53 protein-coding genes, 1 tRNA gene and 1 pseudogene (1 of these 55 only partly in view) are annotated in these 56,664 nt (G+C 56.5%); 27 read left to right on the top strand and 28 right to left on the bottom strand.

Features of this window, described 5'->3' with window-relative positions; translation table 11 throughout:
* Positions 1–1,410, top strand: partial view of a long-chain-fatty-acid--CoA ligase gene (locus GRI38_RS10725; RefSeq protein WP_160683587.1) — the 3' portion only. 153 nt of this gene lie to the left of the window's left edge; only the last 1,410 of its 1,563 coding nucleotides appear in the window; the start codon falls outside the window, past its left edge; the stop codon is at positions 1,408–1,410.
* Positions 1,407–2,141, top strand: coding sequence for a TetR/AcrR family transcriptional regulator (locus GRI38_RS10720; protein ID WP_160683584.1), 735 nt, complete (start codon positions 1,407–1,409; stop codon positions 2,139–2,141). Before GRI38_RS10725 ends, GRI38_RS10720 begins: the two co-directional genes overlap by 4 nt.
* A gap of 360 nt (positions 2,142–2,501) precedes the next feature.
* On the opposite strand, the gene GRI38_RS10715 is transcribed toward GRI38_RS10720, so the two are convergent.
* Positions 2,502–3,593, bottom strand: coding sequence for an acyltransferase family protein (locus tag GRI38_RS10715; protein WP_160683581.1), 1,092 nt, complete (start codon positions 3,591–3,593; stop codon positions 2,502–2,504).
* Between the two features lie 99 nt (positions 3,594–3,692).
* Here GRI38_RS10715 and GRI38_RS14245 point away from each other — a divergent pair, with 99 nt between their 5' ends.
* A complete protein-coding gene (locus tag GRI38_RS14245; RefSeq protein ID WP_160683578.1) occupies positions 3,693–4,511 on the top strand; it encodes an SGNH/GDSL hydrolase family protein in 819 nt (272 codons plus the stop codon).
* A 119-nt stretch (positions 4,512–4,630) separates the two neighbouring features.
* Here GRI38_RS14245 and GRI38_RS10705 read toward each other — a convergent pair whose 3' ends face one another.
* The 4 genes from GRI38_RS10705 to GRI38_RS10690 all read right to left on the bottom strand — a co-directional run bounded on the left by GRI38_RS10705 (position 4,631) and on the right by GRI38_RS10690 (position 8,599).
* A complete protein-coding gene (locus GRI38_RS10705; protein ID WP_160683575.1) occupies positions 4,631–5,458 on the bottom strand; it encodes an SGNH/GDSL hydrolase family protein in 828 nt (275 codons plus the stop codon).
* Positions 5,459–6,168: 710 nt separating this feature from the next.
* Positions 6,169–7,017 (bottom strand): PEP-CTERM sorting domain-containing protein, encoded by an 849-nt coding sequence (locus tag GRI38_RS10700; protein WP_160683572.1) that lies wholly within the window; start codon positions 7,015–7,017, stop codon positions 6,169–6,171.
* A gap of 416 nt (positions 7,018–7,433) precedes the next feature.
* Positions 7,434–7,886, bottom strand: a complete 453-nt coding sequence (locus GRI38_RS10695; protein WP_160683569.1) for a thermonuclease family protein — start codon at positions 7,884–7,886, stop codon at positions 7,434–7,436.
* 44 nt (positions 7,887–7,930) lie between these two features.
* Positions 7,931–8,599, bottom strand: coding sequence for an outer membrane protein (locus GRI38_RS10690; protein WP_160683566.1), 669 nt, complete (start codon positions 8,597–8,599; stop codon positions 7,931–7,933).
* A 257-nt stretch (positions 8,600–8,856) separates the two neighbouring features.
* Between GRI38_RS10690 and GRI38_RS10685 the strand changes: the two genes are divergently transcribed.
* Positions 8,857–9,381 (top strand): hypothetical protein, encoded by a 525-nt coding sequence (locus GRI38_RS10685; RefSeq protein WP_160683563.1) that lies wholly within the window; start codon positions 8,857–8,859, stop codon positions 9,379–9,381.
* 18 nt (positions 9,382–9,399) lie between these two features.
* Here the strand turns inward: GRI38_RS10685 and GRI38_RS10680 are convergent, their stop codons facing one another.
* On the bottom strand, positions 9,400–9,753 hold the full coding sequence (locus tag GRI38_RS10680; RefSeq protein WP_160683560.1) for a hypothetical protein: 354 nt from the start codon (positions 9,751–9,753) through the stop codon (positions 9,400–9,402).
* A 471-nt stretch (positions 9,754–10,224) separates the two neighbouring features.
* On the opposite strand from GRI38_RS10680, the gene GRI38_RS10675 reads away from it, so the two are divergent.
* On the top strand, positions 10,225–10,770 hold the full coding sequence (locus GRI38_RS10675; protein WP_160683557.1) for a PEPxxWA-CTERM sorting domain-containing protein: 546 nt from the start codon (positions 10,225–10,227) through the stop codon (positions 10,768–10,770).
* 285 nt (positions 10,771–11,055) lie between these two features.
* Here GRI38_RS10675 and GRI38_RS10670 read toward each other — a convergent pair whose 3' ends face one another.
* The gene (locus tag GRI38_RS10670) at positions 11,056–11,241 is read right to left on the bottom strand and encodes a hypothetical protein (protein WP_160683554.1); all 186 of its coding nucleotides are present in this window, start codon (positions 11,239–11,241) and stop codon (positions 11,056–11,058) included.
* A gap of 11 nt (positions 11,242–11,252) precedes the next feature.
* Positions 11,253–11,759, bottom strand: coding sequence for a hypothetical protein (locus GRI38_RS10665; RefSeq protein ID WP_237487505.1), 507 nt, complete (start codon positions 11,757–11,759; stop codon positions 11,253–11,255).
* A gap of 300 nt (positions 11,760–12,059) precedes the next feature.
* Between GRI38_RS10665 and GRI38_RS10660 the strand changes: the two genes are divergently transcribed.
* From GRI38_RS10660 to GRI38_RS10640, 5 genes are all read left to right on the top strand, one after another.
* The gene (locus GRI38_RS10660) at positions 12,060–13,784 is read left to right on the top strand and encodes a hypothetical protein (protein WP_160683548.1); all 1,725 of its coding nucleotides are present in this window, start codon (positions 12,060–12,062) and stop codon (positions 13,782–13,784) included.
* 579 nt (positions 13,785–14,363) lie between these two features.
* A complete protein-coding gene (locus GRI38_RS10655) occupies positions 14,364–15,020 on the top strand; it encodes a hypothetical protein (protein ID WP_160683545.1) in 657 nt (218 codons plus the stop codon).
* A gap of 114 nt (positions 15,021–15,134) precedes the next feature.
* A complete protein-coding gene (locus GRI38_RS10650; RefSeq protein ID WP_160683542.1) occupies positions 15,135–15,419 on the top strand; it encodes a hypothetical protein in 285 nt (94 codons plus the stop codon).
* 264 nt (positions 15,420–15,683) lie between these two features.
* Positions 15,684–16,949: a GGDEF domain-containing protein gene (locus GRI38_RS10645; RefSeq protein WP_160683539.1), complete on the top strand. Its 1,266-nt coding sequence runs from the start codon at positions 15,684–15,686 to the stop codon at positions 16,947–16,949.
* A gap of 533 nt (positions 16,950–17,482) precedes the next feature.
* A complete protein-coding gene (locus tag GRI38_RS10640; protein WP_160683536.1) occupies positions 17,483–19,069 on the top strand; it encodes an nSTAND3 domain-containing NTPase in 1,587 nt (528 codons plus the stop codon).
* Positions 19,070–22,282: 3,213 nt separating this feature from the next.
* On the opposite strand, the gene GRI38_RS10635 is transcribed toward GRI38_RS10640, so the two are convergent.
* From GRI38_RS10635 to GRI38_RS10625, 3 genes are all read right to left on the bottom strand, one after another.
* A complete protein-coding gene (locus tag GRI38_RS10635) occupies positions 22,283–22,606 on the bottom strand; it encodes a hypothetical protein (RefSeq protein WP_160683533.1) in 324 nt (107 codons plus the stop codon).
* A gap of 102 nt (positions 22,607–22,708) precedes the next feature.
* On the bottom strand, positions 22,709–23,008 hold the full coding sequence (locus GRI38_RS10630; RefSeq protein WP_160683529.1) for a hypothetical protein: 300 nt from the start codon (positions 23,006–23,008) through the stop codon (positions 22,709–22,711).
* Between the two features lie 14 nt (positions 23,009–23,022).
* The gene (locus tag GRI38_RS10625) at positions 23,023–24,828 is read right to left on the bottom strand and encodes a DUF262 domain-containing protein (protein ID WP_160683526.1); all 1,806 of its coding nucleotides are present in this window, start codon (positions 24,826–24,828) and stop codon (positions 23,023–23,025) included.
* 413 nt (positions 24,829–25,241) lie between these two features.
* Here GRI38_RS10625 and GRI38_RS10620 point away from each other — a divergent pair, with 413 nt between their 5' ends.
* From GRI38_RS10620 to GRI38_RS14130, 3 genes and pseudogenes are all read left to right on the top strand, one after another.
* A complete protein-coding gene (locus tag GRI38_RS10620; protein WP_160683523.1) occupies positions 25,242–26,435 on the top strand; it encodes an adenine-specific methyltransferase EcoRI family protein in 1,194 nt (397 codons plus the stop codon).
* A gap of 21 nt (positions 26,436–26,456) precedes the next feature.
* Entirely contained in the window at positions 26,457–27,623 is a 1,167-nt protein-coding gene (locus tag GRI38_RS10615; protein WP_160683520.1) for a GmrSD restriction endonuclease domain-containing protein, read from the top strand.
* A 242-nt stretch (positions 27,624–27,865) separates the two neighbouring features.
* Positions 27,866–28,126 (top strand): annotated as a pseudogene (locus tag GRI38_RS14130) (hypothetical protein).
* A 67-nt stretch (positions 28,127–28,193) separates the two neighbouring features.
* On the opposite strand, the gene GRI38_RS10610 reads toward GRI38_RS14130, so the two are convergent.
* The 7 genes from GRI38_RS10610 to GRI38_RS10580 all read right to left on the bottom strand — a co-directional run bounded on the left by GRI38_RS10610 (position 28,194) and on the right by GRI38_RS10580 (position 36,020).
* Positions 28,194–29,189: a nuclease-related domain-containing protein gene (locus GRI38_RS10610; protein ID WP_160683517.1), complete on the bottom strand. Its 996-nt coding sequence runs from the start codon at positions 29,187–29,189 to the stop codon at positions 28,194–28,196.
* A gap of 388 nt (positions 29,190–29,577) precedes the next feature.
* A complete protein-coding gene (locus GRI38_RS10605) occupies positions 29,578–30,663 on the bottom strand; it encodes a serine hydrolase domain-containing protein (protein WP_160683514.1) in 1,086 nt (361 codons plus the stop codon).
* Positions 30,664–30,723: 60 nt separating this feature from the next.
* Entirely contained in the window at positions 30,724–31,605 is an 882-nt protein-coding gene (locus GRI38_RS10600; RefSeq protein ID WP_160683511.1) for a hypothetical protein, read from the bottom strand.
* A complete protein-coding gene (locus GRI38_RS10595) occupies positions 31,602–32,501 on the bottom strand; it encodes an ABC transporter ATP-binding protein (RefSeq protein WP_160683508.1) in 900 nt (299 codons plus the stop codon). Before GRI38_RS10595 ends, GRI38_RS10600 begins: the two co-directional genes overlap by 4 nt.
* A 1-nt stretch (position 32,502) precedes the next feature.
* Positions 32,503–32,853: a GntR family transcriptional regulator gene (locus tag GRI38_RS10590; RefSeq protein ID WP_160683505.1), complete on the bottom strand. Its 351-nt coding sequence runs from the start codon at positions 32,851–32,853 to the stop codon at positions 32,503–32,505.
* 430 nt (positions 32,854–33,283) lie between these two features.
* Entirely contained in the window at positions 33,284–34,909 is a 1,626-nt protein-coding gene (locus GRI38_RS10585) for a DUF927 domain-containing protein (RefSeq protein ID WP_160683502.1), read from the bottom strand.
* Between the two features lie 328 nt (positions 34,910–35,237).
* Positions 35,238–36,020, bottom strand: coding sequence for a hypothetical protein (locus tag GRI38_RS10580; RefSeq protein WP_160683499.1), 783 nt, complete (start codon positions 36,018–36,020; stop codon positions 35,238–35,240).
* Positions 36,021–36,697: 677 nt separating this feature from the next.
* Here GRI38_RS10580 and GRI38_RS10575 point away from each other — a divergent pair.
* Positions 36,698–37,159, top strand: a complete 462-nt coding sequence (locus GRI38_RS10575; RefSeq protein WP_160683496.1) for a hypothetical protein — start codon at positions 36,698–36,700, stop codon at positions 37,157–37,159.
* A 102-nt stretch (positions 37,160–37,261) separates the two neighbouring features.
* Here the strand turns inward: GRI38_RS10575 and GRI38_RS10570 are convergent.
* The 5 genes from GRI38_RS10570 to GRI38_RS10550 all read right to left on the bottom strand — a co-directional run bounded on the left by GRI38_RS10570 (position 37,262) and on the right by GRI38_RS10550 (position 40,207).
* Positions 37,262–37,337, bottom strand: a tRNA-Lys gene (locus GRI38_RS10570).
* A 42-nt stretch (positions 37,338–37,379) separates the two neighbouring features.
* Positions 37,380–37,895, bottom strand: coding sequence for a 2-amino-4-hydroxy-6-hydroxymethyldihydropteridine diphosphokinase (gene folK / locus GRI38_RS10565; RefSeq protein WP_160683493.1), 516 nt, complete (start codon positions 37,893–37,895; stop codon positions 37,380–37,382).
* The gene (locus GRI38_RS10560) at positions 37,892–38,326 is read right to left on the bottom strand and encodes a hypothetical protein (RefSeq protein ID WP_160683490.1); all 435 of its coding nucleotides are present in this window, start codon (positions 38,324–38,326) and stop codon (positions 37,892–37,894) included. Before GRI38_RS10560 ends, folK begins: the two co-directional genes overlap by 4 nt.
* Before the next feature lie 10 nt (positions 38,327–38,336).
* On the bottom strand, positions 38,337–39,188 hold the full coding sequence (gene aguB, locus GRI38_RS10555) for an N-carbamoylputrescine amidase (protein WP_160683487.1): 852 nt from the start codon (positions 39,186–39,188) through the stop codon (positions 38,337–38,339).
* 134 nt (positions 39,189–39,322) lie between these two features.
* Positions 39,323–40,207, bottom strand: coding sequence for a class I SAM-dependent methyltransferase (locus GRI38_RS10550; RefSeq protein WP_160683484.1), 885 nt, complete (start codon positions 40,205–40,207; stop codon positions 39,323–39,325).
* Between the two features lie 113 nt (positions 40,208–40,320).
* Between GRI38_RS10550 and msrA the strand changes: the two genes are divergently transcribed.
* On the top strand, positions 40,321–40,860 hold the full coding sequence (msrA, locus tag GRI38_RS10545; RefSeq protein WP_160683481.1) for a peptide-methionine (S)-S-oxide reductase MsrA: 540 nt from the start codon (positions 40,321–40,323) through the stop codon (positions 40,858–40,860).
* A gap of 76 nt (positions 40,861–40,936) precedes the next feature.
* Here msrA and GRI38_RS10540 read toward each other — a convergent pair whose 3' ends face one another.
* Together GRI38_RS10540 and GRI38_RS10535 are read right to left on the bottom strand one after the other, a co-directional pair.
* Positions 40,937–41,860: a glycosyltransferase family 2 protein gene (locus GRI38_RS10540; protein ID WP_160683478.1), complete on the bottom strand. Its 924-nt coding sequence runs from the start codon at positions 41,858–41,860 to the stop codon at positions 40,937–40,939.
* 43 nt (positions 41,861–41,903) lie between these two features.
* Entirely contained in the window at positions 41,904–43,094 is a 1,191-nt protein-coding gene (locus GRI38_RS10535; RefSeq protein WP_160683475.1) for a glycosyltransferase family 61 protein, read from the bottom strand.
* 295 nt (positions 43,095–43,389) lie between these two features.
* Between GRI38_RS10535 and GRI38_RS10530 the strand changes: the two genes are divergently transcribed.
* Positions 43,390–44,895 (top strand): lipopolysaccharide biosynthesis protein, encoded by a 1,506-nt coding sequence (locus tag GRI38_RS10530; RefSeq protein ID WP_160683472.1) that lies wholly within the window; start codon positions 43,390–43,392, stop codon positions 44,893–44,895.
* Positions 44,896–44,959: 64 nt separating this feature from the next.
* Positions 44,960–45,862 carry a glycosyltransferase family 2 protein gene (locus tag GRI38_RS10525; protein ID WP_160683469.1) on the top strand — a complete coding sequence of 301 codons (903 nt, stop codon included), beginning with the start codon at positions 44,960–44,962 and terminating at the stop codon, positions 45,860–45,862.
* Positions 45,863–45,899: 37 nt separating this feature from the next.
* Here the strand turns inward: GRI38_RS10525 and GRI38_RS10520 are convergent, their stop codons facing one another.
* Positions 45,900–46,472 (bottom strand): glycosyltransferase family 25 protein, encoded by a 573-nt coding sequence (locus GRI38_RS10520; protein WP_160683465.1) that lies wholly within the window; start codon positions 46,470–46,472, stop codon positions 45,900–45,902.
* Positions 46,473–46,739: 267 nt separating this feature from the next.
* On the opposite strand from GRI38_RS10520, the gene GRI38_RS10515 reads away from it, so the two are divergent.
* Positions 46,740–47,537, top strand: a complete 798-nt coding sequence (locus GRI38_RS10515) for a glycosyltransferase family 32 protein (protein WP_160683460.1) — start codon at positions 46,740–46,742, stop codon at positions 47,535–47,537.
* 69 nt (positions 47,538–47,606) lie between these two features.
* The gene (locus GRI38_RS10510) at positions 47,607–48,830 is read left to right on the top strand and encodes an MFS transporter (RefSeq protein ID WP_237487504.1); all 1,224 of its coding nucleotides are present in this window, start codon (positions 47,607–47,609) and stop codon (positions 48,828–48,830) included.
* 314 nt (positions 48,831–49,144) lie between these two features.
* Here GRI38_RS10510 and GRI38_RS10505 read toward each other — a convergent pair whose 3' ends face one another.
* A complete protein-coding gene (locus GRI38_RS10505) occupies positions 49,145–49,657 on the bottom strand; it encodes a hypothetical protein (protein ID WP_160683455.1) in 513 nt (170 codons plus the stop codon).
* Positions 49,654–50,328 carry a hypothetical protein gene (locus tag GRI38_RS14390; protein WP_474100214.1) on the bottom strand — a complete coding sequence of 225 codons (675 nt, stop codon included), beginning with the start codon at positions 50,326–50,328 and terminating at the stop codon, positions 49,654–49,656. The genes GRI38_RS10505 and GRI38_RS14390 overlap by 4 nt, the downstream gene beginning before the upstream one ends.
* 147 nt (positions 50,329–50,475) lie before the next feature.
* On the opposite strand from GRI38_RS14390, the gene GRI38_RS10495 reads away from it, so the two are divergent.
* The 8 genes from GRI38_RS10495 to GRI38_RS10460 all read left to right on the top strand — a co-directional run.
* On the top strand, positions 50,476–51,369 hold the full coding sequence (locus tag GRI38_RS10495) for a ParB/Srx family N-terminal domain-containing protein (protein WP_160684296.1): 894 nt from the start codon (positions 50,476–50,478) through the stop codon (positions 51,367–51,369).
* Between the two features lie 61 nt (positions 51,370–51,430).
* On the top strand, positions 51,431–51,685 hold the full coding sequence (locus GRI38_RS10490) for a hypothetical protein (RefSeq protein ID WP_160683450.1): 255 nt from the start codon (positions 51,431–51,433) through the stop codon (positions 51,683–51,685).
* 68 nt (positions 51,686–51,753) lie between these two features.
* Entirely contained in the window at positions 51,754–51,897 is a 144-nt protein-coding gene (locus tag GRI38_RS10485) for a hypothetical protein (protein WP_160683445.1), read from the top strand.
* A gap of 472 nt (positions 51,898–52,369) precedes the next feature.
* A complete protein-coding gene (locus tag GRI38_RS14290; RefSeq protein ID WP_160683440.1) occupies positions 52,370–53,836 on the top strand; it encodes an ATP-binding protein in 1,467 nt (488 codons plus the stop codon).
* Positions 53,833–54,531, top strand: coding sequence for a response regulator (locus tag GRI38_RS14285; RefSeq protein WP_160683435.1), 699 nt, complete (start codon positions 53,833–53,835; stop codon positions 54,529–54,531). The genes GRI38_RS14290 and GRI38_RS14285 overlap by 4 nt, the downstream gene beginning before the upstream one ends.
* A gap of 320 nt (positions 54,532–54,851) precedes the next feature.
* Complete coding sequence (gene pal / locus GRI38_RS10470; RefSeq protein ID WP_160683430.1) at positions 54,852–55,364, top strand: peptidoglycan-associated lipoprotein Pal; 513 nt, start codon at positions 54,852–54,854, stop codon at positions 55,362–55,364.
* Positions 55,365–55,690: 326 nt separating this feature from the next.
* Positions 55,691–56,242: a hypothetical protein gene (locus tag GRI38_RS10465; protein WP_160683426.1), complete on the top strand. Its 552-nt coding sequence runs from the start codon at positions 55,691–55,693 to the stop codon at positions 56,240–56,242.
* Positions 56,243–56,428: 186 nt separating this feature from the next.
* Positions 56,429–56,664 (top strand): catalase (locus GRI38_RS10460; RefSeq protein WP_160683423.1); only part of this gene is annotated, 236 nt, incomplete at its 3' end.

The raw sequence follows: 56,664 nt of genomic DNA, 5'->3' as shown, positions 1-56,664 counted from the left end.
CAGGTAACGAGCGCATTGCGAAGCCTAGGCGTTAAACAGGGCGATCGGGTTGCTACGCTCGCGTGGAACACTCAAGAGCATATGGAAGCCTGGTTCGGGATCATGGGAATGGGCGCGGTGTGCCACACGCTCAATCCGCGCCTGACCCCCGAACAGCTCGCTTGGATGATCGATCAGTCGAGCGCGACATTGCTGCTGGTGAGCGAAGACCTAGTGGACTTGGCCCAGCGGATCGTCGCCGCGGCCGAACGGACTTCCTGCCGCGTTCTTGTGTTGGGGCCGGATGCCGGGAGCGGGTATAGCCTCTCCGCCATCATGAAAACCGCGCCAACCGATGCGGCCTGGGGCGATTTCGACGAAAAGAGCCCGAGCGGCTTATGCTTCACTTCCGGCACGACCGGCGCACCAAAAGGGGTGACCTACACCCATCGGGCGAACTATCTTCACACGCTCAAGCTCCTCCAGGCGGATGTGACGGCGATCACCGCAAGTGATACCGTCATGCCGGTCGTACCAATGTTCCACGCCAATGCCTGGGGCCTGCCTTTCGCCTGCCCGGCGGTAGGGGCCAGGCTGGTGCTGCCGGGGCGACAGGCCGATGGCGAGAACCTGGCGCGACTGATCGCCGACGAAGGCGTAACCATCGCGGTGGGCGTTCCGACGGTCTGGCTCGGTCTGCTTGATTACCTTGATGCAAATGGCGATGATTTGCCCAACTTGAAGCGCATTATGGTCGGCGGTGCGCCAATGGCACAGGCGCTGATGGACCGTATCGAAGCGCGCGGCATCGAAGTGCAGACGACCTGGGGAATGACCGAACTTTCGCCGCTCGGCACGGCGACGCCCCCGAGCGCTCATAATCGCGATCCGCGCAGTTCTGGGCGCCCGGCGATGGGGGTCGATTTGCGGTTAAGCGATCCCGAAGGTACCCCCCTATCGCAGCAGCGAGAGGTCGAGGGTCATCTCTGGGTGCGCGGCGCTGCAGTGGTCGAACGTTATTTTGGACAGGACGAACCCGCGACAGTGGATGGATGGTTCGATACCGGCGATCTCGCCTGCATCGAGAGCGATGGGACTGTCAGGATCACCGGGCGTTCGAAGGATCTGATCAAATCGGGTGGCGAATGGATCAATCCCGGCGAGATCGAGACGATCATCTCGGCATTGCCTTGCGTATCGCAATCCGCGGTCATCGGACGCTCGGACCCGAAATGGGGAGAACGCCCCTTGCTCCTGGTCGAATTTCGCGAGGGTTTCGCGCCCAGCGACGAGGACCTGCTTGCCGCATTGGAAGGCAAGGTCGCCGCCTGGTGCATTCCGCAGGAGGTTGTGCGCCTGCGCGCAATGCCACTCGCCCCGACGGGGAAGATCGACAAGTTGCGCTTGCGAGACGAATATTGCAGAGCATGAGCGTTCCATCGACCATTGAAGCCGTTCATGCGGCGACCTTGCGGAAGAGTAAGCGCGTGCCGGCAGCTAGAAAAACCACTAAGACTTCGCTCAGTAAGGCGGAACGGCGTGCGGAAACGACCGAGCAGATCCTCGACGAAGCCGAATACCTGTTTTCCAAGCACGGGCTTTATGGCGTCACGCTCAAAGATGTCGCCAAGCGCGCCGGCGTCCATCACACGCTCGTGAACTATTATTTTAACGACAAAGACACACTGTTCGAGGCGGTGTTCGAGCGCCGCGCCGAAGTGACCCGCGATTTGCGGATGAAGGCCCTTGAAGAATACGAAACGGCTAACGCGGACAATCTGACCGTCGAAGGTGCGCTTCACACTTTCCTCGACACTGATCTCAATCTCTACGGGTCCGGAGGGGAGGGCTGGCGCAATTACGGCGCGCTCGCCTCGCAAGTCGCGAACACGCCCGAATGGGGCGCCAAGCTAATGGACAAGAATTTCGATCCGGTAGTACTCAAGTTGGTCGACATCATAAACCGCGCGCTGCCTGAAGCGAACAAGGTCGATATCTTTTGGGGGTACCACTTTGTATCCGGTGCCCTGCTCCTTACACTGGCCCGCACTGGCCGCATCGACAAGCTGTCCGATGGTCTGTGCAAGTCCGACGATTTCGAAGCCGTCAAACAGCGCATGGCCGATTTCATGGCGGCCGGTTTTAAAGCCATCTGTACCTGAAATGTGCGGATCGGAATGGATGTCGAAGGTCCGCTTTGAGCAACTTGCGGATCAGAACCGGCCAGTCTGCAATCGGCCCAGTAACCGCCATTCAATATGTTTGCGGGTATCAACCTAGTTCTAGAGTTCGATGCCGTTCTGCTCTGTGTCGCGCGCGCTGCACGTGCGCCGACGGGCTGAGGAATCCTGCTCATCTCAGCTATTTCGCAGACCAGCCTGGAAGCAAAGAAGGGCGGGGAAAGGTCCGCATCCGTCACAGCGACAGAGAGTTAAGGCCATGTCGTTACTCGCCTTTCGACAGTCAAAAACCGGAAGAAATTAGACAGCTGCTGGGTCGCACCGGACGACGTCGAACACGCACTATTTCTGGCTGTCGAAGGTCACGGTACGAACGTTGTCGCTTGACCCTGCCTCAAGCAACCGGTCGACCTTAGTATCTTTCAGATAGATCGAGCGTTTGGCTTCAAAATTCTTCCGTAGCCGCAGCATTGGCTTTTCTATCGTAACCCGGACTAGCTGACTGATCGCCAAGGAAACAACCAAGGCAACAATAATCGAAAGGACTGGGTGCTCCACCAACATTTGCGTTGCCCCTAAAACGGGGAGATGCACTAAATAAAGCGTATAAGAAATGAACGCGAGCCATCGCAGCGGCACGCTTCCCAGAATGCCTGAAATCCATCCCCGATCTTGTATGCAATACGTAAAAGCAAAGAAGAGACCTAAACCTTGCATCGAATGCCGAACGGTTTCGCGGAAAAACTCGTCGCGATAGAGCAGCGTCGGCAATATCAAAACCGCGGCTAAAAGCAGGTTTGCGAAGTGACGCCCCCGGGACGGTGGTTCGGCGTCAATCGGGTTGCGCCACAGGGCCAGGATGCAGCCGAAGAGGATGCTATCGATCCGCGTGTGCGTTCCATAGTAGGTAGGTACCCCCTCGAGGGCGAGCGCTATGCGAAGAAGGAGCACGACAACACAAATCGAGGCGAGAATCAAAACAGGCTGCCGCCTGAAAGTCGCGAGAAGCAGCAGGGGAAAGAACAGGTAGAAGTGCTCTTCCACATCAAGCGACCATAGCGGAATCATCGTGCCGCTAAACATACCGAACGACCCAGCGTAGTTCGTTAGGAAGAGCAAGTCGGTCCAAAGGTACTCGGGTTCTAGCGGTCGTGACTGCAACCCCAGGCTCGTAAGCGCTAGTCCAAATAAAATGGCGAACCACATTGGCGGTATAATTCGCACGACGCGTCGCAAGTAGAATTGCCGAAAATCAACAGAACCTGTCTTGACCAGTTCATCCCGCAAGATGGTCGTGATTAGATAGCCGCTCAAGACAAAGAATACGGTGACACCGAAGCCGCCCGGAACCACGTGCCCTAAGCCAAAATGCGAGACGAGAACAATCGCAATAGCGACTGCTCTTAATCCATCGAGCGCGGGAATATGCTTCACTAGTCGCCCCTTTCGCCACCCCTTTGCTCGTTTGCTCCTCGTTTTACCGAATATCAACCATCTCGTGGAAAGGTGGTTAGAAATGAGACGGATTTTCTTATGCGCAAAATGACAATCATGCTGCTGCCGCTAGTATTTAGCGGGTGTACACTCGACGGGCAGCCCAAGGTGGTTGAAGATCCTGCGCCAATACTTGTTGTCCAGGAGCCGGTTGGTACGCCTTCACCCTCCCCGGCACCAACTCCTTCGCCCGAGCCGCAACCTGCCCCTGCCCCTGCGCCTGAACCAGCGCCCACGCCGGGTATTCTTGACGACGGAAAAACGGTGATTGTCGCGGAAGGCGATAGCATCACCTCGCCGAACTCGAGCGGAGTTTACTCGGGTGGCTTTGCTGCAAAGTATCCGAATATCGAGTACCACATCACCGCTGTGGGCGGCTCCGGCTTGGGCGGGGTCATCAGCCGGTCGGAAACCGATATGGAACTCAAACCCGATATTCTGACGGTTTTTATCGGTGCAAACGACTTCGGCGATAATGCAAAAGGTTATGCCGATAAGGTCTTCGCTTATGTGAAGCCTTTTCGCGAAATGGGCACAAAGGTCTACATTGGCACGATCCTGCCGAAGCTGAAAGCGACGACCAAGATGCCCGACCCCGTTCGCAATGAAGCGCGCCGGGAATACGCTCAGATCATGCAAGACGCGGTCGGTACGAAGATTGACGGCGTTTTTGATTTCGGCGGCCATCCGATCATCGGGCAGGACGGAGCGCCCTTGAATTTGCAGCTCTTCAAGGACGGACTTCATCCAACCTGGAGAAACCATGGGGGCGGCTACGGTGGCCACGACTATCTGTTCGAGGTTTACGAAAAGACGATGCTCGAAGCTCTGGAACAGCTAGAGCGGGAACAGCAGTAGCATCGCCGCAGTGACGGCTAGCGAGTAGAGAATGACAATACTCAAGGTTCGCAGTGTTTCGCGCATCGACTGAGCAATTCCGATTACTTCGAAAGTGCGAAGGCTCAAAACACCATTGATTACGGGACGTGAACCGCCCCGTCGATAAAGCGCGCAAACAGCTTATTTCCTTCGGCCGTCAAATGAATTGAATCGAGCATCGCCCCTTCGAGGTTCCGCCCAATCGGGTCATAGCAGAATGTTGGTACGTCGAGCCACACCGGCAGCCACGAGCACGAACTACCGCTCGACGCGCCACTTTCATAACCGATGACATACACCGGAACGTCAACCGATGCCGCGAATTCCTCCCACTCGCTCTTGAGGTCAGCTGGGCGCACCGGCAGCTCTTTCTCCGGAGGTCGCAAAAAGGGGTAAAGGCGCTGCAGCGAATAGAGGAGATACGATGGGGGCCGGGAACGGGGCAGAACGTACTCGCTGTTCCAGTGCGAGGGCTGGCCAACATCGGCAGAGTTTAAGACGAAGATAATTGCGTCGGTTCCCTCCAGCGGCACGCGTTTAAGGTAGCGCAGTTCATTGGCAAGGCTCCAGCTCCCGGTTGCGAGCGGCCACACCTTCCAGCCCGTCACCCTCTGGAGCTGCGGCCCAAGCCGTTCTTCCTGTTGATGCGCAGATGTCCCCCATACGACACTATCGCCAACGAGGAGCACGTCAGTTCCGTTAGTCGTTCTGAACTCGTCCGCGACCCCGAAGCCGTCCGAGTTGAAGGCGTACGACCCTGTCAGGAGAGAGCCGCCGCTCTGCCCCGGCTTGAACCAGTAACCGACCTCGGTATCGCGCTCGAAAAGTTTAATGTCGACCATCGCTCGCACAGCCAGTTCCGAAAGCAGAACCAGAATGATTGAGGAAGGAAGAACGAACCTTATAAATGCCTTACTGTTTTGCATCGCTTCCCCTGCCAAACCCGGTGTTTAGTACGCTGATAGGATGCCGCCTACGTCAAGTTTTCGGCTAGTGAATAGCACGCAGGGGAAACACGAACGGCAGACGCGACGTTCAATGCCGTGAACGAAATGGACTGACTTGGGGGGTTCGACCGATGCTGATGGTTTTAATACCGAGCTGATTGTCGTTACGTTGAAGGGGCTTGCACATTCGCTCTGCTCACTGGGAACGGTACCCTTTTAAATGACCGGTTCGAGCGATCAGTGACGACGGCTCCGTCGAATACCGTTTTCCATATCGTCGCTCTCCAACGTTCGATCTACAATCGGTTGCGAGTTCTGTTCTCGCACATGTCTGTTCGTTCGGCGAATTTTAGCGGAGGAAGGTTTCAGGTCGTCAGAAGTCAGCGGCGATCCAAAACTGAGGGCGCCGTTCTTCGTTGAATTCAAATGATGCGTTGGAGGAAGCATTCCAAGCATAGACGTCGAACAAGTCGGTGGTCTGTGCGCGGAAGGTGCGACCCGACTTTCTGAGGGTGAAAAGGTGGGCTGTTGTCCTTCCCTAATGGCGACAGCCCTTTTTTCGCGATGAGCTGACTTGTTCGCGCATGAAGCTTGCCGTACCGTCAAAGGGTTATTCGGGTCGCCAGGATGGTCTCCATCCTGCCTGATGGCAGAGCCGTCGTGCGCCAATCGGTCGCGGCGGCTTTCTTTTATGTAGACGCCAGATTGATGACTGCAACGATGTTAGTTGGTCGTTGCCTCGCTCGAACGTCATATCTAGCGGGACGAGCATAATTCTTCGCTCTGAGCGTCGCAGCGATCAGGAAGAAACCAATCAATAGCATCATCCATGTTGCAGGCTCCGGCACGGCGGCGATTGCTTCGAAATTGTAGCTGTCAATCTTAGCGCCCCGATGAAGCTGAATATTGTCTGCAAAGGCGTTGTAGCCATTGCCGGCTTTTGCACCTGCCCCGACGCTGATCGCTGTGACGAACGCATTCGAAGACAGGCCTTCGATCCAGTTTCCGAGCGGGAGGAGTTTGAGCTGGCCAGCGTCGAGCGTGTCGCCTTCTTTGTAGGTCCATTGCCAGAACAGATCATTCGTCGTGCTCGAATACCAGTTATCGAGCGGGTTACTCGCAACGCCATTATACTTGCCGTTCCAACCGTAGACCGAGAGTTGTTCGCCATCGTGAACGAGTAAGCGAAGCGTCGGCGTGTAGTCGAGGTTGCTACTCTCCGACGCCACTCTCCAGTCAAATGTCAGTCCGGTTACTTTATGGACCGAACCGAAATTAGTGCGCTGCGATCCCAACTGATAGCCCAATTGCACCCGTGTCATGTCCCCGGACAGTTTCAAGGATCCGTTGCCGGTATTAGGTGCGTCGGTCGTGATGATCGCGTTGCCCGTATTGTATGCGTCGAGCTTGCCCCAATGCTCGTGATCGGGTTGCGCTGCATCAATATCAGTTACGATGAAGGTCGCTGCAGTCGCCGTGTAAGCGCTAATGCCAAGCGACGCGGCGAAGATCAGTCTGGCAAAACGGAAGGCGAACATGCTTTGCTATTCCTTCAAAACCGTCTGGTTGCGAGATCGGAGGAAGGCGCATACTCTGATGATTATTAAGAAGTTCTCTCGGCGTCGATCTTTATCTGCTCTCTTAAATTGAAACGCCAAACGACAGACCTCAGTCTCCAAGAGAGAACAATATGCCAAAGAACATTTGCAGCAGCATATAACAGAGGGGCACGATGATTAGAAGCGCTAGCATCGTGAATTCGATTTGTTCTTTGGAAGGTCGCATAAGGCGATCTATGCCGACAAGATGCAAGTAGGAAAATCGTGGGCCGGCGGGGTGCGCATCGCCGACCCACGAAGCCATTAACAGGGAGGTCGCTGGCCTGCGCCTCCCGTTAAACGTTCATGGTAAAAAATTCGTAAAAAGCCGCTTTGAAAAGCTCAGGATCGTTTCTTCATGGCTGGCATACCGGATGCTGGGCGGCGAATTTTGGCCAAACAAGCGCGGTGCCGGACTTTATCATCGCGCAGTTGATCTCGACCCCGCCCTCGTTCTGGCAGATTGCCGCCTTTCGTCCGTAGGTTTCTCCGGTCTGAACACAATCGAGCGCTTGACCACTTGCCAATCCAATAAGAGCGGCTGTTGCTGCCGCAGCTGATGCTTCGGGGCATGGATGCCCAGCGGGGCAGGTTCCATCCGTTTCGCGCGCTGCTACAGCATGCAGTCGAACCCTTGTGCCATCTTTACAGCGCAGTGTGTCGCCATCGGTAATCGATGATACGACACAGGTGAATGTCGGTAAGTCCGTCCGAGCTACCCGCGTTTCGCCTGAATGATAGACGTAGATGCCGCCGATCCCCAGAGCCGACAGGATGCTAACGCTAAGAAGAGCCTGTGTGAGTTGCATGATCCTGCCTTAAAAAGGGCCGCCCGTACGGACGGCCCCGAAAATTAAAAGCGGAATCCAACACCGGCCACAATCTGGTGACGTTCCAGATCGATTCCATCGAGTTCATCTCCAATATCAACCGACGTTCCGTCATAGTCCACGTGTCCGTCTGAGTAGCTCGTATATCGATATTCGAGCTTGCCATACGCACGGCCGAAAGATTGTTCGACGCCCGCGCCCAGTCGGATGCCGCCGAAATTGATGTCGATGTCTGCCGAGCCTGGCTCGCCGTCGACCGTTCCCTCCAGATCGAGGTCAAGTGTCGTGCTGGCGTAACCAGCCTTTGCGTAGAAGAGAGTGCGGTCGAAGGCGACGGTGCCGATGCGACCACCTACATACCAGTTCAAGCCATCCGAGAGGCTGATCGTGCCATTCACTTCCTGACCGTCGATCACGTCGAAATAAGGTTCTTCGGCATCATGGCCGGACGTGCCAATTTCGCCCTCGACGCCCAACAAAAATCCGTTTGTGACAATGTCGTAGCCAATTGCGCCGCCATAGTAGATGTCATCCGTATTGCCGTCAGCGTCAGCTTCCTCGTCAATGCTCAGGTCGATCCGGTCGTAGCCGACCAGCGCTTCGGCGCGAAATCCTTCCATCGCCTCATGCTCTTGTGCGAGCGCAGGCGTAGATGCAAGGCACAAGCCTGCACCGATAAGTATGCGTTTCATCAGTAATTCCCTCCGCCCGTTATTGGGCGAAATTGGCCTTACTCGCGTGTGTTAGGGCGAGGCAAATACTGTGTGCATAAGCTGTACAGTATTATCGACGAACAACTTTCGCGACCTGTGTAAAAGCTCGGAGAAATTTGCTCTTCGTCTGATTACCGAAACCAGAGCCTCGCTTTACCAGGCTGTCTTGAGAAGGCCGCCGGCAGCGCGAACCGTTTACTCGCTCTTAAGCACGTATCTTTACGACAAGATTTGCCATGAGTACCGAACTTCTCTGCAAACGAACGGCAATGCGGTCGAGCCTATTTCTCATGGCTACGATTGCGTCGGAAACGTTGTCCGGGCCGGTTCGCGTTCGTAATCTGTCGAACGATGGCGCGATGATTGAAGGGGCCGAACTTCCCCCTGTAGGAAAGGAATGCAGGTTGCGCAGAGCCGACTTGTCGGCGAGCGGCTCAATTGTCTGGAACAGCGGACGCAGCGCAGGCATCCGGTTCGATCGACCGATTAACGTTATGCAATGGATGCCCGCCAAATCCGGAGGGCAGCAGCAGGTTGACGCTGTCGTACATCAGCAGCGAACTTCACCTGCGGGCTCCGCGGCAGCGGACGCTTCTTCAGGATTCTTAAAAAAGTCCGAAGAACTCAGTGGCCTGGCAGATATGATCGATGCTTTGGCAGACGCGCTTTCCAAAGATGAAGCGATCGTGGCGCGTCATCTCGAGAGATTGCAGGTCCTCGACATCGCCGCGCAAAAGTTGCGGAAGCTTGCCGCAGAATAACTCTCTACGGCGAGCACCTCATTCGATCCTTGGAAGCGCAGCAAGCTGCTTCATTCGTGGCGCAGTCCACCGATGCCGCCTATAGGTGCTTACGCCGTAACAGAGCGAAGGCCAGAATATGGTCAGAGCGATATCGCTACTGGTATCGGGCCAGTTCCAGGTTCCCTTCGCCAGACGATTCATGACCTCGTTAAAAAGCTCCAGCTGCAGAACGGCAATCAACGCAAACAACGATCCTCGCCTATCCCTCAAAGCGAACTGCGTAGTGAGATAAATGGCCATACCTGCATGAATATGCAGCATCGGACGGGACATGCCGGTAAGATCGACAATTCCTTGAGTAAGCTGTGCATAAGCGTCGACAATGTTCATGAAGAGCTTTTCACAGACACATCTTTCGGAAGCCGGAAAAGGCACGGTAAATGGAGAGTAAATGCCTGAATAATTTGAACTTTATGCGAATATTTGGTCTTGCCTTTTGCCGTTTTTGTGAAGAACGATCTGTGGGCAATGAGGCTTATTAAATAAGATCGCGCATGGGCCAGATTCGGAACACCCTCTGACGCCATGGCTTGGACTTCTTTTAATGCATTCAATGACTCGAAGCCGGGAATCGCTCTACGAATCATCGTTTGGTTGCGGTTCAATTTACCAATTTTGGCCTGCGGGCGGTCATAATCGTTAAAATCGTTAAGGACTGATTTTGCGTTCGCAAGGTTTGCGCGGTTCGCGATGGTTAATTCGCTGTTACACCAAGCTACGAAGTCTTAAGCGTCTCGGAAATAAAAGCTCGTCGCTGAAAGAGCGGGAACAATCGCTCCTTCCAACAGACGGGATCAATGAATGAAAAAGCTTATTGTTCTTTTGATCGGCTTTGCCGGACTCTTCGCATTTCCGGTCAGTGCTTCAGCTGCCGAACTCTTGTTCGAATTCGTGGGCAAAAACGAGCAGGACAGTTTTTCCTTCGTTCTCGACCCGGATCTCGGTCCCGACAAGATCAAGGGCAATACCTTTACCTTCAAGAAAGTCGATGTTGTGACGAACACCGGGACGAAGGCGCAGACGGTTAACTTCTATGCAACTGCAACTGGAACTGTTTTAGACTTCAACCAGGCTCACAAGTTTGCGCTCGAAACAACAAATCTCTTTACCGGCACGATCGCAGATCCGGTCTTTTTCACCGGCACGTACACCATGCGTAAAACCTTCAACGGCGTGGCGCTGGGAACCATGAACGTATCCAAGGTAGCTTCGTCCGTTCCGGAACCGGCGACCTGGGCGATGATTCTGGTTGGCTTCGCCGGCCTCGGCGGAATGATGCGCCGCAGGCCAGCGAAGGAAGATCGCCGCTTTCGGCCCTATCGCCATTGCCAGGATTTTAAGGCGTAAGAGTCAAAGCGACTGCACTTCAATTCCAGTATCCTCTCTTCCGACCGGTAACCAGCTGTTGGACCGCAGTGATTGGCATGAGAACACATGCCAATCCTGCGTACACTATCAGCAGACCACCTCCGACGATGCCGAGCATCGGGTTATGCGAGCGGATGGTGGGTCGGTTCGAAGACGGTTTCATATCGGTAAATAATGATCTTTCATGATTAGTTGGCCGCGATAGCCGCTCGTGCCGAAGTAGCCAATCGATAGCTGTGATTTGTGAAGCAGGATTTCCGGACTTCAGAAGCCGAGCATCGCATCGATCTTCAGCAGCATGGACTTCGACTCACGGTACTGCGCCTGATCGCTCGCGCGGTTTGGCTCGTAGCTTTGCAAATCGCGAAGGCAAGCGGTACGGATCGCGCTCAAATGAGCCGGAGGCATGCCGAGTAGATCCGTCTGCGAAAGTGTGGAACCGATGAACATTTTGAATTCTCCTAACCAGCGAGAAGAGCCGACATCTGATCGATGCGAAGGGGGTTGGGGGTAGTGAAGCCGAACTGGTTGCGATTGGACCATTTCAGAGTAGCCGCCTCAATCGCGTTCCTACCTGACTTCAGGGTTGCGAGCGTTCCGGGTTCAGGTCGTTCCTGAAGGAGCACGCAGAACCCGCGTTGCGACACGTTTATAAGTTCCGCGCTCTCACGGATGCCGCGGATGAATATATCGACCGGTCGCGACGTAGGGATGCGAACCGATCTGTAATTGAATGGTTTGCGCTCCGCGAATTCGTATTTGCCGCGTAAATCCTCGACGCCGAACCGGTGTCCTTTGATCCAGGTAACTTTGGCATTGTAGAAGTCCTCGTTTCCCCAGCGATAACGCAGGGGCTGACCGAGCATAAGATCAAGATCGCCCTCGAACCCTGCACCCATTTCCGAGCAGTCTCGGATGAGCACGGCATGAGATTCATCCTCAATTTCGATGCAGGCCGGCTGGAACATCGTTCGCTTGCGACCTGAGAGTCTGCGTTCTTCCAATCTTTGTCTCCCCGTTTTTTTGAGACCGGACGCTCTCTTGCTTCGAATCAGCGAGTGCGATCCGGCAACTCGATGGAATGATCCTGCTGAAAGCGCATTCAAACGGGGAGTTCGGAACAGCAATTGCAACGTTTGGAACGATGCAACGTGTTGCAACGACTACGTTTTTTCTAGTTTCAAGTGAAACGTTATCCGATTGGTTTACGGGTCATTTACTACTTCGAAGCTAGAGCGGTTGCAACTCAACGTAGGATGGGTCGCACCATGCAGTACGAAGAAGGGTTGGCGGCAGAAGTTACTGAAATTCTTGCAAGCGCAGCATTTCAGCGCGCACCCCGCCAGGCCAAACTACTCGATTATCTGGCTCAACGCGCAGCTAGCGGCGATACCCGCATTTCGCAGTATGACATCGCGATAAATGCACTTGGAAAGCCCGCAGACTTCGATGAAAGTTCCGACAGCTCTGTCCGTTCATCGATGGTCAGATTACGCCGCTCGCTAAAGACCTACTATAGCGAGTTTGCTCCCATGAAGGGCCTGTGTGCCTACAATCGACCGGGCGAGTACTTCCTTAGGATGGCCTCACTCGAGATCGCGTACCCAGAACTGGTGAAGCTCCACAATGAAGGTCGGAAGCCGTCTGCGTTTGCGTCCAATGACTGGAAGCATGAAGATAGCAATTCGTTTGCCGCGGCTCCCGTTCAACAGGTCAGTCTTCACAGTCTGCTTACAAAGGAGCGCCTCAATCTCGCAAGCAGGGTAGCGAATTTGCCCGAACCTCCAAAAAAAGGATTTGCTGCCCTAAAACGCAAGGCGTGGTTACTCCTCTTGCCGCTAGCCGTCTGCGCAGGAATATTTTTGGCTCAGAGCCAGAATGCTATCACGGCTTCTGAACAGGTCGGAATCGCCCGGCCATCCGTAAAGCTGGAAGCATCTTCCTTGGGTGACGCAGCGTTCCAAAGCAGCCATAGCGGATTGCTTGGAGCGGCCCGAAGCGACACATCAGCCCTCATCGCCAGTTCGTTTGTAGCAAGGGGATTGAATCCCGGAACTGTCGATAGCGACTTTACTATCACCATTCTGCTTCAGCGAAATTTGGACGATAAGCCGGCAGCTTCGCTTTTCCTGCGAGACCGTTCCGGTGAAAGTCTTTTTGAACAGGAACTCGAGCTGTCGAACGACTTCAGTCGCGATCGTCAATTAATCTATGACAATATCGTGGAGTTATTAGCTCCTGCTGGGCGCATCAGCCAGAACCTGGCCAAGCGTATTCCGTTGACAGCGCGCAACGATTTCGAATGCTTTGTTCTCAGCGAGAATGCCCAAGGGAAAGGGCTGCTGACCAGCGACGTCGTCGAGACGTGCATGTCGAGCTATTCTGATTCAGAGTACGAGCCGTTCTTCCGCGCTAGAAAAATTTGGATGGACATCCAGACGCGTGCGATGAGCGGTACGGCGATCGACGTAGATCGACGGACTTGGGGCGAGATCGGCCAAGCAATTAATGAGCATCCTGACAACCCGTATCTAAACCTCATAGCTGCCAAAATCATGACGGCGCGTGGAGATTGCGCGAGAGCTGAACCCTTCGCAAACCGAGCTTACCAAAACGGAAAGACCTTTCCCGCCATTGAACTCGCTTTGCTCGTTGAGACTTACGGTTGCGAGGAGGGGGCCAAACTGGATCCCGAACGGCGTAAGCGAATAAAAGAAATTGCCGATGCGAATCCGATCCCGGACGATTTGCTCAAGCTCTATATTTTGTTGGCGTTACTCATATCGAATCAGGAGCCATCGGATGAACTGATGGCTCTGAATGATTTCGATCACTTGTCAAAATCCCGCTTCGATCATTCGAACGCGCTTTTGGCCGAAGCGCTGACGGGGAAACTAAGTCGCACAAAGCACGAGCAATTGCGTCAATTTTTACCGTCGGTCGTATTTAGCAGTAGGGTTCGCGAGAATCTGCTTAAAGCGACCGAAACATAGGACGACCAAGGTCGTGCATGCCGCTTACTGGTAAGGAATGATTGTCGGAAGATCCCAATCGGAAGGTCGTTTGCAATGCTCTCGCGCTTCACGGCGTTCCGGTGCGAAAGATTGCATAGACTTCTTTCGCACGAGAAATTTCCTTCGCAGCCATGCGCCAAAGAGCAGGACTGGCGAAAGCCCGAAAATGAGAAGGAAAGTCCCAAGATCCAAAATGTGTTGCCATACAAGGCGACGATAAAATACCGCTGGAGAAAACGCGCATTCTCCAGCTGCGACTTTATCCCGAAATGATTGAACGCGCGACCGCTCCATGTGGTGGCCCTAACGGCTTCGACCCGTAATCGCAATCGGCGAACGGCAAGAGTGACCGCATAGCTTGCCAGTGCTCCAATTTCATCGTTGCAGCATCGTACTGTTCGCATAGCGATCGACATAAAGCGCAATTCGAGCGAGGGCGCTTTTGCTTCACTTCGCCAAGCGTAAGCTAAAGGAAACCTTCTTTCTTCTCTTTTTTCAAAGTCGTTCGAACGTAGAGCCACCTCATGCCGCGATGATGCGGTGATTTGAGGGGGCTACATGTTCAAAGAAATTACCATGACGACTTCGGCGATCCTGTTTGCAGCGACGCCGGTTCTTGCTCAATCGGCTCAGACTGGCCAGATGATCGAAGTTCCGGCGCAAGCTGTCCAACAGGCTGCGCATACCGGTCCGGTTCTTCCCGCCAGCACCGAACTGACGCTGCGCATGGATCAGGAAGTCACGACCAAGGGTCGCACCTGGAAGGAAGGCGACACCTTCCACCTGACCAATGTCGCGGATGTCATCGTTGATGGCTATGTTGCCATTCCGCAAGGCGCACGCGCAACCGGTCGCATCACATGGCTTACCAGCCGGGGTGCATTCGGCAAGTCCGGGAAGATGGACATTGCCATCGAACACATCGAAGTGAACGGCAAGCGTATCCCGCTTGAAGGCACGTTCCGGCAGGAAGGCGAAGGCGCCACCCTCGCAACGATCGGCGGCGTCATCGTCGCGGGCGTATTCGCCGGTTTCATCACGGGCCGCAGCGGTCGCATTCCGCATGGCCGCGAACTGAAGGCCTTCACCAAGGAACCGCTGAAGCTCGCGGTTGCTCCGGTCGTTCAGCCGCAACGCGTCGCGGAAGCCGAGCCTGTGCAACCTGCTCCGAAGCAGCGTGAACTGCCGGGCAATCTGCGCGTCGTCAGCGAGTAACAGTCCCCCGAGGAAGCGTTCAGGCGCATCCTCAACCAACGTGAAAGGCCGCCGGCAGGAGCTAACCACTCTTGTCGGCGTTCTTGTATTGTTCCACTTATGGCCAGCATGGCCGTGGACGATTCGACGCTGACGAAACTCGCGATCCTGACGATCGAGGACGCAGCGCGTTCGGCCATATCGGGTCCGGTCAATCGAACATTTGGCGTTCGCCTGGCACTTGCCTACCTGGCTTCGCGCTACAACTGCGAACGCTGGCCATTCGACTGGTTCTGGCGGTTTTTGCCTGAAGGCGAGCGAAAGGGGCGGACAGCCAACCTGACCGGTGCGTTGAATGCAATCTATCGACAAATCGGCATCGATAAACGGGCTGAGACGATCGCGGCCGAGGTAGAATAAGAATAGCGACGACAGAGTCATCCGCTTCCGCGGCGTGGTTTACTTCTACTGCTCACGATTAAACTTTCTCGGACACTGCCTTCCTTATCATTAGGCTTTTGCATCAGTTAAATGCACGGGCGCGCGACGCAACTGAAGAGCCAGACGTGTGAGAGTTCCATTGCGACACTTTCTGATAGTCACCTCTCATAAGAAGGTGCGCTATCGGTTCTTTTCCCCCTTTCGCTTTTCGCAAACTTAATGATTCCCGAGCTAGCTTAACGCATGTCGATCGTCGATCTTTCCGGAAGCGAAGCTCTCAGACCAAACGCTGTTCCGGGAGATCCGACGCTTCGATATTTGCAGTGGCCAGACGACCTTCGTCATCTCTGGCAGGTTTCGCATCGAGACCGCGTTAAGCGGGAAATTCGGTTCCTGAGTTTGCTGGGGCTTGCGACATGTCTGCTTTGTCTGTTCCTGGACGCGATGGCAGGAATGCTGCAGCTTGGATTATTATTGCGAGTAGGTCTCGTTACCCCCGCCTATCTGTGCAGCCTTTGGCTTTTGAAACGAGATGAGCGCCTTGTCCTGTTCGTAGCCGCAATTATACCGCCGGTGCTGTTTGCCGGAGCTGCGGCGTATCTTGGTATGCGCGCCGAAGCAGAGCATCAGGACAATTACATTATGGCGGGAGCGATGCTCGTTTCCGTTTGCATCATTCTTGGTCCTCTGCGCTTTACCCAGACAATTTTCTTCGCGGTCTCTGGCTTTATCGCGGTGGCGGCTCCAATCTTGGCTTTGTCCGAAAATCTGGCTGGTGACGTTAGCCTCATAGTGTTCGCGTTGTTTTGTTCGACGCTCCCGCTTCTGATAAGTCGCAGAAGCGAACGTCTGAACGACACCAACTTCCTTCTCACCATTCAAAGCCGACAAGCACAGAACTCTTTGCTCGCTGCCAACCGCGAACTGGAGAAACTTTCCGATCAGGATGCTCTTACAGGTGTTCTCAATCGACGTGGGTTCGAAAGGAAATTTCAGGCAGCGTTCCAAGCGGCGCAAGCTTCAGGCGAACCATTAGCTGTCCTGCTTATGGATCTCGATCATTTCAAGCAATTCAACGATACGTACGGTCATCAGCTGGGCGATGAATGCTTAATTCGTGTTGGTAGCTTGTTGGACGAAGAGGTCTCGCGCCATCATGGTATTTCCGGGCGGTATGGCGGGGAAGAGTTTATCGCGGCGCTCAGCGGCAGCGGTAGTGCCAATGCTATCGGTATAGCCGAAAGGCTTCGGAGAAAGATCGTCGATCTCCGCATTCATGATCATGCAGGCGACGAAGTTTCGGTGACTGCAAGCGTCGGCGTTAGGATAGGACGAGTGGCAAATCTCGATCGCGTTCAGTTTGTCCAAGACGCGGACAAAGCGCTTTATAGAGCCAAGAGCGAGGGTAGGAACACCGTAGTCCTATTTAGTGGAAACGACGCCATACAAAACGGCGCCAACTTCATTAGGGAAAATGAACGACCGCGGTATCTAGCACGATCAGCGTAGCGATGTTCTACCATGTCGGCGCGGTGCTCGACCAAAACAACCCTCCCCGCATCAGTTTGAGCGTTCGCGAGAACAGCCGCAATTGTCGATAGTTGTCTTGCCATAAAGAAATCGACGCATGTTGGCGTAAACATGCTGACGGCCATTCAGTACAAAAGTGCGGAAAGGTCATGATAGCTATTGGGCCGGTTGCGGACTGTCCGGTTATCGTCGAAAGCCGAAAGAGCGGCCATCTCGTAATTAGCCTATATCTAAGGTCTGAACAGAAAAATCCCTTGCATTAACCTCAGGATGAGTAGCGTTCATTCTGCGGGTCACATTGCCAACCGTCGAAAAACTTTCGCCATCGAGAAATTCCATTGAAACGATGGTTCTATTTGCGCAATCATCGCTATCGGCTTGGAACTCGCTAGCGACTATCAACCGATGGTTTGAGATATGAAATCTCAAACCGCAGGTTAATACCTTTTGACGACCGGGAAAACGCTCCCCACCGTTCAGCCCATTCCAGTTCAATTCCAGACCGATACAAGATGGCCGACTACGACTTCCAGCAACTTTCGCCGCATGATTTCGAATTGCTCTCGCGCGACGTCGTTCAGGCTCGCGACGGGATCCAGCTAGAATCATTCAAGGCAGGTAGAGACCAAGGCATCGACTTTCGCTACGCTAAAGGGGCCGCAAACCTCATCGTCCAAGCCAAGCACTATGCAGGCACAGGTTTAGCCGGTCTCTTACGCGAATTGCACAAAGAAGCCGTGAAGGCGAAGAAGCTCAATCCAAGCCGCTATATCCTGACGACATCAGTGGGTCTTACCCCCCCCAACAAAACTGAGATCATGGAGATCTTCGGCGGTCTCATCGCCGAACCCGGAGATATTGTAGGACGCGACGATATCAACGGCCTGCTCGAACAGCACGCGGACATTCACCAGCGCCATCACAAGTTATGGCTAACCAGTCGCGCTGTTCTTGATCGCGTTATGCATAATGCGGCGAAGACGCAAAGCGACTTCGATGTCGAACGTGTGCGGCGTGATATTGCACGCTACGTGCAGAACTCGGGGTACCCTCGTGCTGTCGAGATGCTCAACGACGGCCATGTGGCGATCATCTCGGGCGCTCCCGGGGTGGGCAAGACGACGCTGGCGCGCATGCTGCTCTACGCATTCCTCGAGCAGGGCTATGAGGCAATCTCGATCCTCACAGATTTCCAGACAGGGCGCGAACTGTACCAGCCAGGCAAGAAGCAGATCTTCTACTTCGACGACTTCATCGGCGCGACCTTTTTGGGAGAGCGAGCATCCACGTTCACGCGGAATGAGGACCGCGCTATCCTCGACTTCATCGAGATGGTCCGCGGTTCCAAGACCGCCCGTCTCGTGATGACGACTCGCGAGCATATCCTGCAACAGGCGGTCGCCGCCTCGGAGAAACTCAAGCATTCGCATTTGGTCGATCACAAATGTGTGCTCGCGATCCGCGACTACGGCAGGATGCAGCGCGCCGAAATCCTCTACAATCACATTTACTTCAGCGACCTACCCCCTTCCTATCGTGACCAGCTCCTCGCCGACCGCTTCTACCTGGAAATCATCAAGCACTCGAAGTTCAACCCGCGGCTGATCGAGTGGCTGTCAAACTACCGCAGGGTGAAGAATATGAAGCCGGAAAACTACCGCGGTTTCGTGCGCAATCTCCTCGATGATCCTGCGGAGATCTGGCGCCACGCATATCATGAGCAGATCAGCGATTCGGGCAGGAGCATTATGCTCGCACTCTACACCCATCGTGGCGAATGTCATCCGGCAACGCTGGAAAAGACATTCTGGTCAATCCACGAACTGCGCGCGCAAAGATATGGCTTTTCCACTTCGCCTTCCGACTGGCGCATGGGACTAGGCGAACTGGCCGGTTCGTTCGTCCATCCCGGAACCAAGATCGCGGTACTCGACCCTTCTCTCCTCGACATGCTGAACGCGACCGTGCTGGAAGAGCCCCGCAATGCAATTGACATGATCGAAGGGGCGACGCGGTTCGAAGAAGCACACCGTGTCTGGACCTTTGCGAAGCTGCCAGCGAATGCGCCAATCATGCGCTACCTTAGCAAGCCGGATTAGGCGACCTCTGGCATCGAAGCCCATCTGAAGGACGTCGACGCCGTCCGTTGACATCGCTCCCGCGAAGGCCGCCGGCTCACCCTGCTGTGGCACCGCCGGAGGCGCGGCCACCTCGTCCCAGTTGGGCAGCGCCGTTCCGCGGTCGGCGAGAAGTTCGAGCGCGAAGCTCACATCCTCGGGCACGGCCAGAATGTCGTCGCTGGCGAGGGCCCGCTGGGCAAGGAAAGCGATGTTTCCCATGTCGAAGCCAACATCTTCGGCGAAACGTGCTGGCGGTATCGCGGCGGCAAGGTCTGCCAGCTGAGCGGGTGTCGGCAAAGGTGCGGAGGTTGCGGCGATCATCGCCGCGAGCGTGCCGCCAGCCCATTTGTTGAGTTCGGCGAAGACCTCTTTAGTCTCGCCCGAAACTTCCATGTCGCGTTCACGCGCGTCGCGGATAAGCTGCCCCAGGATGATGCCCGTTGGCGCGGTCTGGTCCTGTTGATCGAGGACAGTCCTCCCGATCGCTGTTGCCTCGGCAAGCAGCGCTGCAAGCTGCTCGGGGTCGTCACGGTCGCGCTGGGCCAAGCGCACCTGCAAGGCGAGAAGGTCGAGACGGTGGCCATAGGCCTCTGAAAGCTTCATGCGCCCAAGCAGTTCACGCCCCTTATCGACCATGGTGAGCGCGGCGTCGAACAGGCCGATGTCGCGCAGGAGACGGGTCAGTCCGTATACCTCCTGCCAGAGTTCTTCCTCATCCGCACGATTGTCCGCGGCAAAAGCACACGCGAGCGCCACCAGACCAGTCAGATGGTCGCGGGTCCGGTGATATGTGTCGGCCACGGCGAACCAGGCAAGACGACGGCGCCGCGGCGTTGCGGTCCCGGCCTGGACTGCCGCTTCGACGAGGTCGCGGCCTATCTGGGCGAAGCCGCTGCTCGCAATCTTGCCGGCTGCCAGCCGGTAAAGCCTGAGGTCGATGTCGGGGTCAGCCGAATGCGGCGCGATCGCGGCGGCGAGCGCAAGGTAAAGCTGCACCGAGTGGATGTCGCTGTCATCCGAGATGGGAGCTCGCTCGATATAGGATGACAGCGCCGAGATGGCTTCGTCAGGGCTCTCGGTCAGGAGTTCGGCAGGCAGAGCCAGCTTGCCGATGATGATGGGCTGCTCGACCTGAAGCCAGTTGAGCGCACGATGGAGGAATGGCTTGTGCTCCATCATCCACCCAGCGTTTGCCGAGCCCTCCTTTGCACCCTTATCGACCTTAATGGGCCGACCTGCCAGGTCGAGAACAAGCTTTGCGATCAAGGCGAGCCCCGTCATACCAGCCACATCGGGCTTGAGCAGGCCGACGATGCCGCTGCGCAGGCGCGCGTTCATCGGTTCGCTAGCCAGCCGCTCGATGAGCTTGCCGAGCAGCGCTTCGGTCGCCTCGATCCCGGCAGCAGGCTCGCCGTCCGGCCCAGCCTGGAGAAAGCTGCTTTCGAGAACTTCGATCGCAAGCCCTTCCCAGCGTTCGGCCTGCGCCGGTCCTCTGGGGATGTCGCCGACGAGATCAAACGCATGCCAGATGAGACCGCGCGCAAGGGCATCCACAATGCTAGCGAGCCGATAACCATCCGAGATTTCTGGCGTGTCGCCTGACTGGATGAGGCCAACATAGTCCGGAATGTCGGCGCCAGCGAATGCCTCGGCAAGGCGGGCATGAAAGTCGGCCCGAGCAGCGTCGCTCTCGCGAAGGAAGTCAGCGAGACCAGCATGATCGCGAGCGCGGAGCAGCTGCTGGCGCCGGTGGCGGCGCACGCCCTCAGCTTTGGGAAAGCGAGCCTCGAGCCGAATCGCGATACGCGCCGCAAGTCCATCGTCTCGGTTCTCAAGCGTTCCGAGGGCAGACTCGAGGTCCTCGCGACTCTCTAGCATATCGATGCAGGGCGCGATTAGTTCGGCGGCGAGCTTCGCGGCACCGGCGTCTTCAGCGATACGTCCAAGCCGCACTCGCGTGGACGGGTCAAGGTTGTCGCGAGCCAAGAACTCGCTCCGGATGAGCGCCAGGGCTTCAAGGCGAAGCCCTGCCTTGTGCAACAGCTGAACCCTGAGGAATGCCTTCTGTGGGTCAATCACCTGGGGCAGCGCTTCGACGTCCGCGAGCGCGCGGCCCACCTGACCGACGGCAATCCAACGATCCCACGCATCAACGCGTTTCGCGAGAATGGTCTCGGTGCTCTCGTCCGCGGTCGATCCCATCACGCCGAAGCCATCGACCGACAGGATTAGATCGCCCAGCGTCGGCCGAATTGGCGAATTCTCGTTGACATCCAGTGCGACGTAGAGGTGCCGCTCTTGGGCGATTGGCGCAGCTGCGACCGCGAGCCCGTGAACCTGGGGTGCCCAGACGTCTTCGGAGATCAGTGGAGTTTTGGCGTCCTCGGATACGAAGGGCGGGATCGCGTCATCCCGATACTCCGCCGCCTCGACGACGATGATGGCAGTTCGTGCGGGCTGTTCGGCCATGAGAGCCAGAAGACTGGCATGGCGGCCATCCGTCGCCGCCTGGACGACCAGGCAGTCGCGGAACCATGCTGCCTCATCCGCTTCGAGCGGGCGGCGCGCGAGAATCTCGAAAGATTTTCTGAAGCTTTCCCGAGCGCGCCCGTCAGCCTCCGCGACATCATCTCCGGGTGGAATCACAATGATAATCCGCTGCATCGCCCGCTCCCCGCCCTCGATCGCGATACCAGCGAGGGACGCGGCGACCATGCCTGCCCGCTTGGCAGGCTTACCTCCGGTGATGGTCAGGATGTCACCCCCCCCAATCACGTGCGGGTTCCGGGAGTAAAAATCCGAGATCGCCACAAGCAGTTCCTTGGGGCTGCTTATCCTGCGCTCCGGTGGAGCTGCGATATTGCCTTCTTTATCGAGTTCCTGATTTTCTTTCTCACCGTGCATTTGGAAACGATAGATGCACAGCGGGACAACCTCCAGCGCAATAAGCGACATCAAACTGTGTTTCTAAGTCGAAATAGGAATTTCCGTTCTTGGGAAGGATGGGCGTCTGACGGAATATCCGTTTAGGGGCGCAAAGCTGCCAATTCCACCCTGCTACTCTAAGAAGCTGATCGTATATCGCAGCGCTGAGAGCCGGGGCGGCGTAACCGCCACACTCCGCTAGGATGGAACGGTCAAACGAAATCTAGCGGTCCGCGCTAAGTCAAAACTCGCTAATTTAGAAGCAATCTAGTCCGTCTCAAGTGAGGTGCATTCAAGGCCAACTTTGCATCTGAACATCTTCGAAGGCATTTCGACATCCGATAATTTCCGGAAGCTTTTCATCTGCCATTCTTCTCCCGTTTCTTCTACGAGCAAGGCTATCCCTCGACGCTCGGCCAACGCGAAGAACTGCTCTCGATATCCATCGAACTCGGTGAAGTCCTCACTGTAGTTTTCGCCGGTGAGGTACTCCATCAATAGGACGGGGTAGTGGTCGTCACCGATTACGGCGAAGCGTGGATCTTGGCCCCAGAAGCGAGCTTGTTCATGCGGTTTTTGTTGATCGCTCATATGTCAGGATCTCTTGTTATGTCGAAAGGCTAACGTAACGCTCATTTTGTGTTGTTGCAAAAGTCACAAACTGCCATGATTGACGCAACCCCAGAAGGCCACTCAAAACGAGTGTTCTTCGGCATTGATGCCGTTCGCTTGGCATAGCTCTTTCAGCTCGCTGACCGCGTGAATGCTGCACGACCAGGAATGCTTGACTAGGGCTAGTGCCAAAGCGTCAACATACTCAGACGATACTGTAACCCAGTGCTCATAGTCACGGTCACCGAAAGCCTCTTCCGCAGCGTCACCAATGTCGTGAAAAAACACTTCGAGCGAGCCGTCAGTTTTCAGCGTAGCGTCGATGACAAGCGTGCCGCTTTCGTCTGCCCTCCGGATTAACTCAACACGCTTCTCTGTCATTCACGCCTTCTCGATTAGGCATAGCGCGCCTTAGTGGATGCCACTTCATAAGATGCCTTTGCGAGGCTGTCAGTACGGGCCTTAATGTCAGATTGGTCCCAATCGCTTTGACCAAATTCGGCGACAAACGCCTGCAGATAGCTTGGGACATGTTTTATATTGTTTGGGTACTTATGCGGCTCTGACAGGACTGCCATTTTTTCGGAAAACGATTTGTTGCTCAGTATACCATTGATCTGCTTTGGTATGACAATGAGGTTGCCAATCGAATGGTAGATTTCGGTATCCTGTCCCTCGGCGATCAAGGATTGCGCAGCCAGATGCTCAATGTCGAAACTAGATCTTACGCCATGTTGGGCCGACTTCAGATCGAGTAGGTCTAGCGATTGACCGTCTTTCACTCCCTCGTTAGCGAGACGGTCGAATACGTATCGAATAACGTTCCTGTCCGGCTTATTTTCGTAGGAGAGGCTAGCAAAGCTCGCAGCGAACTCCTCTCGATTAAGCATGTTAGCTTTGAACCATTCGGCAACTTCCGAGAGACTTTCCAACTTTTCCTCTCGATAAATTCTCTCGCCGAACTGGGCATAGGCGTTTTCAGATTCGTTCCCGATCCGGCCTCCAACCTTGTTGTTCACAAAGTGGAAGTACTCGAGACTTCTCAAGAGCGTCAGGACACGCTTGGCTTCCTTCTTATCACCATGGGCAAGCCTGAAAGAACGGCACGTGCTATAGATCAATGGCAGAGGCTGAGTAATGTTGAAGAGCTTCAGGACGCCAACCGAACGACGAAACTCTTCGAGGAGCATATTCTCCTTGGGAAAGCCAATTGAAAGCAACCAGGACCGCATAACGTCTGGATCATCGGAATGAAATGCCTGATAGAAGTCGGCGAAGTCTTTCAATTCTTGAAGAAAGTCATTCACCCCCTTCTTCTCGGCGTACACTCGCAAATTCCGATAGAGTTCTCTCGCATTAACCTTACCAGCTCGAGCAACCCAGAACTGCTTCAGGGCCTTAAGCTGAGACCCACCAAATGACTGAGTTATATCATCCCATAGCTGGTCCAGATCATCCGCGAGAATGTCGTCTTCTTTTGAGAAAATATAATTTTTGAGAAGGTCCGCGACCTCCAATCCTTTCCCACGAGCGTTTGTCCTCTCAAATACTTCGAACGCTTCCGCCCTATCCTCGATCTCGATTTTGATAACAAACGTCTTATCTCTTAGGTGGCGGGCCAAATTTTTGAAACGCAGGGGGTCGGCTTTAGCTATGTCTTCGATTTGTGAGCGGCAGAATTGATAGATCGACTTTACTCTATTCACCTCTCTCTTAATGCCTACTCGCTTACCGGCTTCTAGCACGAACGCGGGAAATTTACCGTCCCACGAATAGTCGCTCATCAGCGGGAAGATTCTTCCGATAACTGGCGATGGTGTGAGCCGATGGCTTGTACCCATAGATAGCGCGTCAGAGTTTGAGATATGCTTTTGAAGCGACTGTGCGACGCTCTCATCGCTGAGATCAATGCGCGCAAAGTCGCGCATAGCCATAAGTAAAATCAGAAGCGTGGTGATCCGTTGCTGACCGTCGATAATCTCGATTTTCGTGGACGCTTTCTCCTCCGAGACGTCAAAAATTACTGGCCCGAGATAGAGGTTATCGTTCGATTTGGATTCTGTAGCGGCGATTAGGTCCTGAATGAGGTCGCTGACCTCAGACTCGCCCTTCCAATCAAACGTACGTTGATAGCGTGGAACGAAATATTCCACGTCCCCGGAGAAGAGTTCACCAACAGTCGACTTTCGCGGCTCTTTCATTTCCTAACCTCTCTGAGGGACATCATTCGTCGACGAGGCCTAAACCGCGCACCGGTCAATCAAAAGCAAGAACCACAGATTCTTGTGGAGGATCCACTTAGGCCAGTGCGTCGCATAGATAAGCAAACAATGCCAAGCGGATAAGGTCAGAAAGCGAATTGAAATAGCGCCACGGCCTGCTAGCCTCTTCGATCTAGACATCCAGTCGCGCCATCCCCTCAGCGTGAGGAGTTTTCATTTTATCAGATTTGAGCGTCCAGCATATCCTAAACAGGCCATGGGACAGTCGGTAAGAAAATCTTTGAATTGTTAAGTCGCTGACTTTCCAACTCAGACCTCTCAATAGCCAAGCTGCACTTAATAAGACGAATTATCAAGTATATTAGTTCTACCAACAATATTACGGAATAGTCATGGCGGAAAACGGCAATTCTTTGAATCTAGGCTTGACCGCCGCCCGGGAAGCTAAAAAAGACGAGTTCTATACTCAGTATGTAGACATTCAGAAGGAGGTTGAAGCCTATCTTGAGTTCGACCCTGATACCTTTCGAGACAAAACGGTTTACTGTAACTGCGATGACCCTTTTGAAAGCAATTTCTTTAAATACTTCGCTGCGAATTTCAATCGTTTAGGTCTACGCAAGCTGATCACAACCAGCTATGACGGATCCTCGATTGCTGGCGGACAAATCACATTTGATGAATACGCCGAGGGAACTGGCGAACGGGGAAAGCCAGCGGCAATCTCGGTTGAGATTGAAGAAGTGACCGACCTTGACGGGGATGGCGCTATTGGAATCGAAGATGTCAAACTGTTCCTTGAGCGTAACCCGCATTCCCATAAGCCGCTATCAGGAGGTGGTGATTTTCGCAGCGATGAGTGCATAGAGCTTTTGCATGAAGCCGACATCATCGTAACCAACCCACCATTTTCTCTTTTCCGGGAATTCATGTCCCTGCTCGTAGAGCACAACAAGAAGTTTCTCGTCATCGGCAACCTGCAAGCGCTAACTTACAAAGAAATCTTTCCTCTTATCGCAGCTGACAAACTTTGGATGGGGGTGACAATCCATAGCGGTGACCGTGAATTTCGTGTGCCGGATCATTACCCACTAAATGCTTCAGGACACCGAACGGACGAGAAGGGTCTCAAATACATCAGAGTGAAGGGGGTTCGCTGGTACACGAATCTGGACCACGGTCGACGGCATCAAGAGCTGCCTCTGATGTCGATGCAAGACAATTTGCGTTTCAATAAGAAAATAAACGGCAAACCAGTATATGAGAAGTACGATAACTATGACGCTATAGAAGTGTCTTACACCGATGCTATCCCCAATGACTACCCAGAAGTTATGGGCGTTCCGATCACATTTCTCGACAAATATAATCCAGAACAATTTGAGATTCTTGGAACCCTTGAGTCGAGCGACCCCAAAAACCCGTACAGGACACGTTGGTATTCCTCACAAGATCAGAAAGATGCCTATTTCCGACGGTTTGGCAAATCAGGTAATATTCCTCTCAACATGTCGGGTGTTATCAACGACGTAAAGGTTTATAAGCGAATCCTTATTAGACATCGCGCCATAAATAATCGCGCTTAAATATAATATGGGGGAATTGGGGTGCAGACGACCCTTGAGAAGGATATGACAGTAGCCCAGCTTTGCGAAGGCTTCGTATATAATCAACTTGAAGGCAAAGGGTTGTTCGGGTTGGCGGGAAAGCTCACGATCCAACCAGAATATCAGCGCAACTACATATATGCTGAGGATAACGGGAAACGAGAGCAAGCAGTCATCGAGTCGTTAATCAGTGGCTATCCTCTGGGACTTCTTTATTTTAATAAACTATCGGCCGAGGAATTTGAAGTACTTGACGGGCAACAGCGGATTACCAGCATTGGACGTTTCGTTACGAACAAGTTCGCCATAATGGATGGCAGCAATCCTAAGCTCTTTAATAGCCTTCCAAAGGATCAACAGGCGAAGATTCTTAATTCAAAGATGCTGATTTACTTCTGTGAAGGCACGGAAACTGAAATAAAGCAGTGGTTTGAAACCATTAATATCGCAGGCGTTCCACTCAAACCCCAAGAGCTGCTGAATGCGATATATTCCGGTCCTTTCGTGTCTCGTGCGAAAGCTGAATTCAGTAACAGCCAAAACGCTAATATACAGAAATGGTCAGCCTACATTCGGGGGAGCGCTAATCGGCAAGACTATCTCGAACGCGCATTGGATTGGGTCAGCAAGGGCGATATCGGCAGCTATATGAGCACCCACCGCACCGACAACAACATCTCCGAACTTAAGAACTATTTTGATAGCGTGATCGATTGGGTCTCCAGCGTCTTTGCAGACGTTGAAAAGGAGATGCAGGGCGTGGAGTGGGGGCGGCTTTATGAAAGCTATCACGAGTTATCTTATGACCCTAAGGCCGTTTCCGCGGAGGTCGTGAGACTTTATGCCGACCCTTTCGTCAAGAACAGGCGCGGTGTGTTTGAGTTCATCCTGGGAGGCTCTCAAGATACCAAGCTGTTGGACATTCGGGTCTTCGACGAAGCTACAAAAAGGTCGGTCTACAACGAGCAGACCAAAGCTGCGCAGACGAAGACCACATCGAATTGCTCTCTTTGCGCCGTAGGCCATGACGCAAACAAAAGTAAGATATGGTCGCTCAAGGAGATGGAAGCCGACCATGTTTCCGCTTGGAGCAAAGGGGGGGCGACCTCCCCTTCAAATTGCGAGATGCTTTGTAAGACACACAACCGGGCCAAGGGGAATCGGTGACCGGCGTACTGCATTCATATATCCTACGGCACAATCCGGCACACTTTTCGGCTTATTTGATCCGCACCCTCGATCGCGACCTTTGGTTGCCCCAAGTTACATGGCCATATTGCACTCAGTACAAAACTGAGAAAATGTCATGACGCGCGTGGCAAGCGAAAGCTACGCAGCGTGTTGTTTGACGCATTAAGCCAAACCATTCGCTGCTGGAACGAACAGCCTGTGCAGCCTATTGCGTCGTCATGACGCTCGATGATCTCCTGCAGCGCTATTTCGGTACGCGCGACATGGCGGCTATCGCTCCGGACGCGGTGCCAGCGGCAGTGGAAAGGATCCGAGTCGATTTTGGAATGGAGTAAGACCGGGGGCGGCGCTTCGCGCTGTGGTCACTGCTTTTTCTGCTCGGTGAGGCGCCTGACCTGGAGACAGCTTTTAAGCTTGAAGAAGACCGCGAAGCAGCGCGCAATCTGATGGACCTAATGGCCGCGGAAAGCAGCAGTTGAATGCGCGCCCAGTGGGTACGTTTTACCCAAAGTGCAATTTGACGCGTGGCCGTAACTTGGCGGTTGGTTAAGCGTCCAACTTGCGGGCAATCGCAACACGAATATCGTCGAACAATTCAGCATCGAACACCCAATTTTTGAACCGCGGGTTCCAGCGTGCTTTGCCTTTGCACGCTCCGCGTACCACCGAGATAAGCTCCTCATTCGTGTCGCTGCGCAGCGCCAGTCGCCCATCCGGCAGTTCGCGAATGGTAATCGCGCCATGAACCGTATCGATGGTGTGCGGGAACGCTGCCGGCATCGGGGCGGGGGAGGGCGTAAGCTCGGCGGCGGGCGCTATCGCCTTTGCCGGAATGCTGAGTTCCTTGCGCCAGTCCCGGACCGCCGGAACGTACGCGTCCGACAGGCGCTGACCGAGCTCCGTTAAATCTTGCGCAGACATTCCATTGGCTAAGTGCCGTCCGAACATGGATAGTGCTGAAACGACGCCAATTTTGTCCGCTTGCTGCAGCCACCACGCGCCAAAATTATCGGACTTCACGACATGCGCATCGCTGGCCAAATGCTTCCTTTTCACGCTTGAAGTTGGCGAAACCAAGACAACCGGGGTGATGGTGCGGACGGTGGTCACCTTTGCTTCGTCAAGCCATTGCCGCAGCAAAATAGCCTGTCGGCGTGCTTGATTGACCGGTGACGCTACCGGGGTAGGCTTTTTGCCGTACCACATTGTCCAGTCACCATGCTCATCGCAGCTAAGCCGCCCTGAATAGCTCTTAGTTTCCAGCAACCATGCCGCTTGCTGAAAGCGGTGAATGATGAGGTGATCGATTTGCGCAACGTCTCCGCCAACTGCGATCCGCACATCATGCACTAAGCCAATGCTTTCGGAATTCCCAAACTCTCGGTTGAGGAAATGCGCTGCACTTCGCTCGCCCGTAGCTCCCTTGCGCAGTCGCACCAAACGTTTGTCAATGGCCGCATGATGGGTATGCGAAGCTGAGGCGCGCAGCTGTTCGAGTTCAGCTATGTCAGCTGCAACCGCACTCGCTTCTTTCAGAATCATCGCAATCGCCCCTGAGCCAAACCATTTCCCAACTTTGCAAAGTATGAGTTATTAAACTTTTTGAGTCAGCAAGCGAAGCCCCGTACTAACCGTCCGTTACCACGCGCAAACAACAATAATGGTCAGTGTCTTATCAAGGGTAATCGCAGTGGACGCGGTGATTAAATTTAGCACCTTCTCGGACGGTCTTATTACCAGCAAACGCGCGCCGAGGAAGGGCTTTGTGCTGAAGCAAGCCGCCAAGTATCGGGATCGAAGGCTTAAAAATTTTTAGCATCGTTAAGGGCGGAAGCAACGAAACGACAGCTTTGCGCCCACATCGGTCATTCGCGGCTTCCGCATTCCTGCTTAGAAGCGGCCAGTCCGCTTCTGACTTCTTGCGCTGAGCTCATTCGCCCTCTTGAGAGAGGCGGGGAGCGAGGACCTCTAGGACGAAATCTCCGTCGAAGTCGTCCGTATTTCCCAGCGCGGCGACGGCGGCACCCGATTGAGGATCGAAGGCAACGAACGCTCCGTATCCGCCGGTGCCGCCTCCGTGCGAGACGATCCAGCGACCGTTCCTCTCTCGCATTTGCCAAAGCATGCCGATCTTCCAAACGCCTTTACCGATGTCACGTTGAGGCAGCTGCGCCGCGCGCATCGACCGTTCCAGATCGCTTCGCGCAGGTCCGATATGCGCATCGAGATAAGTGAGCAGGTCGCCGACCGTCGAGTTCAACCCGCCAGCGCCCGCGAGACCATCCACATTCCAATAGGGGACCGGCTCGCCGTTTTTCGCGTGGCCCACAGACATGCCGCGTTCGGGCCGCTCAAATGAGGTGTTACGCAGTTTTAAGGGCTGTAGGATCCGCTTCTTCACAAGCGTCTTGTAGTCCTTGGCGCCAGCGGCGCGCACTAGGGCCAGGCCGAGAAGGCCAGCGCCGTAGTTCGAGTAGCGTTGCGTGCCGATATCGTGCGCCAGTTCATGGGTCGCCAGAAACTGAAGTATGTCTTCCGGCTGATACGAGGCGTAGGGGTTCTGCGGATCGGGTGCGGTCCATTCATCCGGCATTCGAGGAAGACCCGAGCGGTGCGTCGCAAGGTCAAGCAGGGTTATCTCCTTGCCTCCACGAGTAGGCACGCGGGTGCCGGCCGGCAAGTGTTTCGCGACCGGATCCTCGAGTGCGACCTCACCGCGCCTAATCGCCTCGGCCAGCAGGACACCCGTGAAGGTCTTGGTTATTGAGCCGATCTCGAAGACATGCTCGGGCGCAACTGGGCCGATCTTGTCGCCTGCAGTACCCGCGGTCAGCACCCGACGCGAACCGTCAGGCCGTAGAATGCCGAGCGCCACCCCCTTGGTGCGGCCCGAACTCACGGCTTCATCGAGCAGCACCTGGATTTCGGCGTCCGAGGGAATTTGCTTCTGCGCCATAGCCGGCGAAGACAGGACAAGGCACGCCGCTGCTGCGGCAGAAACAATTCTGCGAAACATTATCTGATTTCCTCTGAGAAGCCGGGTTCCCTCCCGGCGAGCAGGTCCAACTCGGCTGATTTATCCCGTTCGCTCCCGATGGCGGGCGATCGCCGCCAGCAGGAGGATCACCGCGGCGGCGAACCAAGACAGCATCGCCGTGGCCCAACTCCGCAAGCTGGGCAAATCGCGCCATACCGAAACGGTCTGCCCATCAGCACGCATCCATTCATCACTCAGGCTGGACACACCGGCCGTCAACGCGACGTTGTACCCCAGCGAACCGTTCGCTGCGAGGTCCTGCCACCGCATGAGCGACTGCCCGACCGCGCCGCCCGGTGACGCCACAAAGACGATCGCCAGCAACATCGCGCCACCGAACAGCACGACGCCGAGTATTCGGAGCGGATGCCGGAGCCCGAGTAATGCCGCACTTGCCAGAAGATAGACGATCAAAGCGGAGAAGACCGGCACGAACCAAAGCCAGACGGGCGGGCTCCATCTGCGCAACTCGAGTTGCGTGAAAGATGTGCTGGCATCGCCCACCAAGCGCTGTTCGGTCTCGCCCATCGAGCCGCCGCTTCCTAGTGCAAGTGCTGCAATCCAGGCGAATACAAGCAGAACGAGCACGAGCAGCCAGAATGCGCCCGCTACCACCTTTGTCGCCGCCACCCTTTGACGACTAACTGGCATGAACCAGACGAACGCATCGGCGAACGCCGGCTCTGCTCGCCAGATGGCGAAGGGCAGAAGCAGCGCGAGCGGCAGGACGGCCAGGAGAAGCTCGGGATCGGCATTAAGTCCGGCTCCCCCGCGGATCGCTTCGAAGAGGCCGATGGCCGTCAGGACTAGGAGAATGACGATTAGCGCCAGCGCCTCACGCCGAAGGCTTCGGCCGGTAATCCTGATCTGCTCGACAAGCTGGCGGCCAAGGCTCGCGGGATGATCCCGAACTGGGCTCATGACTTCGGCTCCGACCGAAGGCGGGCAACCACTGCCTCGGAGAGATCGAGCCTTCCGGCGTGGCGAATAGTAGCACCCGATTTCGTGATGAGCGGCTGAATCAAAGCGAGTTGGCCCGTCACTAGGAGCGTGGGCGAGCGGCCAATCGCATGGTCTTGCCGCAGGACTGCAGTCTGAAGCTCGGATGGTGCGGACCAGCCGGATGGCGCATCCAGTTCCAGCCGGTGAAGTTCGCCGAGCATGCGCTCGACCGGCTCTTGATGAAGCATGGCGCCGGAGCGCAGGATGGCGACGTGGTCGGCCAGTTGCGCCACTTCGGAAACCAGGTGGGTTGAAACCACTGCGGTACAGCCGGTATCGGCTGTGTGCTCTGTGAAGAGGCGCAGCGTGCGATCACGGACTAGCGGATCAAGCCCGTCCGTCGGCTCGTCGAGGAGGAGAAGCTGTGGTCGGTGCGCCAGCGCGGCGACGATTTGCACGCAGCGCCTCTGGCCCTTCGACAACGCCTTCAGCCGCCGTTCCATGCGGACGTCGAGGATCTGCACGAGATGGAGCGCATATTGGCGATCCCACGAGGGGTAGTAGCTGGCGACGTGGGCCAGCATCTCCCCGACGCGCAGCCAGCCATAGCCCCAATCGGTCGTTTCAGAAACGAACCCGACCTGGGCCCGGACCGCCGCACCGTTGCATGCCGGGTCCAGGCCAAGGACCTCGCAAGCGCCTGTCGTGCGCCGCTCAAGGTTGATTAGAATGCGCAGTAAAGTGGTCTTGCCGGCACCGTTTGTTCCCGCCAGCAAGCACACCGCGCCTTCGGGTACTGAGAAGTCGACATCTGTCAGCGCGCGGTGGTGTCCATAGCGCTTCGTAAGTGCAGAAGTTTTGATCGCGCTGTCCATCTCAGGCTTCCTTCGCCTGCTTTACCAGAGCCTTGGAGGCGGGCTGAGTGGCTTCGATGATGCCGGCGGCGAACTCGTCGGGAGAGATGCCGTTGCGCTGCGCCTCGATCAGGGCCCGGGCGACGACATTGGCCAGGATACGCTTACGCTCTTCGGGCAGCTTCAGTTGCGCCGAGACGAACGTCCCATGGCCGCGGCGCACGTAAACGACACCTTCACGCTCGAGCTCGCGATAGGCCTGAACGATCGTGTTGGGGTTCAGACGCAGATCAGCTGCAAGCTGGCGCACGGATGGCAATGGCATGTCGGACTTAAGCTCCCCCAGAACAATCAGCCGTCGCACTTCATCCATGAGCTGGACGTAGATCGGTCGAGGCTGCGATGGATCAATCGTTAGATGCACTGAACTTCCCGAATTGTATCGGTGAACTAGTGCACTAGGATTATTGCGTCAAGGGTTACTTTTCTGTGCCTTAGCAAATCTGGCGCCGAGCGGCTGCAGTAGCCGCGACCGCTGGTCCACTCTCTGCGGGATAACTTTTTAGCGGGGCCAAAGCCGCTCCGCCTGTGGATGTTATATCGAATGGCAGGTTTCTGCCCTCGGGGGATTCAGAGCGTAGTGTCCGCAACCGGCCCAAAATTCAGACATATCGAACTATGTTGAAAGTGATGAATTGTCATGACTGTCGAAACACATCGCTGGTCGCTATACGTAATATGCCGCGCCGCCTCGCAGTGGCGCGGCATTCAACTTCGCGAAGGAAGCCAGCAGAAAATCTGTCCTACCCAAGGAGACGACGAAGGTTGATGCAAACGTAACGATTGCGGTCATCATGCCCGGTGAGCTTGCGCTTGACCGTGTTACGACCCCCTTCATAGAACATGACTTTGCGAACTTCAGGGTCATTCAGCAACGCCGTCCTATCGATGGGTAGACGTGCAATCTGCTCGCGTGTCAGCAGAAATTCGTCCATCCCATAATTCTCTTTGATGATCCCTGACGCCAAATCGATATCTTTCTTGCTAGCCGATGTCAGACTATTGCGAAGGTCGAGCACGTCCTCATCGTCTACGAGCGCTCGAAGCAAATCGATGGGTTCGATAATTTGTTCGCGGGCGCTCAATGTCCGCCGTAAGGCCATGCGTACCGATTTGTTCGGCGTGAAGGAGTTGGGCAGCGCGCCGCTTGCAATAGCTATCTCACCGGCGGCGTAGATCATGGCGAACGAATGCAGAACACGGTCTTCGACGACAATGTTCGGCCAGCGCCTGATGTCTTTTTTAAACTGCGCCGCCTTCTCCCGCACCTGCGCATCTGTCCAACCCGGACCGTGCTTCGCCTCCTGCTCCGTCAAAAAGCTTACAAAATGCGGCAACGCTGTTCCGTGGTTACGCGCTATCGCTTGCGACAGCCGCTGACAGAAATCAGCGACGGTTGAATCCCACGTTACTTTCCGATTGAAGACTCCGCCCTTCTCCTTCCTTCTGACCTTGATGGTCATCATTCGGTCTGCAACGGCGCGCGCAATTTCACTATCCAGCTGCCGCGCATTCTCGTGCCATGGACGGTTGGTCGACATAAGAAACGTGAATTGACCTGCTGCCTTTTCTTCCTGCCCGAGACGCTTTTTCGATCGACCTTCGCTCAACTGGAATATCAGCGAAGCGATATCTCGGCCCCCTTTACTTCCGCTAGCCAGCGTCACGAGGTTGGCTTCGTCAAGCAGAAAAGGCATATGCCGGTATCGCGGCATCATAGCATCAAGCGCGTTGGTCGTTGCATTCATACTGACCACATATCTATTTGGCGGTCCTGCAATTGAAGCCACGCAGTCCAGCAAGGTGGATTTGCCCGTGGCGCGCTCGCCTGCGAACTCAATACCGAAATTCATGTCGCGACTGTCAAATGGCAAAAGCGCAGCGCAGAAGCCCAGCATCATAGCCACTTCCGCGAGATGGTGACTCGAAAGCAAATCTGCGACTTCGGTCTTCCACGTATTGTGGTCACCATTCACGCCCAGTAGTGTCTTGTCTGCTTTGAAAATGGCTATCGGTTTCACATCATCTTTCGAGCCGATCAAATTTCCGTCGGCGAAGGCGAAGAAAGTTCCGTTCCATCCCGGCTGCTCACATACCACAGTTGTTTGAAACCCATCGTACTCAGCAACCTCATCGCTTAGTTGAACATAGCTATCTTTGGCGAGAACGATGTTCTCATTAGCCAAAGCGCGTTTTGCGGCTGTCGAAGAGACAAAGTCGCTGTAATCGTACCACCGGGAAGTAATAACCGCTTTGGACTTCTCGAGCGCTTTGACCTGTATGTATCGCTTGCCGTTCAATCGATTTCGACGGCCGTCAATACGTAACTTTGCGATGTTTGCATCGGATATTGAAAATGAATGTGTCATTAGTATTATTCCTCTGGAGGAGTCCCCGAAGCAGCGCGCAGTTGCTCGCATTGCGTTCTGTCGTTATTCAAAACACGTCCGGGTTTGGATTGAAGCGTTCGCTCCATGGGAGCCTCCGCAGCAGCGAAGACGGTCTATGGGAAGATCAGCGACGCCGTTTGCGCAGAACACAGTAAAGCCAGCGTTGAAGTCAGGTTCAACGCACTTTACACACGGCGAACAGTGTTATTTCCATAAAGAACTAAAAGTGTAGCAATTAGCTAGTATTCATCATGGTATACCTCCTATATGGACACTAAAACTGACAATTAGTGTTCAAACGGTCGTATTATTTTTCGAGTATCTGGCCATTGCGAACGGACAGGCCCATCATCAATGTGATTCTTTGAAGGCGTTGGCGATGCAGCCACAGAAGCGCGCGTACGTGTTCTTGAGGCGGCAGGCGCACGCCGGGGCCGGGGCCGCGCAGCTTCCAGAACGGTTTGAGAATGTAGCCGAGAGCGCTGGGTAGATTGGTCAACGGCTGCCGCGTAATAAGTATGGGGCGCTTGCAGTCCGGAATACCGGGTATTCCTTCCCAAGGTTGGTATGCTTTGCGCTTTCGAAGCTTATCGATGGCGGCACGGTGGCGGTCGGTCGCGACTCCGTGAATGTGAAATTGATAACAGTTGGTTTTCGGATCGAACGACGCTTCAATTGCAGCGAAAAGCCAACCCACGTTATCACCGCGCATTTCATTACGCACATCTTGCCGGAACTGGTCCAGAAGGGATTTGGGATCTACGTCGAAGAGATCACCAGCGTACGTTGCCCATTCCTGCCGAACGACGGTGAACATACCGCAGCTGTCAGGCTCGTTTACGCAAAGAAGCCGGTAAACATTGCCGATTACGCAGTCTCTTCTCTCTCGCATGTACAGCGGGTTGGCAATCGATGGGTATGGGTGCTTCGGGTCCTGAAACTCCAAAATATTGGCTAATTCGTGAGCGTATTGAACCCACAACGATGAGTCGTTTTTTAAACGCAAATCGATTATGCGACGTTGGATTTCCTTGAGCTGCTTGGCTTTTGGATCGAACCCCTCTCCGTTTGTAGAAAGGCGATACTCCATGGGTGGGAGCTTAACGTCGGCTACGCTCGGCCGACCAGGTGATCGCTGTCTGAGCGAATGAGCGGCCTGTTGAACAATGCGCGCAGTCGCCTTGTCCTTGCGGGTTACTAGGGGCGCTAAAGCGTTTAGTTCGCGTTTAAAACTTCGCGATCCTCGCGAGTCTAACATGACGACCGCCCGCTGCGCTCGCTTGAAGAGAGCGAACAATTCTTATCCCCAATTGCTCGACCGATCCTGTTTTGGCTTCGCTGGCTAGTTGTGGTTGCGGCAGGCGAACTGCTTTGGCTTGGCTCGCAGAAGTTGTTTCGCTCAAACTTTTCGATGTCTTCGAGGGCATATCGAACCGCTGAGCCAAATTTTGCATACCTAATTAGTCGCGCGCCGCCGCGATCTTTCTGAAGCCATTTAACGCTCATATTTAAACGAGCAGCAGTCTGTGCTTCCGTGAGCCAACGTGCACCTTCTGGCGTGCTTTCGGTTCTATTTCGTTGTTCAGTCATGCTCGGCGTTTAACCGAAAAAAATACCTTCTCGGACGAGCACTGAGTAACTGAACTCCACCTTCCGAAAAAAGTTTGCAACGCTTTACTCTGCGACGGTCAAGGACTGCACCGTCGCAGAAACGGCTCGCATTTAGATGCGATGCCGAGTAAGTTCGTGCGAGGAGGTATTGGGTCTATGCCAATCTCGAGGATCGGGATCGCAACTGCTAACTTTGAAGATAAAGCTGATCGCATAATTGCAGACGCTTTACGTATCCAAAGAACTGGTGCGGCTAGTCCGTTTGAAAATCGCTTAGGATTCTTTAAAACTGAGGCGTATAAATTACTACGCCGGACAATTACTGCTCAAGGCGGGCACACCATCATAACGAGTATTGTCCGAAAGATGGACGTCGATCCAAGTCACATCTTCTATCGAGGAAACGAATTTCATTACGGCTTGCTTGCGATAGATCCGCATTTCGATGTCATCGATGCTAAGGGTGTGTCGCGTTTCGCAAGGCAGTTCGCGTATGCACACAAGCATGATGTTCCAGCACACCTGCTCATAGGATTTCTTTACCAGTCAGGATCCACCGACGAGATAACTAGAAAACTGCAAAACAACACGTTCGAACCGTGGTTTGGGAAGGTTTAGTCTACCCAAACTTGGCAGCTGTCGCATGATCCGGCAATGGTTGCTATTTGGTTGCCAGCGCAAACCTATGCATTAAGCTACACGACTAACGTATTGAAATATTGGTGAGCCCTGCTGGGTTCGAACCAGCGACCTACTGATTAAAAGTCAGTTGCTCTACCGACTGAGCTAAGGGCCCGCACCAAGGGCGGCAGCGGTCTGTGACCGGCGGCACGCGCGCTCACCTAAGCGCGGGAGCGGGCTTGGTCAAGCGCGCAAGGAGCTGGGCGATCGTGAACCCCGTCACCGGATCGCGCCAATCCCGCGCGACTTCGCTTGCGGGGGTCAGGACGAAGGAACGTTCGCGGAACGCGGGATGGGGGATCAGAAGGTCCTCGGAGGCGAAAATACCGCCGTTCCACAGCACGATGTCGAGGTCAAGCGTGCGTTCGCGCCACCGCTGCCCCCGACGTAACCTGTTGAAATCCTTTTCGATTCGGCGAATTCTCTCGAGCATTCCCTCGGGTTTGAGAGCACTCGCGACGAGGGCGGCAGCATTGGCATAGCGGCGCTGCGAGGGTCCGATGGGGGCGGTATCGTGGATGCGCGAGGCGGAGACAAGCGCCAAGCCATTCAAATCCAAGTATTTCATCGCACGATCGAGTACGGCGCGCGGCCCCCCGATCCGGGCAAGCCTGCGGTTCGAGCCGAGCGCTAGCAGATAGCGATGCGGTAAGGAGGAACACTCGAAAGTCACATGAAAACGTCGATTTCGACCGCTTGCGATCGCGGCGTATCGAGCGCAACTATCCGTTTTCGCTTGATAATGCCGCTCCGCTCCATGCGATAGGGCACAGTGATGTCGAGAGCGTGCTCAAGCGCCCTCAACCGCACCGAGATGGCTGCTACGGGTGTCGATCCGCCGGAAATCGCGCTCGCGAGGTCGACGACGATGGCGCTCGCCGAAATCATGCCGGCAGCGGCACGTTCGCGCATCAGTTCCACATAGTTTTCGACGACGTCCGCTCCCGGTCTCGTCTGCCGCATGTCGAGGACGGCGACCGAGGTGATCGTGCCGGGCGGGCGCATCTCGAACAGAATGGGAAAGAACGACCCGTTCTTTTCGAGCAACGCCGTCGCCGCTTCTATCGCGGCCTCGTACAACCGATTGAGCCGGTCGTTGTGCATGAGGGTCGCGTTACCGATCCTCGCAGATCCGGCCATAAAGCTGCGGGCGGCGGTCGCGGAAGAAGCCCATTCCCGCCCGGTGGCGCGCAGCGGTCGCAAGATCGAGCGTCGCGATCAGCGCCTTCGTCTCGCTTGTGCCCGTTTCCGCGAGGTAATCGCCCCATTCGTTGGTGATGAAGCTGTGGCCGTAGAAGGTCTGCCCGTCTTCCGTCCCGATGCGGTTGCAGGCGACCACCGGCATGCAGTTGGAGACGGCATGGCCGACCATCGCGCGGCGCCACATCCGGCTCGTGTCGAAATCGGCATCATAGGGTTCGGAGCCGATTGCGGTCGGATAGAACAGCACTTCCGCGCCCAGCAGGGCCATGACCCGCGCGGTTTCGGGATACCACTGGTCCCAGCAGATGCCGACGCCGATCGTGGTCCCGCAGACCTGCCACACCTTGAAACCGTCATTGCCGGGGCGGAAGTAGTATTTTTCCTCGTAGCCCGGCCCATCGGGAATATGGCTCTTGCGGTATGTCCCCATGATTTCGCCATCCGGCGCAATCATTGCCAGCGTGTTGTAGTAATGGTGTCCATCGCGTTCGAAGAAGCTCGTCGGGATGGCGACCTTCAGCTTCGCGGCCAGTTTCTGCATGGCAAGGACGCTGGGATGCTCGGCCGTGGGCCGGGCACGCGCGAACAGGGCCTCATCCTCCGTCTTGCAGAAATAGGGACCGGCAAAGAGTTCGGGCGGGCAGACGATCTGCGCACCCTTTGCCGCCGCTTCCTCGACGAGGGCGGAAACGGCACCGATATTATCGGCCTCGTCGGGTGAAGACAATTCGCATTGAAGCGCGGCGACGGTCAGTTCGGTCATGCGGCACGATCTAGGTAGCACGAGCGGACAAGTCCACTTGCCCGTTGCGTGCCGCCGTCATTCACGGCCTTGCTCTGCGCCCGCCACGAAGCGGCCATTCGGCTACCTCGCGGGGAAGGTCTCGCTGCACCTCGTCAGGGACGCTTGCGGAACAACAACGTCATCCGGTCGGATTCGCCCAGATTGCGAAGGTCGTCCCGATCGGTGCGCAGGACCGGCGGCATTTCCCAGACGCCCTGCTCGTGATCCGCCGTGTCGTTCGGGTTGGCGTTGATCTCGCTCGAGCCGACCAGTTCGAAGCCCATGGATTCGACGAAGGAAACGACGTCGTCCTGCCGCAGATAACCCTTGGTGCCATTGGCATATTCGGAAGTGGCGTCAGCCGGGGCGCGATGCTGCACGATGCCGAGCAGCCCGCCGGGCTTCAGCAGCATCCGCATCTTCTTCAATTCGTTGTCCGCGATATTGGCGCGCATCAGATTGTGCATCATCCGGATGACCAGCACGCGGTCGAACGTTCCCGCTTCCTCGTCGGTAATCGTCTCCAGCGTCATGCCGGAAAACCTGTCGGCGGGAAGGCCGGTGAATTCGGCGGCCTGCGCGGGGAAGTTCGCGGCGGCCTGGCGAAAGCCTTCCTGCGCCTCCGCATCGAACGGTCCCGCCATCGGATCGAAGAACAGGCCGACGAGTTGGCCCTCACCGCCGAGATAGTGGCCGAGGACGCGGGTGTACCAGCCGCCGCCAGGGGCATATTCGCCGACTTTCATGTCGGGTTCCACGCGGAAGAAGCTGAGCGTTTCGGACGGGTGGCGATACTGGTCGCGCGCGCGATCCTCGGCACGGCTCGGGTGATTGAGAGCGCCCGACAACGCTTCTGCATATTGTGCTTCGAACGCCGCCGGGTCCGCAAGGTCGGAGGTGGCAGTCTTGTCCTCAGCCATGTGGTGGTCGGCGAGGGCGGGCGTGCCGACGCTACCGAGGCCGATTGCTGCGAGGGAAATCGAAAGGGCTTTGCGCATGGGTCGTTCCTTTGATCGCCAGAAGGGGCGGCAACCCTTCTAAAGCCATCCGGCCCCATGACAAGCGCCGGGCCGGTTCCTATCTGTGCTGCGAAAAGGAGTTTGAGAAGATCATGGCAGACAACAAGCAGGCAATCATCGCGGGCGGATGTTTTTGGTGCACCGAAGCGGTTTTCCGGGACGTGGTCGGGGTGAGCGAAGTCGAAAGCGGCTATATCGGCGGCGAGACGGCAAGCCCTACCTACAAGGAGGTATGCTCGGGCCGCACCGGTCATGCCGAGGCGATCCGGGTGACGTTCGATCCCGATGTCATCAGCACGGACGAAATTTACGACGTGCATCTGGGCACGCATGATCCGACGCAGCTGAACCGGCAGGGCAACGATGTCGGAACGCAGTATCGCTCTGCCATCTTCCCGCTGGACGACGAGCAGCACGAGGCGGCCGAGGCCGCGATCGCCCGCGCGAACGAGGAAAATGACGGCAAGGTCGTCACCACGATCGAGGCGGCGGACAAGTGGTATCCGGCAGAGGATTACCACCAGGAATACTGGGAGGGTGAGGGCAAGCGGAACCCCTATTGCCTCGCCGTGATTCCGCCCAAGCTCATGAAGCTGCGCAAGAGCTTCCAGAACAAGGTCCGCGCCGACTGACGCTGGGAAAGGCTGGGGCGGGGTTGCTCAGGTACTATCTGCGCCGGGTCGCGCAAAGGCAGCTTGGGCAGCCCGGCTAACCGCCCTGAAATTCGTAACGGTCGTGAGCAAGCCCCGCCTTGGTCTTGGCTCGCATGATAAAATCGCGGGCGAGTTCGACCGGGCCGGGCTCGTTGCGCCGCATCCCCTTTTGCGCGCGGGCAATCATCTTCGGAAATCCCTTCGCGTCATGCGCAATCATCGCATAGGCGCGCCGCAAAGGCACGCCGAACCGGCTTTTGCGCCCCTGGTTTTCGAGCAGCCCTTCGATGCGTTCGATAACGTCGAGGCGTGCCGATAATCCCTGTTCCGAAAATCGCTCCCCGCTGAGCGATAACTTTCCTTCCGGAAGGCGCCTGTAGTAAGATGTTCCTCCGGTGGTCCGTATTAAAGGCACCCCCGCTACAAGCGCCCTCATCATGATGTCCCCGTCGTCGTTCTGCCTGCAAGCCGGGTCCCACCCGCCGCTTTTCTCGTAAGCAGGTCGCGACCACAGCACACAACAGGGTGGATGATACCAGCCCGACAGCCATGCAGCGAGAGCGCTCTGTCCCGCCTTGCGGGGAGTGCAGGTGGCCGGGCGCACCTGCCATTCGCCGTCATGGATTTCATAACGTTTCCATTCGCAGGCGGCGATGGCCTCCGGGTAATCGGCCAGCACCTTGGCAAGTTCCTCGAGAACGTTTTCGCCCAAGATGTCGTCGGCATCGAGGAACATGATGGCATCGCCTTTCGCTTCGGCGGCGCCCTTGAGGCGGGCGGCCGATGCGCTCGGAATGGTCTCGTGAAGGACTCGCACCGGTGCCGGACAGGCCGAGGCGATCGCAACGGTATCATCGGTCGAGCCGTTGTCGACGACGAGCAGTTCGAACGGCGGGTGCGTCTGCGCAAGTGCCGAATCGATGGCTTCGGCGATATATGTCTCGCCGTTCAGCACCGGCATGACGATCGAGATATTCATGTCTTCAGTTCCCTTGAAAGGGGTTCAGCGGCGAAGAGCGGCTTCATTTCTCGATCGCTTCGAGAGCCGCGGCGATGGCTTCGGGGTGCACCGTCATGTCACGCTTCAGCGGTTCCGCGTCGCCTTCGCAAACCTCGGCATCGACCAGCGCATATCGCAGGTCCATGGCGCAGGCGAGGGCGTAGAAGTTGGGGTTGGGAAAGCCCAGCCAGGCGATCTCGAGGACGGTCGAACCCGCCGGGCAGAACATCATGTTGGTAAGGCCCGCCCCGTGCGGTCCTGCCAGTATCTCGGTCTGCGACATGAGTTCGATCTGCTCTTCGAAGCCCAGCTCTTCCATGAAGACCCGCTCGAAGCCGGCGGCTTCGAACAGCGGCCAGATGTCATCCTCGTTGGCGAGTTTCCTGATCGCTGCTTTCTTCCGGCTGATGAAGATGCGTCGTGATGCGGGCGCATCGCCGCCGGAAGCGATTGCCTCCCTCACCGGCGCCAGCAATTCGCCGCGGAAGCGATCCGTTTCGAGGACGGTCAGTTCGTCGACCTTCAGGACTTCGCCGACCTCGAAGGTCGGAAAGGCTGCCGGGTCGAGGCCAAGCAGTTCGATCGAGCGCCGCATGACGGGCGTCATCGTCGCGGGCAGGAGTACGTCGTCCAGCCGCCCCAGCTCCTTTAAAAGGACTAGTTTGGGCAGATGGGCGGTCAGCCAGTGCGAGTGGTTGGCATAGGACCGTTCGCAGAACCACGTTGCCTTGCCGATATGTCTCACCCTCGGTGCATTCAGCAGGATTTGCGCATGAAGCGGTCGGAGCACGATTTCGCGCATGTTGATCGCACGATTGTCGTCCGTCAGGATCGCCGGGTAGAAAAGGCCCGTGTCGTCGGTACCGGTAACGACCGTCGCATTTGGCACGACCGTAAAGCGGGTCGGCAAGCTGAGGCGGGTCGGCACGTCGTGCATCGAATAGTGCCACCAGCCGCGATCGCGCGGCAGCCGTTCGCGATCAGCGATGTTGAGCGGCAGGGGGTTGGTTGCGCGTCGTTCGGGATGAACGACCTCCTGCTTCGCGAGGCTGTCGCCCCTCCCCTTCCTGCGCTCATGAAACTCGGTCGGCGTCTCGTTTCTGAGGTTGCGATAGCCGACGCGGGCCGGAGGCACTCCCAGATCGACGAGCAGCCTGCGCAGCGATCCGACAAGGCGCCGAGCGACTTCGCGCAAGCTTCGAGCGATATTCATCCTTCGGCGCTTAGGGGTTCGGTCCATCGCTTGTCCAGCGCAGCAGGCAAGCGGTGTTTTCGTATCGGCATGAGAACCGCTCGATTTCCAGGCCTGTGCCGAACTCGATCACCTGCGCTGCATCGCATTGCAAAACCCTTGGCGGCTGCTAGAGAGTGGCCAATGACGCGGGACCGACCGGATCGACTTTCTCCGGCAACGGAAAAGCTGGCGTCTTACGGAGTTCTCCCGCCCATGACCCCCTGCAATTCGATCCGTCTTGCCGCGCAATAACTTCAGGTAGAATTGCAGCATCATGTCCGGGAAGAAGGGTTCTGTCGTCAAAGGCGTCGCGTGGGTCGGGCTTGGCCGGGCAACCTACGTCATCATTTCCTTCGTCAGCACGATCATCCTCGCCCGCCTTCTGACGCCGGACGATTTCGGCATCGTCGCTATCGCTAGTGCCGCAGCCGCAGTCGTGGCGGTGATGGCGGACCTTCCCTTATCCAAGGCCGTCATCCATCACGACCAGCCCGAAGCCGAGCATTTTCACACGATCTGGACCTTCGGACTGATCAAGGCCGTGGCCATGGTCGTCCTTATCGGAGGCAGCGCGCCCTTCGTCGCGGACTTTTACGGCGATGAGCGCGTCACCGGCCTCCTCATCGCCCTGTCGTTCTCGGCAGCCCTCGGGTCGTTGCAGAACCCCGTTCTCGCCCTGTTCGAGCGCGACCTCGTATTCTGGCAGACGATTGCCCTGTCGCTGGCCGACCGCGTCGCGAATTTCGTCGTCTCGATCTCGGTCGCCTATATCTATCGCTCGTATTGGGCGATCGTGCTCGGCATTCTCGCAGCATCGCTGGTGCGGCTGATACTGTCTTACGTGTTCAGGGCCTACCGACCGCGATTGTCGCTGTCCAAGGCGCGCGAACTGATGTCCTTTTCCATCTGGCTGACACTGGGTAGCTGGGTGCAGGCGTTGAATTCGAAGGCGGACCCGCTCGTCGTCGGCTATTTCGTGCGGACGAACCAACTCGGCATCTATTCGATGAGCCAGCGGCTCGCCAGCATGACCGTCGGCCAGATCCAGTCGCCCATCGCCATGGTCCTTTTCCCGACGCTCGCGCGGATGAAGCACGATCCGGCGCGGCTGCGTTCCGCCTATCTGCGCGTGCAATCGGTTTTCTGCACCGTCGCCTTTCCGGTCGGCGTCGGCTTCGCCGTGCTGGCCGATCCGATCGTGCGGCTGGTCCTCGGGCCGCAATGGATACCCACCATTCCGATCGTGCAGGCGTTCATCCTCATGCAGGCGGCCAATGCCGTGCAGCATGTCGGGCCTATCGCGATGGCGACAGGACATACGCGGGCCCTGTTCTGGCGCGATCTACAGATACTCGTATTGCGGGCGCCATTGCTCGTCGGCGGTATCCTGCTCGGACGCGCGAGCGACATCGGCATGCTTCAGGGCGCGGTCTACGGCCTTGCGTGCAGTCAGGCGATCATGATCGTCTGGTCGATCATGCTGATACGGACTTTGAACGGTATCGGCCTGCGGGACCATTTCGAAGGAGCCTGGCGCCCGCTTCTCGCTTGTGCGGCGATGACCATTGCGGTCCTCGCGGCGGAGCAGGCTTTAATTCCGATCCCGCCTACATTGGAAGGTTATGCCGAAATGATCGCTCTCATCCTGCTGGGTGCGGCAACCTATTTCCTGAGCCTCCTCGTCCTGTGGTACGTCCGGGGCCGTCCGAAGGGACCGGAACAGGAGTTTCTCGATATCGTTGGACCCGCAATAAGCCGCCTTCGCCGCAGCCCCGGCTGATCGAAGACAGAAGGCGGTTCTCGCCCTGAAGGGGCGTCAGCTGGAACGGGGAATTGGATGGCCTATGGCCGATAGTATCGCCGTCATTGTTCCGACCTTCAACGCTGCGACTTTCGTGGAAAGGGCGCTCGCCTCTGCGTTGCAGCAGGAAGAGGTCGCCGAAGTCATCGTGGTGGACGATGCGTCGACGGACCGGACCTGCGAGGTCGTCGAAGCCCTGTCCCGCGAAAATCCCCGCCTCCGTCTCATTCGCAGCACTACGAATGGAGGGCCATCCGTCGCGCGCAACAAGGCGATCGATGCTGCCGGCTCCGACTGGATCGCAATCCTCGATGCCGACGACGCCTATGCGCCTGGCCGCTTCCCCGCGCTGCTTCGGATGGCCGATCGCGAAAATGCCCAGATCGTGAGCGATAACCTTACCTATTACGACTTGCCTAAGGGGGAGATGCTCGGACCCGCCGTCCATCCCGATCCCCCGGTTCAGCAAGTCACGCTGGAGAAGCTGTTTCGCAGCACCCCCGCCGGCGGGTTGGATTATGTGACCCTGAAACCCGTTTTTCGCCGCGCTTTCCTGAACGAGCATGAATTGCGATACGATCCGTCGATCCGCAATGGCGAGGATTTCGACATTCTCGCAAAGGCGCTTCTTGCCGGCGGCGCGTTCTTCGCCGCGCTGGACCGGCCGACCTATTTCTATACGACGCGGGAAAGCGGCACGAGCAAGACGCTGCTGGACGACGAACCCGTCATCGCGCAGAGCGAGGCATGGCTGCGTCATCCGGCCTTTCGAAACGATCCCGGCGTGAAGCGTCTTGCCGAAGCGAGGGTGGACATCCTGCGGCGGCGGCAACTGGACCGGCGAGCGGGGCAGGGCGGCTTCGCCACCCGTCTAGGCACGCTCGGCCTCGCACTGCGAACGCGTGCGGGGCGCGCATGGCTCGGTGACTGGTTGAAGAACCGGTGAGCTGATCGCTTCCTGACCCGTTACAGCCTGGCGAGCATCAGCCCTGCGCTTTGGCGCGCAGCTTCCTAAGTCCTGCCGCCAGCATCCGGGTCGGCCCGAAGCGATCCCACGGACGCGGCGCAATGTCGCTTGCCGAGGAACGCTGCACACCGATCGGCGGCGCCGCAAAATGCGTCGGCGTTTCGGGATGGGCGCGGCGATACCAGACATAGGAGGCATCGATCGGCGGATGAATGCCTTCATATTCGAGATTGTCGAGATATTCGCTGACCAGCCTCGCACCGCGCGCGCTGAAGCCCATCATGTGGGATTCCTGCACATCGCCCAGCCAGGGCTGCTCGACATTCTTGGCGTGGTAGCCGCCATAGAAGATGTCGCAATCCTCCGGCACTTCGTAATCCGCCGCGCGCTCGGTGAACGAACAGTCGTCCTCGAGTATCAGGACCGATTGTCCGGCTTCGACCGCTTCGTGCAGGATTTGCAGATGCCCCTCGAAACAGCCGCGCGCCCCTGCTGAAGAGAAATCTCCGGCAGAAGGGGGCCTGATCGCGGGGAAGAAGGATATGCGAGGATCGTTCTGCAAGCCGACCTTTGCCAGTTCGGCTTCCATCTCGCGCCGTCGGTCGGTCCGCTCGGCGAGATTGATGATGCGGATGATGTCGTAGGAATTGAAAATCGAAGGTACTTTCGATGAGAACGGAACGTGATCCGCCAGCCTGCTTTTGCACCGCTAATGGAACCCCAAGGCCCGATCAAGTTTACATAGGACTATCGGCAATTTTCTCGATCGCATCCTGCACCGCATGGTCGCGGAACTGCGCTCGTATCATCTTTCGTCGCAAAACCGACGGGTCGCAACAAACCTTGGGGGTTCTGCATGACAAGCTTACCGCATCTTCACTCGCTCTGGGTCGGGCCGGAACTGCAATATCTCGAACGGCTCTGCGTCGCTTCGGCGAAGGCCGCCGGTCACGAGTTCACCATATGGAGCTACGAACCCGAAACGCTGAAACATGTGCCGGACGGGATCGAGGTGCGCGATGCGGCCGATGTCATGCCGCGCGATCGCCTGATCTGCTATCGCGGGAGCAATTCCATTGCGCTGGGCGCCAATCTCTGGCGGATCGAACTGCTCGATCAGGGATATGATTGCTGGGTCGACATGGACCTCATCTTTCTCGGCCCGCTCGATTTCGGGGACGATTACATCTTCGCGTGCGAGCACGGAAACCGGATGAACAACGCGATCATGATGGCCCCTGCCGGTTCGCCGCTCGTCGAGGATTTGAAAAGCCTTGCGCGGCCCAACCGGCGGCCACCCTGGTACGGTCCGAAAAAATCGCTGCGTTATTACTGGAAGCGGCTGCGGAACGGGCGGATGGAGCTCGAGGACTATCCGTGGGGCACCTTCAGCGCCGGGATGCTGACCTACGCGATCACGAAGAACGGGCTCGAGCGCTACGCACATCCGATCGAGGTGCTGCATCCCGTGTCATGGGCCGATGCTCGCAAGGTTTACGAGCCTGCCGAGGTTGTCGAGGCGATGCTGACGGACGAGACCCGCACGGTGCATCTGTGGCATTCTCGCCTCGAAGGGTTGCGCGATGCACCGCCGCCCAAAGGCAGTTTCATCGACAAGATGTGCGAGCGGTTCGACATCGATCCGACCTATTGAGCGACGCAGGCCAGCTTTGCCGCCCGATCGCAGTTAGCCCCACCAATTGACTTGACGGGCAAGGGCGGGATGACGAAGGCCGCAGCGTCGATGACGCAGCCAGCACGCCTTTCCGCAACGCAGGAATATCTGCTGGCCCTCGCCGCGGCGGTCGTCACGGCCAACGCCTATTACATCCATCCGATCATCGGCGAAGTCGCCGATCATTTCGGCGTGAGCGCGGCAAGGATCGGCCTCGTCCCGGCATTGAACCAGCTTGCACTCGCCGTCGGCATCCTGCTGCTTTTGCCGCTCGGCGATCGCTACTCCAACCGCTCGCTCACGCTCCTTTTCACCATCGGACAGTGCGTCGGGCTCGGCATCATGACACTCGCCCAGGATTTCGTCCTGTTCACGGCAGGCTCTACGCTGCTCGGCTTCTTCACGATCGCTCCGTATCTGCTGCCGGCCTATGCTTCGAAGCGGGTCGCGCCGGAACGGCTCGGCCACGTGACCGCGATCCTGACGGCGGGCGTTATCTTCGGCATCCTGGTCGCACGGGTCGGCGCGGGCGTCATCGCGGAGCATTTCGGCTGGCGGGCCGTCTACTGGAGCGCGAGCATCGCGATGATCGCGATCACCATTTCGCTGCCGCGCATCATGGAAAAGGGCCAGCGCGACGACAGCGCGGGCGGCCTGCGCTATGGTGCGCTGCTGGGCTCGATGGTTTCTCTGCTGCGACAGGACAAGGAAATCGTTCTGGCAGGAGCGATCCAGGGCATAGGGTTCGGGCAGTTCATCGCCCTGTGGCTAGGGCTGGCGCTGCACCTCACCGGCCCCGAGATGGGTTATGGCACTGACGTTGTCGGGTACCTTGCCGGTTTTGCGGCAATCAGCATCGTCACAACGCCTTATTGGGGAAGGCTTGCGGACCGTATCGGCCCGCGCAAGGCACGTATGGGGTTCGCGCTTATCCAGACGATCGGCATTTCCCTCCTGCTGCCGTTCGGCGGGAATCTCTGGCTGCTCATGATACCGATCCTGATCGGCAATATCGTCGGCCCGGCCATCGACGTGACGAGCCGCATGACGTTTCTGTCGGCCGAACCGAGCCTCAGGACGCGGTTGACGAGCATCTACATCGTCATGATGTTCATCGGGGGGAGTATCGGCAGCGTCGCGGGCACGGCGGTGTTCGATGCCTTCGGATGGAACGGAACCGCGCTCTATATCATCGGCTCGTGCCTTGGGCTGCTGTTTTTTACGGTGCTCGGCTATCGCCTCTACGGCCAGCGCGATCAGCAGAACGCCTGATGCTGAGCAGGACTGTTTGGTGCGCGACGCAGTCCCGAGCGAACCGGTCTCATCACTCGTTTCCCTGTTATCTGGCGATTTACAGGGAAATTCGGCGAATTCGGATATTTTCAAGGGATTTGACGGCAGACAGACGGCGCATTTGCGCGGCTTTCTAAGCAAATTCCTAAGCGAGATAACAGGGAAACGGGCATGCCATATCAGGGTATTGCTACGTAGGTAACAGGGAAGCGCCTGGAACGAACAGGGAGCGGACAACTGCGCTCTATAAAGCCAGCGTAGCGCGGAACCATATCGCATGCTTCGGCAGTGCTTTAGTCCACTCGACCGGGACCGAACAGCGTATCAGCAAGGTCGTCGATCGTGGCCAGCGTATCGAACCGGGCCTTGGGAAGAACGCGAATGTCTTCCCGCTCTGCCTTTTGCCCTTGCCGGTTGCCGCGAGAATCCCGCGCGATGCGGTCGCCGAGCGGCGGCATCGCTGTGCCGGGCTCGCTCCCGAACCAGCGGAACGGTCCGAGCTCGAGCGTGCTGCGGTCGTACAGGTACCAGATCACGCAGCCGCTCGGCTTGGTGGCCAGGCGCGAATGGATGTTCACGCGCGCGGTTCGCGCGTCGCGGTGGCTCGACTTGAGCTGGATGTGCCGCAGTATGCCGCCCGCCTCGATGACAATGTCGTGTCCGAAAGCGTCGACTTCCGCGCGCAGGACCTCGATGTCCCGGAAGCCGCGCCGCCAGAGGCTTGCGGTGAGCGATGCGACGAACTGGTGTTCGAGCAGCTTTTCGAGGATCGACGAGTTGTGGGTTTCGGGAAGGTTATCGGTCATGCGTCCTGATTGCTTCGCGTGGCGTCGAAGTCGAGGACAAAATGAGACTCATCGTCCGTGGACCGATTGTCCGAGTCGATGTGCTGTCGTTCGATGGACGTGCGACAGCTATCCGGTGCCAATGTCAGGCGGCTTCGCCGTGCGAAAGGCTTGTCGCAGGAAGAGTTCGGGTTCCACGCGGGGATCGACCGGACATATGTGTCGGCGGTCGAGCGCGGCGTTGGCAACCCGACAATCATGACCGCGCAACGGTTCGCGGACGGGCTCGGGGCTCCGGTCCACGAACTCTTCATGACTTCCGGAAAGGAGTCCGGATTACGAGCAGTAGATCGCCTTATGACCTCTTTGGCGAAGGGATCCTGCACCTCCTTCGCCATCGGCGCGACAGAGGGGAAGATGTGCTCGCCCGCGATGTTGTCGCTACGATCGAGGCTAATCCGGAGCTGGTCCCCGAAGACGATGTACGCGAACTCGTAGTCAAGGGACTTCGGGGCGAACTGAAGGCTAAGCGTGAAAGGAAGAAAAGTCTGCTCAGGCGAGTAGCCAACGAGCAACTGGTCTTGGCGTACTACGCCCGGATTCGACCGGTAGTCATGAAACTGCGCAAAGGGATGCGCAAGGCTGGCTGGAGAAAGCGACCGGTTGATTACTCTGACATCGAGCTCGTGCACGCAGTCATCGCAAGACGGAACGGATATGCGGTACCGGAAACCGTACGAAACATCATTTCCTCATTCAAAAACCGGTCTAATTCCCAGTAGGTACTTTCGATCGCTCGCATGACATCTGGACCGTTTTTTCAACAAGAGGACGTTCACATGACTGACACGACCATAATAAGACCCGAGAAACTCGAACACCTCGTACCCCAAGAGCGCAACGCGCGGACACATTCCAGGAAACAGCTCAAGCAGATAGCCGAAAGTATCAAGAAATTCGGCTTTACCAACCCGGTCCTCGCAGATGGACAGAACGGTATCATCGCGGGACACGGCCGGTTGGAAGCAGCCAAGCTGCTCGGTTTGATGCGTATTCCTGTCCTGCGCCTGGAACACATGACCGAGGCAGAGAAGCGCGCCTATGTCATCGCCGACAACCGCCTCGCGGAGCTGGCTGGATGGGACAACGAGCTGTTGGCGCTTGAACTCGGGGCCATCCATGAACTCGATAAGGAATTCGAGCTGGCCCTGACCGGTTTTGACACGGCAGAAGTGGAAGCGCTGTTGAACAGCCTGGATGCCGAACCCGCACCGGAGCAGCCGGCACAGATCGACGAGAGTGCGCCTGTAATTTCCCGCGTGGGCGACAAGTGGATCCTTGGCGACCATGCCATAATCTGCGGCGACGCGACCGATCCGGCTGTTTATTCCAAGCTTCTAGGTACGGAAAAGGCGCAAATGGTGTTCACAGACCCGCCGTACAATGTGCCCGTAGGCGGCCACATCTGCGGCCTCGGGAAGGTGCAGCATGAAGAGTTCGTGATGGCATCGGAAGAGATGAGCCAGGAAGAGTTCACCGCCTTTCTCACTTCGGTAACTGCCAATCTCGCCCGCTTCAGCAGCGATGGTTCGATCCACTATGTCTGCATGGACTGGCGCCACATGCAGGAGTTGCTCACCGCTGGCGCGGCCTCCTACACGGAACTCAAGAACCTCGTCTTCGTGTTCAAGCATGGAACCGGGCAAGTCGGGCAGTCCCAGCGGGCGGCCTAGGAAGTTAAAGCCTAAAAAGCCTTGAAGACGCTGCTCGAGGCGGTCGCACGAAGAGATCGAGATGACCGGTGAGACAATGACCATGCTGGAAGTCGAGCTTCGCTCTCTGCAGCGCAAGGCAGCTAAGGGGGACGTTACCGCCAGTCGTCACCTCACCAGCCTTTGCGCGGAAGCCGGCTTTGGCATCTCCCAAACCGCAGCTGGCGTGCTCGTCGTCCCCGGCGTGATCGACCTCGACAAGTGGTCGGCTGCTGCCACGCAGCAGCAGGCGAAATTCCGCAGCGCAGCAGGGAAGGAGGGGCAAGAAGACGACTGACTCTACTGGGAAAGAGGCAATCAAGCAATTCCGCAAAAAACGATATAGAAGGAACTATCCTGACAACTTTGAAGACCGACCCCCGTGAACAGCTTGCCAGGGCTGTTCGTGGCTACAACTTCGCGGCGATAGATGGCTGGGAAGGGCTTGAGCGCCTGGCCGACCGCATGGACATGGTAGCAATTGAAACTGATCTTTCACCCGATGTCTAGGGTAAATGTTTCGCCCGTGGCCACGTGCATTTCAAGCTTTTTAATTGGGACGATGAAGAGTTCGGCAATATCCGTCTGTATCTTGCCGCTTCGGGGAGCGCGCTAGCGCACAACCTGCGTATCGACTGCCTTCTCCTGTCTCCTCACGAACACTAAGGCTGAATTAACGGGAGCTTCCTTGGCAATGGAGCCAGCTGACAAAGCGGCTTAGGTAGCGGATCGCGCGCATAAGCGTGGTCCGCCACCGACTGAGGCAAGCGCAGCGCATTCTGGTGCAGGATGATAATTTGCTTAGAAACTGCCGCTTATGCCGGCGGGCGCAGTCGTAAATAGCGCAATCTATTTAATCTCAGGTACGTGGTTTCATGGATGTCAACGGCGTAGCTCCGAAGCCGCGTAGAAAAGGCATACAAGCTGTCGGACGCCGAAGAAGCTATAGGGCGGAGCGAACCGTTCGAGCCAAGGTGTAACTGTGACCTTCAAACCCCCATCATTCTTCGTCACCACAGGTATCTTTGTCGCTGCCACCGTTGGAACGCATCTTGCGCAAACGGTCGACCGACCAATCACTGCCGTTCTCATTTACTTGACCGGCGTAATCATTATCGCGGTTCATTCGGGCATGCTGGCCGCCATCATGGGAGCGGTAGCGGCTTCCGGAATTTATAACTTCTTTCTCAGCGAGCCACGCTTCGAATTCGGCGTGACGACCGTCGATGAGGCCATCCCGCTTATCGCCTTCAACGCCACAGCCCTTCTTACCGGACTTCTGGTAGGGCGCCTGCGCGACTCCGTCGAACGGGCGCGAACTGCGCAGACGGAAAGTGCATTCCTGCTTACGGTCAGCGATCGATTGCAGAGGGCGCTTCAAGTGAAAGACGTCGAAGGAGCCATGCGCGGTCTTCTTCCCTCGCAGTATATCCAGTCGGTCAAAATCTTTATCGCGGACGGTGACTATTATTTCCGTCCAAGCACTGGCGAGATCGAACTTTGCCCAATGGAACCCCTTCTGGAAGACGTCGGAACGAACGGCAAGAAAGGGGCGATCGTTCTGGAACTCGTCGGCGCGCGGGGACCCCTTGGGATAGTCAAGTTTCGCACGACCGAGGAATACGGTTCGCAATCGAACCTTACGGACCTGCAATCGGTCTCCGCGTTGTTGGCTTTGGCGATAGAACGCTGTCTTTTGCTCGAGGAGGTCGCAGAAACTCAATTGCAAGCCCGTAGCGAGGCGCTGAAAAACTCTTTGTTCTCTTCGATCTCTCACGATTTGAGAACACCGATTACCGTCATGGAAGCGGCTTCAGGTGCGCTGTCTTCTCCCGATGTCGATTTGAGCCAGGAGCAACGCGACAGCCTCCTTTCCTCGATCATCGAGCAATGTCATCGCCTCGATCGCTACACGACCGATCTGCTCGACGTGGGTCGCATTCAAGCCGGTCTCCTGCCGGAAACACAAACGATGGACCTCAGCGAAATCGCCATGTCGGCCATTAGGCAGATACGTGCAGCCCATCCGACGCTCGATGTCAGACGGGAATTTTCGGCCGATCCTGCGATAATTGCCGGAAATCCGACGCTGATCGAACAGGCAATCGCCAACCTTTTGGACAATGCTTCGAAGTTTGCGAACGAAGATCCGGTCACGCTATCGGTGAAGGCCGCCAATCATTTTGTGGAACTGTCGATTACGGACCAGGGAAGCGGAATAAAGATGGCCGATCAAGAAAGGGTTTTCGAACGTTTCTACAAGGGCAGAAACGAGGGCAGCAAGGCCGGCTCCGGTTTGGGACTTTTCATTGCCCGAGGGTTCGTCGAAGCCTGTGCCGGTATGCTGACCGTGCAATCCCCTGTCGAGGGCGGACGCGGTACGCGGTTTACGATGCGGTTCTCGCCCGCCACGGACGCGGTCGACGAACGGGTTGAGGTGTCTTCGTGAACATTCTCATTGTCGACGATGAGCCCTCCATCATCCGGGCTCTTAAGCCGGTTCTCACGGCTCTGTCGCATGACGTATTCGAAGCAGCCACAGGATCTGCCGCACTGCAAATGGTAAGGCAAAGCACGATCGATATCGTACTTCTGGATCTTGGTTTGCCCGATGCAGATGGATCCGAACTCATCGCGCCGTTGAAGGACGAAGCTGGCGCAAGCGTGCTTGTCCTGTCCGCTCGGCATCTGGAAGCTGACAAGGTTCGTGCGCTCGACGAAGGCGCCGACGACTACATCGACAAGCCATTCGGAATGGCGGAGCTTCTGGCTCGTATAAGGGTCATCGAACGCCGTAGGAAGCAGGAGAGCGACGGAACTGCGACAATCTTCCAGTCCGAAAATTTGCGCGTCGATCTCGCTCGAAGACAGGTCACCCTGATGGGCGAACCCATCAATCTCTCTCCGAAGGAATTTGCAATTTTCGGCGCCCTCGTGCGCAACTCCGCTCAGGTAGTCACCCAGCGGCAACTCATGATCGCCGGATGGAATACGCCTTTAGTCGATGGGCAATATCTTCGGAGCTATATCGCGCTTCTGCGCGACAAGCTGGAAGAGGATCCATCTTACCCCGAACTTATCCTGACCGAGAGCGGTGTTGGCTACAGGCTCGCCGAGCAGATGACACCTGTTCGTCGGACGTAAGACTGAAGAGAAATTCGGCTCCCGCCCCGAAATCGGGGCAAGACCTTCATGTCTGCATTTTGTCTTTGAGCGAATGGAAGCGCTTGACCAGCCTTAGGTAGCTGGCGGGGGTGAGACGAGAGAACTGAATCCCGCCAGCTACTGTCGAGCGACGCTTTGGACTGAGGGGGAGCGTCGCAGAATCAGCATATCGGAATACTTCGCGACCAATACCTACGCGATTTTAACGGGGGCGTGAAAACGCCATACATACGCTCCGCCCCGCACCGCGCTATCATTGCCTCCTACCCTTCGCAGAGGGATATTAGGAGTATTGATCCATGAGTTTGAAGCCGAATATCGTACTCGTCGCCGCGCTCGCTCTTAGCGTTGCTGGCTGTGGCAAGAAAGAAGTCGACACGCTTCCCCCGGCACCCGGACCCGCTCCGATCCAGTCGCAGAATCAGGGTTCGCAGACAAGGATTGTACCCGGCAGCCAGGCCGACTTCAGCAACCGGATGGCCGGTCTGGACACGATCTATTTCGACACTGATCAATTCGACATCGACGATGAAGATGCCGTCGCCCTGCGGCGTCAGGCTGAATGGCTGCGCCAATACCCGGCGAAACGTGCTCGGATAGAGGGTTATACCGATGAAAGAGGCACGCGCGAATACAACCTCGCTCTTGGTGAACGACGGGCAACTGCTGCACGCAACTATCTCGTATCGCTGGGCATCGCGGAAAACCGGCTGACGGTCATCAGCTATGGCAAGGAGCGGCCGGCTGTCCTCGATAGCACCGAAGCTGCTTGGGCGAGGAACCGCAGGGCAGTCACACTGACCATCGATTGAGGTGGGAGCGTCCGCTCAGCCTTTCAAAGAAGCCGTTGTTCGAAAAGCGAGGGCAGTCATGCTATTTCACCAACCGACCGAGATATTCTGGTGGAAGGACGTGGTCGTGCGCCGGATTGTTCTGGGCATGTCCCTGATCTTTCTGACGAGTGTCGCTGCTGGCATTCGACTTTCGCTCTCTTGACGATAATCATTGATCGCTGCCAATCTTGCTTTAGCAACGGTCGCTTCGCACGCGACCGTCGTTTCTCTTGGCTGACCGGAGATTACCCTTGAAACTCTGGCGTATCGGCGCTTGCTTCCTATTCATCGGAGCGTGTGCTCCGATGCAGCAGGTTCAGTCGGTCGCTGATATGGGGGGATACCTCGTCGACACTTACCGTGCTAGCCCTGCGACGGCATCGCTGAGCGTCACCGAACTGCGGCTTTTGCAGAGACGCGATTACCGAGTCGACAAGCAGGTCGCATTCGCTGCCACGATGAATGTTCTTCTTGATATGGGCTTGCGCATCGAAACAGCCGATATCGAGAGCGGGTTCATCACCGCCGTCGCTCCGACCCGTCAGCAACGCAAACTGGATTTTGGCGGCGTTCTGCGGGTCTCCAACGTTCAGATGATATCGGCGTTCGTCGAAGCGTCGGGCACTGGCGAAGCCCTTGTGAGACTTGCGATAGCAGATGCCGAAACGACGAACCGCGAAGGCGGCAGGGCAACGGAAACTGCGAATACACAGGCGGAGCTTTATCAGCAGTTCTTCGAACAACTCGGCCACGAAATCATGCGGCGCTCCGCATTGCAGGTGCCAGAGAATGAACCAATTCCCGCCGACACAGATGCCGGGACTGTTGAAGAGTTACAGCTTGAGAACTTAGAATAACCGTTTGGCGGCCGCGGTAATCGTGGCGCCCATTGCGATCGAACTCGGGCACTTCGTGAAACGTCTGTTCCGAGAAGCCAGTCACGCACTACCCGTGAGATGAACATAAAAGCCTAAACTTATTGGGATCGCGGAACTTTGCACGCCTTCAGAGTTCAGTGAAGGAACCGTTTAAAGGAATTGGTCATGACCAAAAAACTCGAACTGTCGAAAGGCGGCGCAAACCATCAGAAGCCTCACGGCCATGATGACGTAATGACGACTGCCCAAGGGCATCCGATTGCCGACGACCAGAATTGGCTCACTGCCGGTCCGCGCGGACCGCAGCTTCTCGAAGACCACATTGCGCGCGAGAAAATATTCCATTTCGATCACGAGCGCATTCCGGAGCGTGTGGTTCATGCCCGCGGCTACGGCGTGCA

Source organism: Parapontixanthobacter aurantiacus, from assembly GCF_009827635.1.
Classification (GTDB): domain Bacteria; phylum Pseudomonadota; class Alphaproteobacteria; order Sphingomonadales; family Sphingomonadaceae; genus Parapontixanthobacter; species Parapontixanthobacter aurantiacus.
This window is presented reverse-complemented; position numbering and strand designations above follow the sequence as displayed.

Excerpts from the sequence above, each read along its gene's own strand:
- GRI38_RS10590 (WP_160683505.1), bottom strand. The coding sequence starts at position 32,853 with ATGGATGAAGTGCGACGGCTGATTGTTCTGGGGGAGCTTAAGTCCGAC.
- GRI38_RS10630 (WP_160683529.1), bottom strand. The coding sequence starts at position 23,008 with ATGACAGAGAAGCGTGTTGAGTTAATCCGGAGGGCAGACGAAAGCGGC.
- msrA (WP_160683481.1), top strand. The coding sequence starts at position 40,321 with ATGGCAGACAACAAGCAGGCAATCATCGCGGGCGGATGTTTTTGGTGC.
- GRI38_RS10635 (WP_160683533.1), bottom strand. The coding sequence starts at position 22,606 with ATGAGCGATCAACAAAAACCGCATGAACAAGCTCGCTTCTGGGGCCAA.
- GRI38_RS10680 (WP_160683560.1), bottom strand. The coding sequence starts at position 9,753 with ATGAACATTGTCGACGCTTATGCACAGCTTACTCAAGGAATTGTCGAT.
- GRI38_RS10595 (WP_160683508.1), bottom strand. The coding sequence starts at position 32,501 with ATGGACAGCGCGATCAAAACTTCTGCACTTACGAAGCGCTATGGACAC.
- GRI38_RS10505 (WP_160683455.1), bottom strand. The coding sequence starts at position 49,657 with ATGACCGATAACCTTCCCGAAACCCACAACTCGTCGATCCTCGAAAAG.
- GRI38_RS10520 (WP_160683465.1), bottom strand. The coding sequence starts at position 46,472 with ATGGAAGCCGAACTGGCAAAGGTCGGCTTGCAGAACGATCCTCGCATA.
- GRI38_RS10535 (WP_160683475.1), bottom strand. The coding sequence starts at position 43,094 with ATGAATATCGCTCGAAGCTTGCGCGAAGTCGCTCGGCGCCTTGTCGGA.
- GRI38_RS10670 (WP_160683554.1), bottom strand. The coding sequence starts at position 11,241 with ATGTTCATCGGTTCCACACTTTCGCAGACGGATCTACTCGGCATGCCT.
- GRI38_RS10560 (WP_160683490.1), bottom strand. The coding sequence starts at position 38,326 with ATGCACAACGACCGGCTCAATCGGTTGTACGAGGCCGCGATAGAAGCG.
- GRI38_RS10665 (WP_237487505.1), bottom strand. The coding sequence starts at position 11,759 with ATGTTCCAGCCGGCCTGCATCGAAATTGAGGATGAATCTCATGCCGTG.
- GRI38_RS10625 (WP_160683526.1), bottom strand. The coding sequence starts at position 24,828 with ATGAAAGAGCCGCGAAAGTCGACTGTTGGTGAACTCTTCTCCGGGGAC.
- GRI38_RS10620 (WP_160683523.1), top strand. The coding sequence starts at position 25,242 with ATGGCGGAAAACGGCAATTCTTTGAATCTAGGCTTGACCGCCGCCCGG.
- GRI38_RS10675 (WP_160683557.1), top strand. The coding sequence starts at position 10,225 with ATGAAAAAGCTTATTGTTCTTTTGATCGGCTTTGCCGGACTCTTCGCA.
- GRI38_RS10660 (WP_160683548.1), top strand. The coding sequence starts at position 12,060 with ATGCAGTACGAAGAAGGGTTGGCGGCAGAAGTTACTGAAATTCTTGCA.
- GRI38_RS10600 (WP_160683511.1), bottom strand. The coding sequence starts at position 31,605 with ATGAGCCCAGTTCGGGATCATCCCGCGAGCCTTGGCCGCCAGCTTGTC.
- pal (WP_160683430.1), top strand. The coding sequence starts at position 54,852 with ATGAGTTTGAAGCCGAATATCGTACTCGTCGCCGCGCTCGCTCTTAGC.
- GRI38_RS10495 (WP_160684296.1), top strand. The coding sequence starts at position 50,476 with ATGACTGACACGACCATAATAAGACCCGAGAAACTCGAACACCTCGTA.
- GRI38_RS10510 (WP_237487504.1), top strand. The coding sequence starts at position 47,607 with ATGACGAAGGCCGCAGCGTCGATGACGCAGCCAGCACGCCTTTCCGCA.
- GRI38_RS10690 (WP_160683566.1), bottom strand. The coding sequence starts at position 8,599 with ATGAAACGCATACTTATCGGTGCAGGCTTGTGCCTTGCATCTACGCCT.
- GRI38_RS10610 (WP_160683517.1), bottom strand. The coding sequence starts at position 29,189 with ATGATTCTGAAAGAAGCGAGTGCGGTTGCAGCTGACATAGCTGAACTC.
- GRI38_RS10580 (WP_160683499.1), bottom strand. The coding sequence starts at position 36,020 with ATGGAGTATCGCCTTTCTACAAACGGAGAGGGGTTCGATCCAAAAGCC.
- GRI38_RS10465 (WP_160683426.1), top strand. The coding sequence starts at position 55,691 with ATGCAGCAGGTTCAGTCGGTCGCTGATATGGGGGGATACCTCGTCGAC.
- GRI38_RS10685 (WP_160683563.1), top strand. The coding sequence starts at position 8,857 with ATGAGTACCGAACTTCTCTGCAAACGAACGGCAATGCGGTCGAGCCTA.
- GRI38_RS14245 (WP_160683578.1), top strand. The coding sequence starts at position 3,693 with ATGCGCAAAATGACAATCATGCTGCTGCCGCTAGTATTTAGCGGGTGT.
- aguB (WP_160683487.1), bottom strand. The coding sequence starts at position 39,188 with ATGACCGAACTGACCGTCGCCGCGCTTCAATGCGAATTGTCTTCACCC.
- GRI38_RS10515 (WP_160683460.1), top strand. The coding sequence starts at position 46,740 with ATGACAAGCTTACCGCATCTTCACTCGCTCTGGGTCGGGCCGGAACTG.
- GRI38_RS10605 (WP_160683514.1), bottom strand. The coding sequence starts at position 30,663 with ATGTTTCGCAGAATTGTTTCTGCCGCAGCAGCGGCGTGCCTTGTCCTG.
- GRI38_RS10695 (WP_160683569.1), bottom strand. The coding sequence starts at position 7,886 with ATGCAACTCACACAGGCTCTTCTTAGCGTTAGCATCCTGTCGGCTCTG.
- GRI38_RS10575 (WP_160683496.1), top strand. The coding sequence starts at position 36,698 with ATGCCAATCTCGAGGATCGGGATCGCAACTGCTAACTTTGAAGATAAA.
- GRI38_RS10640 (WP_160683536.1), top strand. The coding sequence starts at position 17,483 with ATGGCCGACTACGACTTCCAGCAACTTTCGCCGCATGATTTCGAATTG.
- GRI38_RS10705 (WP_160683575.1), bottom strand. The coding sequence starts at position 5,458 with ATGCAAAACAGTAAGGCATTTATAAGGTTCGTTCTTCCTTCCTCAATC.
- GRI38_RS10655 (WP_160683545.1), top strand. The coding sequence starts at position 14,364 with ATGTTCAAAGAAATTACCATGACGACTTCGGCGATCCTGTTTGCAGCG.
- GRI38_RS10525 (WP_160683469.1), top strand. The coding sequence starts at position 44,960 with ATGGCCGATAGTATCGCCGTCATTGTTCCGACCTTCAACGCTGCGACT.
- GRI38_RS10530 (WP_160683472.1), top strand. The coding sequence starts at position 43,390 with ATGTCCGGGAAGAAGGGTTCTGTCGTCAAAGGCGTCGCGTGGGTCGGG.
- GRI38_RS10645 (WP_160683539.1), top strand. The coding sequence starts at position 15,684 with ATGTCGATCGTCGATCTTTCCGGAAGCGAAGCTCTCAGACCAAACGCT.
- GRI38_RS10585 (WP_160683502.1), bottom strand. The coding sequence starts at position 34,909 with ATGACACATTCATTTTCAATATCCGATGCAAACATCGCAAAGTTACGT.
- GRI38_RS10490 (WP_160683450.1), top strand. The coding sequence starts at position 51,431 with ATGACCGGTGAGACAATGACCATGCTGGAAGTCGAGCTTCGCTCTCTG.
- GRI38_RS10700 (WP_160683572.1), bottom strand. The coding sequence starts at position 7,017 with ATGTTCGCCTTCCGTTTTGCCAGACTGATCTTCGCCGCGTCGCTTGGC.
- GRI38_RS10550 (WP_160683484.1), bottom strand. The coding sequence starts at position 40,207 with ATGCGCAAAGCCCTTTCGATTTCCCTCGCAGCAATCGGCCTCGGTAGC.
- GRI38_RS10720 (WP_160683584.1), top strand. The coding sequence starts at position 1,407 with ATGAGCGTTCCATCGACCATTGAAGCCGTTCATGCGGCGACCTTGCGG.
- GRI38_RS10540 (WP_160683478.1), bottom strand. The coding sequence starts at position 41,860 with ATGAATATCTCGATCGTCATGCCGGTGCTGAACGGCGAGACATATATC.